Below are 57,671 nucleotides of genomic sequence, written 5' to 3'. Positions count from 1 at the left end.
TAGGAGGTGGAGTGTTTGAAGACTTTATTTATGATATTACAAGTAATATCTAGTTTGATTTTAATAGTTAGTATATTATTACAATCAGGTAAAAGTGCTGGTTTATCTGGTTCTATAGCTGGTGGAGCAGAACAGCTCTTTGGAAAGCAGAAAGCTAGAGGTTATGATGCATTACTAGCAAGAGTTACAAAATTAGGAGCTACATTTTTTATTATTTGTTCTTTAATATTAGTTTATTTACAAGGTTAGTTAAAAAATAGATTAGTGAGGAGGACAGTTAAATGAACTTTTTTGTTTTAGCCCCAATCATAGGAGTAATAGCTTTGCTATTTGCTTTTATGCTAACTTCTAAAATTAATAAAGTAGATGTTGGCACAGATAGGATGAAAGAAATTTCATCTTATATCCAAGAAGGAGCTATGGCATTTTTGACTAGAGAATATAAGTCATTGGCTATATTTGCACTAATAGTATTTTTAGCTGTTGGATTTGGAATTGATTGGTTGACAGCTGTTTGTTTCTTAATAGGTGCATCTTTTTCAGCTTTGGCAGGTTTCTTTGGAATGAGAGTTGCAACTAAAGCAAATGTTAGAACTGCTAATGCTGCTAAGGAATTTGGCATGAATAAAGCTCTTTCAGTTGCATTTTCTGGTGGAGCTGTTATGGGTATGTCTGTTGTTGGTTTAGGACTTCTTGGAGTTGGAGGATTATATTTACTAATTGGTAAGCCTTCAATTATTACAGGTTTTGGTTTAGGTGCTTCTTCAATTGCATTGTTTGGACGTGTTGGTGGAGGTATCTATACTAAAGCGGCAGACGTAGGAGCAGATTTAGTTGGTAAGGTAGAAGCTGGAATACCTGAAGACGATCCAAGAAATCCAGCTGTTATAGCAGATAATGTTGGAGATAATGTTGGTGACGTTGCAGGTATGGGTGCAGACCTTTTCGAATCTTATGTTGGTTCAATCATTTCTGCAATTACTCTTGGTATGATTGCATTTGGAGTTAATGGAGCAGCTTTTCCATTAGCATTAGCATCTCTTGGAATTATAGCATCTATTATTGGTTCAATGTTTGTTAAAGGTGATGAAAATTCTGACCCGCATAAAGCTTTAAAACTTGGTACATATGTAAGTGGTATTATAGTAATTATATCTGCATTTTTCTTAAGCAGAATGATGTTTAATAGTTTAAATGCATTTTGGGCAATAACTTCAGGTTTGATAGTTGGATTGATAATTGGACAACTTACAGAAATGTATACTTCAGGAGATTATGCTTCAGTTAAAAAAATTGCAAGACAATCAGAAACAGGTGCAGCTACAAATATTATAAGTGGTTTAGCAGTAGGTATGCTTTCAACAGCTTATCCAATGTTGTGCATAGCTTTAGGCATACTTATTTCATATAAGTTTATGGGATTATATGGTATTGCACTTGCAGCAGTAGGTATGCTTTCAACAGCTGGTATGACTGTAGCAGTTGATGCATATGGACCTATTGCTGATAATGCTGGTGGTATAGCAGAAATGTGCGAACTTCCTGGCAAGGTTAGAAAAATAACTGATAAACTTGATGCAGTTGGTAATACAACAGCTGCTATAGGTAAGGGATTTGCTATTGGTTCAGCAGCATTAACTGCATTAGCTTTATTTGCTTCATATTCAGAAGTTGCTAAATTAAGCAAAATTGATTTATTAAATCCAGTTGTTGTGGTTGGTTTATTAATAGGCGGTATGCTTCCATTCTTATTCTCAGCTATGACAATGGAATCTGTTGGTAAAGCTGCAAATCAAATGATTGAAGAAGTTAGAAGACAATTTAGAGAAATTCCAGGTATTATGGAAGGTAAAAGTAAGCCAGAATATGCTAAATGTGTTGACATCAGTACTGCAGCAGCATTAAAAGAAATGCTTATTCCTGGTATAATGGCAGTATTAGCACCTATAGTTACAGGATTAGTTCTTGGTAAAGAGGCATTAGGAGGATTGTTAGCTGGTGCATTAGTTACTGGAGTTTTAATGGCTATATTTATGGCTAATGCTGGTGGTGCTTGGGATAATGCTAAGAAGTATATAGAAGAAGGTCATCATGGCGGTAAAGGTAGTGAGCCACATAAAGCAGCGGTTGTTGGAGATACAGTTGGAGACCCATTCAAAGATACTTCAGGACCATCTATAAACATTTTAATAAAACTTATGACAATAGTTTCATTAGTATTTGCACCATTATTTAATAAAATAGGTGGATTTTTAAATTTCTAATTTGATAGAAGCAAAGCCTACTATTCATTTTAAAATGGATAGTAGGCTTTTATATTTTAAGAAAGTTTATCATGCCTTTTTAATATTTATGATATAATACATATAATACAAGTGGTATTTTATTGAAATCTGTGGGTAAAATATTATTAGATATATTTAGAAAAAGTGTGGAGGGATTAAATTGATAACGAAGGAAAAAATAATAGAATTTATGAGAGAAAAAGCTTATAATCCCATGTTAGATATAGAATTAGCAAAAGTATTTGACATACAGCCAATTGAAATGGGAATTTTTTTAAGCCTTTTAGATGATATGGAAAAGGAAGGTTTAATAATTAAAACTAAAAAGAAGAGATATGCAGTACCTGAAAGGATAAATCTTGCTGTTGGAAGGCTTCAATGTACTCAAAAGGGATTTGGATTTGTAATTCCTGATAATATGGATATAGATGATATATTTATACCAGCGAGTGATATAAACGGTGCAATGCATAATGACAGAGTGATATGCAGGCTAATTAGAAGGGGTGGAAATGGAAAAAGACCGGAAGGTGAAATAATTAGAATTTTAGAAAGAGCAAATAAAAAGATTGTTGGTACATTTGAGAGTAGCAGGAATTTTGGTTTTGTAGTACCAGATGATAAAAGGATAAATTTTGATATATATGTGCCTAAAAATGAATTTAATGGAGCAGAGGACAATTATAAAGTAGTAGTTCAAATAACTAGATGGCCTGAACCCAGAAGAAATCCTGAAGGAAAAGTTATAGAAGTTTTAGGACATAAAGATGATGTAGGCACAGATATAGTATCAATTATTAGAAAATATAATCTTCCAGAAGAATTTCCTAAAAAAGTTTTAAAAGAAGCTGAAAGTATTCCAGATACTGTATCGGAAGAAGAAATAGCTAAAAGAAGAGATTTAAGAGGTATGAACATTGTTACAATAGATGGAGCTGATGCTAAAGACCTTGATGATGCAGTATCAATTGAGAAGTTAGATAATGGAAATTATAGATTAGGTGTTCATATTGCAGATGTTACTCATTATGTAAAAGAAGGAAGTCATTTAGATAAAGAAGCTTTAAAGAGAGGTACAAGTGTTTATTTAGTTGATAGGGTAATACCTATGCTTCCTAAAAAACTTTCAAATGGAATATGTAGTTTAAATCCTAAGGTGGATAGATTAACTTTATCTGTATTTATGGAGATAGACAAAAAAGGAAATGTTGTAGACCATGAAATATGTGAAAGTGTTATAAAGACAAAGGAAAGAATGACATATACAGATGTGTCTGATATTCTTGAAAAGAATGATTCTAAACTTATTAAAAAGTATGATTATTTAGTTGAAGATTTTAAACTTATGCAAGAATTGGCAATGATTTTGAAGAAAAAGAAAGAGATGAGAGGGAGTATAGATTTTGATTTTCCAGAAGCTAAGATTATATTAGATGAAAATGGAAAACCAATTGAAATAAAAAAAGCTGAAAGGAGAATAGCAAATAGGATAATAGAAGAATTTATGATAGTTTGTAATGAAACAGTAGCAGAGCATATGTATTGGCTTAAATTACCTTTTGTATATAGAGTTCATGAAGAACCTGATATGGAAAAAATAGAAAATTTCAACAAATTCATACATAACTTTGGGTATCATTTGAAGGGAATATCTACTGAAATACATCCTAAGACTTTACAGGAATTATTTAATAAAGTAAAAGGGACAAAAGAAGAACACATAATAAGTACTATAATGCTTCGTTCTTTAAAACAAGCTAGGTATTCTCCAGAAAATTTAGGACACTTTGGATTGGCTTCTAATTATTACTGTCATTTTACATCGCCAATTAGGAGGTATCCAGACCTTCAAATACATAGAATTATAAAGGAAATGCTTAAAAATAAGCTTAACCAAAATAGAATTGCGAGATTAAAAAATATAGTTGCAAATGCTGCTGACCGTTCATCTGAAAGAGAGAGACTTGCAGTTGAAGCTGAAAGGGAAACAGATGATTTAAAGAAAGCAGAATATATGTCTTATAGAATAGGTGAAGAATATTATGGTATAATATCTGGTGTAGTTTCATTTGGCATTTTTGTAGAATTGGAAAATACAGTAGAAGGATTGGTTAGAATTAGTTCGCTTGTAGATGATTATTATATTTTTGATGAAGAAAATTATTTGTTTAGAGGTGAGAGGACTAATAAGGTATTTAGAATAGGTGATGAAGTTAAAGTAAAAGTAGTAAATGTTAATATTGACCAGAGAGAAATAGACTTTATATTTGTATAGTAGTAACTTAACCTAGATATAGTTTGTTGGCTTATAACTAAAGGAGGACAAAGATGAAATATAAACTAATAGTTACAGATATGGATGGAACTCTACTCAATAGTCAAGGGAATGTTTCTGATGAAAATAAGAAAGCTATGAAAAAGCTATTAGAAAAAGGAGGGCATATTGCCATAGCAACTGGTAGAATATATACTACTGCTAAAGTATATGCTAAGCATTTAGGTATAGTAACGCCTATAATATGTTGCAACGGTGCAGTTGTTAAGGATTTAAGAGATGATAAAAAAATATATGGAAATCCAATTTCAAAAGAAGACAGCTATAAAATTATAGATATATGTAGAGAACATGATTTATATTTTCATTTTTACAGTGAAGATACAATATTTGGAGAGAGAATGGAATATAAAATATTATATTTTTCAGAATGGGCTAAAACGATTAAAGAAGAAGATACAATAAAGATAAAAATTATAAAAGACAGCAGAGAAATTGTTGAAAGAGAAATTATATATAAATTTAGTATTCAAACAGATGATATAAAACTTTTAGACCAAATTGCTGAAATTTTAAATAAAGAAAAGACAATAGAAGTTCGTAAATCTTTGACAAATATGCTTGATATAATGAATAGTGGAGTAAGTAAAGGAAATGCTGTAAAAAAACTTGCCGATTCATTAGGTATTAAAAGAGAAGAAATAATAGCTGTTGGAGATAATGAAAATGATATAAGTATGATAGAATATGCAGGTCTTGGAGTAGCTATGGCAAATGCTGAAGAAAAGGTTAAGAAAATAGCAGATTATATTACAGATACAAATGATAATGATGGAGTTGCAAAGGTGATTTATAAATTTATGTTTTAACAGTTGATGTCAAATAGAAGTTAGGGCTTTTATTTTATATTAAAATTATTCTAGATAATAAAATGCAAAAGATAAATTTAAAGAATTAGAAATTATGCTAGATTATGAATGTAAAGAGTTTAGAGCAGTAAGACAAAGAATAAAGTATACTTGGAAAGTTTTAGATTTAGTAAATGCTAATATAAGAATAATTTAATATAAATAAAGAAGCAAATCTTGAAAGTCTTATGAGGTTTGCTTCTTTATTTTTTAAATTTTTTCAGTAATTTTTTTATTTTAGGGTAATGCTGCTTTATAAGATATAGACTAGAGTAGATATCTGATAAGAATGTTTTAGACTTGACTTTATAAATTTTTGATGTTATAATAAGTCCTGCATCTAAAATAATATATTTAAAAGTTGGTGCTGTATATGTCAAATGGTAGAATTATAGCAAACAATAAAAAGGCTAGACATGATTATTTTATTGAAGAAACCTATGAAGCCGGAATAGTTTTAAAAGGTACTGAAGTTAAGTCAATAAGGCTTGGAAGGGTTAATTTAAAAGATAGTTATGCTGAGATTAATAATGGAGAAGTCATACTTCATAATCTTCATATAAGTCCATATGAAAAAGGTAATATTTTTAATACTGACCCTGTTAGGCCTAGAAAACTTTTACTTCATAAAAGGGAAATAAGAAAGCTCATAGGGTATACTACTCAAAGAGGATATACTTTAGTGCCATTAAAAATATATATAACTAAAAGAGGACTTGTAAAAGTTGAACTTGCAGTTGCAAAAGGTAAAAAGCTGTATGATAAAAGAGAGAGTATAGCGAGAAGAGATGCAGAAAGAAGAATACAAAAAGAACTTAGACAAAGGCAAAAGATGTATTAGATGTTTATTTTTAATATTTAATTATAAAACTGCATAGTAGTTTTTATATCAAGGGGGCGTATTGGTTTCGACGGGGGTACGAAACCACAAGTAGCGAGCCGTTGTTGCCAAGCAACGTAAAAAGTGGCATTAAAAATAAACGCAAACGAAAATTACGCTTTAGCTGCCTAATATCGCAGCTCGTCCAGCCTAAGCGACCCGCAGCTTAGGATTTGGGCGTCGGTTTAGCGGGGAACCGCTTTAAGGGGTGTCTCGACCTTAAAGTGAATTAATTGAGACTGGTCTTCAAGATAGCCTGTCATTGGGCGATTTTGAAGGCGAGACAAAAAAACAATGACTGCGCTCGGAGAAACTTGTGGGGAAGTACTTTCGGACAGGGGTTCGACTCCCCTCGCCTCCACCAATTGATAAAGGTGAAATACAAAAAACTCGATTATAAATTATGTAAATCGAGTTTTTTTATTTTTTGAAAAAACTCTAATAAAAAAGAAGGAAAATATAGATAAAAATAGAAAATATAGATGGAAGGTAAAATTTAAATTTATTACTAAAATTAAGAAAAAATTAAGTTTTAAATATTATCAGCATTTTATATAATAAGAAATGGGTGTAGTGTATAAGAGCAAAATTTTAAATTAAATTTTTAATGTACACAAAATTAATAAAAGATAATATTAAGGAGGCTTTATAATGAAAAAAGGAGTAGGCATTTTTTTAATTATTTGTATGCTACTATCTATAACAGCAGTAGCATTTGCATCTGAAAATGAACAAAAAGTTACAGAGGAAACAGTTAATAAACTTCTTAAGCAGTTGAAAAATGAAAGTAATAAAGTATCTGACGTTATTGATAAAGTTAACAAATCTGTAGTTGCAGTAATAGGAGAAAATAAAAAATATCGAGAGAGAGATTTTATATATTCAAAATATCCTAAAAATTTACAGCACGGTTCTGGAGTAGTTGTAAGTTCTGATGGTAGGATAATTACCAATAATCATGTTGTAGACGGATTGGAAGATATATATGTAGTTACATACAATGGTAGTGCATATAAAGCTGAGCTTTTATATGCAGATAAAGAAATTGACTTGGCATTATTAAAAATTAACAGTTCAGACATTAAACCTATTAAATTTGCAGATGAAAAAGAATTAAAAGTAGGTAATGAAGTTATTGCAATTGGTACTCCTTTGTTTTTTGGTTATAGAAATAGTGCAAGCAAAGGTATTATAAGTGGGCTTAATAGACCTGTTGACAGATATTATACATATTTGCAGACAGATGCTTCTATTAATCCCGGAAATAGTGGTGGACCGTTAGTTAATATGGAGGGTGAATTAGTTGGTATTAATACTAGAGGTTATATGTTTTATCAGGGAATGAATTTTTCTATTCCTATAAACAATATAAATTATTTTTTAGATCAGTATAATAGATTTGGAAGAATTAGAAGATGCTATACAGGTATAGAATTTGAAGAAAACTGGGCTGCAATGTTAGGTATTCCTACAAATCAAGGATTAAAAGTAGTTACACTTCAAAAAGATGCTGTAGTTACTCCACAGCAAGTAAAAGAAGGAGATATACTTGAGGCGATAAATGGTCAAAAAACTACGTCTATTGCACAATATAATGAGATTTTAAAAGGTTTTTTACCGGGAGATAAAGTAGAATTGACTTTTATAAGGGATAATGAAAAATTTAATATTACAGTGACATTATCTGAGAAATCAGAATCTTAAAAAATAATAGTTTCAGAAAGGAAGAATATTATGAAAAGATTACTATCAATTACTATATGTATGATTTTAATATATAGTTTATTTTGCTCTTTTACATTTGCTTTGGAAACTAATGGACAAATAGATTTATATGAAGTCTTTTCAAATAAAAAAGATAAGGCTAAAACTGAAGTGGGAAGTCAAATATATAAGTGGTCTATGTATTTACCAGATGATGCAATGATTTTTAAATCTGAACGTGCAAATTATTTTCGTATGTCTACAAATAGCTATCAAGCATCTGTTACATTAGAGATTAATAAAAATGAATCAGAACTTACATTAGAGGATTTACTATATAAAATACAAAACAATTCAAGAGACGATATAGATTTTTGGGGCTGGGGAGATAAAGAATTTTCAGTAGATATAGTTAAAGAAAATGGTAGGCAGCCATATATTCGAATAGTCAAAACAGATCAAGATTATGATTATATTTTAGTAGATGAAGCAGCTGAAGAATTTAGAGATTATATAGAAAATAGGATTTATATTGCTAACAACTATATATATGATTTAACAGTTAGAATGAGTGGAGAATTTTATAGAGAACATAAAGAAATGTTTGAAAAGTTAGTATCTTCATTTAAGCCTTATTTTGATAAAAATAATCCACGTATAAAAGATTTATCTGATTCAGTTAGTATTAGCAGGGAATATAAAAATACTAGTTATGGTTGGAAGTTGATGATTAGTCCTTATTGGAAAGTTAAAGGCGTTCCAAATGCTAGGTATCAAAAATTTTCTAGAGTATATACTGATGAAGAACTCAATCAAGAAGATAAATCTTTAAAAGAAAAAAAAGATGAAGATATGAAAAATATAGAAAATTTAACTGTTAGTTTAATAAGTTCTGCACAGCAAGGAGAAACTGCAGAAAAATGGGCACAAAAAGAAATAGAATTTTTAAAAGATAATTATAATAGTAGAGTATATGAGATAATAAAAAGCGAAAGCAAAACAGGAAAAAATTTTGATGCCTATGAATTGATAGTGAAATATAATACAATTACAAATAATCCATATATTGTTCATAATTTATATGTAATAGGAAATGGGTACAAGTATCTTGTAAGTGCTAAAATAAATGAAAAAAAATATAATGATGAAAATACAAAGGCTAACTATAAAAAAATGATAGATTCTTTTAAATTAGATAGGTCATGCCTCAGTAAAATGTTAGGTAAAATAGTTGCTGCTGAAACATTAATGGACTTAAATGCTGTTAAAGAATTGAAGATGAAAAAATATGATTTCAAAACTAAAGTAACTAAGAGCTGGAATGTATCAAAAGAAGGATTTGGTGAAGATTATTATTATGATAGGTTTATTGGTTTTAGTGATGATTTTGATTTTTGGGGTAGTGAAGGTGTTAAGAATTATGAAAATATAAGTGCATTTGAACCAAACAGCAATATTAATTTAGATATGTTTGCAGGGTTAAATGCAAATGATATGCATGAAATCATAACTAAAGAGGTTGAAGCATATAAAGATGATGATGAAATAAAAATGGGACTAGCGCAAGTTAAAATTCAATCTACTCAGCATAATGGTGCAGAAATATATTGTATTGAGAAAGAATACGATTTAGAAAAAATTCAACAATTTGTAAGTAAAGACAAAACTAAAAATTATGATTTAAAAAATATATTTAATGAATATAAATATATTATTAAAATCGATAAAGATATTTTTACTGAAAAAATATCAATTCCCGTAGCTAATATGACTGATAAAAATAAAGAAAAGATACAAAAGATATGGAAAAATACTGTTATTAATAAGATGAATTACGGTAATATCAAATATGTATGGAAAACTCATAAGCTAGAAGAATTTGATGATAAATCTCAAAAAAATTAGGTGTTATTATAAAAAACCTTGATTTTACAAATGTAAAATCAAGGTTTTCTTATTTTGAAAAAATTAAGAATAATTTATATATTCATTTTTGCAATTTATAACATAAAACTTGCAATTTTGCAACTTGTTTAATTGATTAGTATCTTTTTATGTAATATAATAAACAGGGAATTTTATTGCGAAAATAAATAGTAAGGAGAGAGGTTATGAAAAATTGTTTAGTAGCTCAATCGGGAGGGCCTACTTCAGTAATTAATGCAAGCGTAGTTGGTGTTATAAAAGGAAATAAAGAAACAAAATTTTATGACAAAGTGTACGGCGGAATAAATGGAATTGAAGGTATTTTACAAAATAAAATACTTGATTTAACTTGTTTATCAGATAAAGAATTGGAAATTTTAAAATATACACCTTCTTCTTCTCTAGGTTCGTGTAGATATAAGATGAAAGATTTTAGAGAAGATGAAAGTGAGTATCAAAAAATATTTGATATAATGGACAAATTAAATGTAAAGACACTGTTTTACATAGGTGGAAATGATTCTATGGATACAGTAAGTAAACTCAGTAAATATGCTAAATTAAAAGGAATAAATAAACAAATAATTGGAATACCTAAGACAATTGATAATGATTTGTGGTGTACGGACCATACTCCCGGTTTTGGCAGTGCTGCGAAGTATGTAGCCACAACAGTTTTAGAAACTTATTTAGATTCTAGCGTATATATTAATAATGGAATTTTTATTGTTGAAACTATGGGAAGAAATGCTGGATGGTTGGCAGCAAGTGCAGCTCTTGCTAAAATAAATGGAAGGCAAGTTGTAGATTTTATTTATTTGCCTGAAATTCCTTTTTCTGATGAAAAATTTTTAAAAGATGTGAGCAAGAGGTTTAAAGAAAAAAATAAAGTATATATAGTAGTTTCAGAAGGAATAAAAGATGAAAATGGCAGATTTATATTTGAAATGAAAAATACTAAAAAGCATGATGGTTTTTCACATACTCAACTAGGTGGAGTAGGTAATTATATTAAAAGACTGATAATTCAATCAGGTATAACATCAAGAGTTAAAGTATTAGAACTTGGAGTTGCTCAGCGTTGTGCTATGCACTCAGTATCGTCTGTAGATATTGAAGAAGCTTATAAAGTAGGAAAAGATGCTGTAAAATATTCAATTGAAGGATGTTCAGGATATATGATAGGAATAAAAAGGATAAGAAATAATCCGTATGAAATAGAAACTGTAAAAGTAGAAGCATCTAAAGTTGCAAACGATATAAAGTATTTTCCTAAAGAATGGATTACTAAAGAGAGGAATTTTATTACAGATGATGCTGTAAGTTATCTGAAGCCTCTTATTGAAGGAAGTCCTAAAATTATTATTGAAGATGGACTGCCTAAATATATTGATTTACAATATTTATTAAAATATGCTGTAAAGTAAATACGTGTGAAATTTTTAATAGAAGTCTTATGATAGCTGTACTGCTGTCATAGGACTTTTTTAATTATTAGTTAAGAGTTATTTTTATAAATACTTTTGTTTTAAATTTGAATAAACTTTTAGTAAAAAAATAAAATAAAAAAACAAAAAAATATTTGAATAATTTAATTTGTATGTTAAAATAATATTAGGTTATGGAAACGTTTCCGGTAACGTTTACGGTAACGTTGCCGAATATGATAGAGGAGAATGAAGATGAAAAATTTAAATATTAAGGATATAGCTAGAATAGCTGGTGTAGGAGCTAGTACTGTATCTCGTGTTTTAAATAATCGTCCAGATGTCAATGAAGAAACTAGAAAGAAGATTTTAAAAATAATAGAAGAATATAATTATATACCAAATAATAGTGCAAGAAATTTGAAAAGAAATGAATCAAAAAATATAGGAGTAATAGTAAAAGGTATTTATAATCCATTCTTTGCTAAGATAATAAAAGCTATAGAAGAAAAAATAGATGAACAAGGTTTTACTATGATACTTCATTATAATGATAAAGATTCAAGTGATATAGAAGCAGCTATAGAACTTATTAAGGAAAAGAGACTTAAAGGTTTGATTTGTCTTGGAGGGGACTTTGAAAATATAGATGAAAGACAAATTAAGTCTTTAAAAACACCTATTGTAATTGCTTCTACAAATGTCAGTAAAAATATAAATAAAGAACTTATTTCAAGTGTAAGTATTGAAGATGAAAAAGCTGCTTATAAAGCAGTGGACTATTTGTGTAAACTTGGTCATAAAAAGATTGCGATTATTTCTACTGGAGAAAGCGACAGAAGTGTTGGTAACTTGAGGATAAAAGGTTATAAAAAGGCTTTAGATGATAATAAAATAAAATGTAGAGAAGAATTTTTAGAGGTAGGTCAATATACTTTTAAATCTGGATATGATGCTATGAATAGACTTCTTGATAAAAATTTAGAACTGACTGCTGTTTTTGTTACATCAGATATAATGGCAATAGGAGCTTCAAAAGCAATTTTATCTAGAGGTATGAAAATACCAGATGACATATCAATAATAGGATTTGATGGATTAGATTATACAGAATATTTTCATCCGTCAATTACTACTATAAAACAGCCTCAAGAAGATATTGGTTATAAGAGTATAGAAATTTTATTAGATATAATAAAACATAAAAAAGGTCATAAACATGTAATATTAGAAACTAAGCTACTTGAAAGGGAATCATGTAAAAAAATAATATAAAAGTAATCTGCAGTTCTTCAAATAATTTTTACAGAAGAACTGTTGAAAAATAAATGAAAGATTTATAAGGGAGGGATTATGCATATAAAAAAAGTAAAATTAAAAGACGTTTGAAAACGTTATCTAAAAAATCATATTTAAATTTTAGTGAGGGGTGTTATTATGTTAAAAGTTAAAAAGAGCTTTGCACTTTGTATTATGATGATATTTCTAGTAACAAACTTGTTGTTTACAGCTTGTTCTGCTAAGCCAACAGAGCAGTCGCAAGAAATACAAAAATCAGAAGAACAAAATCAAGCAAATTCTCAAAATGGTGAAAAAGTAGAGGTAGATGTATTCCAATTTAAAGTTGAGATTGCAAAAGAATTAGAAGAAGCTGCAAGAGCATATGAAGCCGAGCATCCAAATGTTAAAATAAACATTCAGACTGTGGGTGGCGGAGATGACTACGGTGCAGCACTTAGAGCAAAGTTTCAATCAGGTCAAGAACCAGATATATTTAATGTAGGTGGACCTCAAGATGTTAAAGATTGGATGAGCAAGTTAGAAGATTTATCAGATCAGCCTTGGGTTAAATTAGCTCTTCCTGGTATATTGTCAGGTGCTACAGTTGATGGAAAAATTTATGCTTTACCATTTAATATAGAAGGTTATGGATTAGTATATAATAAAGCAATATTTAAAGATGCAGGAATAGATGCTTCTAAAATCACAAGTTTTGAAAGTTTAGAAGAAGCTGTTAAAAAGTTAGATAAGAAAATTAAATCTGGAGAATTAAAAGATAAGTATCCATTACTTGAAGCAGTATTTGAATATCCAGCTAAAGAAACTTGGGTAACAGGTTTGCATACTTCAAATGCAGTTTTATCTCAAGAATTTGACAGTTCAATGGCTGCATTTAATTCTAAAAAAGTTGATTTTAAATATGGAGATGCTTTAAAAGCTTTAATCGATTTACAGGCAGATTATTCATCTAATGCAGATAAGAAGGCAAAATTAAATGCAGTTGACTATGCTACACAAGTAGATGAAGGTATAGCTATAGGAAGAGTTGCAATTATTCAACAAGGTAACTGGATTTACGGTGGAGTTAAAAATATTGATGAAAACGTTGCTAATAATTTAGATATATTACCATTGCCAGTTAAAGGAGCTGTAGAAGATTCAATTCCGGTTGGGGTACCAATGCACTGGGCAATAAATAAAAATAGTCCAGATGCAGATAAAGAAGCAGCTAAAGATTTCTTGAATTGGCTTTATACATCTGAAAAAGGTAAAGATTTTATCGTAAATAAATTTTTCTTTATTCCTCCATTAAAAGGATTTGAAAATTTAGAATTAAAAGATCCACTTGGAAAAGCTGTTAAGAGATATGCTGAAGAAGGAAAAACTATGCCATGGGTATTCATGGGTTATCCAACAGGATGGGGTCAAGAAGTTTTAGGAACAAATATTCAAAAATATTTAGCTGGTGAAATGACTTGGGATAAAGTAATTTCTAATTCTAAATCTAAATGGGAAGAAATGAGACAACAATAAAAAAGGTGATTGGAGGAGTAATTCCTCCTTTCCCCTAAATTATTAGGAGGGCAAAATGAAAAAGTCTAGTTTATGGTTTAATATATTCGTCGGTCCAATTTTGATAGCATTTTTGATGGTAGTTATAGTGCCAATGTTTGTGGGAATTTATTATTCCTTTACCGATTGGAATGGAATTGCTGATAAAGTCAACTGGGTTGGGTTTAAAAATTATATAGAAGTACTTACAAAGGATAAAAGTTTTTTAAATGCGTTTATATTTACGACAAAATTTTCTTTAGTTTCAGTTATTAGTATAAATTTGATTGGTTTTAGTTTGGCGCTACTTGTTACTAAAAAAATGAAGATAAGTAATGCTCTTAGGAGTATATTTTTTATGCCAAACTTAATTGGGGGGCTCATATTAGGATTTGTATGGCAGTTCATATTTGTTAAAGCATTTGATTGGATAGGAGGAGCACTTGGCATTAGTTTTTTAGAAGGTTGGCTGTCAACTACTTCTACGGGATTTTGGGGACTTGTTATATTGATGTCATGGCAGTTATCAGGCTATATGATGGTTATATATATAGCTGCTCTTCAAAGTATTCCAGACAGTTTAGTTGAAGCTGCCAAAATTGACGGTGCGAATGGATTTCAAAGGCTTATACATATAGTAATACCTTTAGTAGCACCGGCATTTACAGTAGGTTTATTTTTAACACTTTCTAATTCCTTTAAATTATTTGACCAAAATTTAGCGCTGACAAATGGAGCACCATATAGTTCAACTCAAATGCTTGCACTGAATATATACAGTACAGCTTTTAGCTTTAATAAGCTTGGTTTAGCTCAAGCAAAAGCAGTGATATTTTTATTGACAGTAGCTGCTATAACATTGACACAGTTATATTATAGTAAGAAAAGGGAGGTAGAAATGTAATGAAAAAAAGTACATTAAAAAATAGTTTAATAGTTATTATAAGCATATTACTTGGAATATTATTTTTATCTCCACTATACATAATTTTTACAAATTCTTTTAAAACACAAAAAGGAATATTCTTAAATGTGCTAAATTTACCTTTTGGAAAATATTTTACTTTTAAAAATTATGCAGAAGCTTTTGTTCAATTAGACTTTTTTCATTCATTTCTAAACTCCCTTTTAATAACAGTATCTAGTACATTTATGATTGTAGTTTTTGCTTCTATGGCAGCATGGATGCTGGTAAGAACAAATACAAAATATAGTACATTTATATTCTTTTTATTTGCAGCAGCAATGCTTGTGCCATTTCAAGCGGTAATGCTTCCATTAATAAATATAATGGGAAAACTTAAATTGTTAAATCCAGTTGGATTAGTGTTTATGTATTTGGGATTTGGGTCAAGTTTATCAATTATATTATATCATGGATTTATAAAAAATATTCCAAAAGAATTAGAAGAAGCTGCAACTATTGACGGTTGTAATACATTTCAAGTATTTTGGTATATAATATTTCCTCTTTTAAAGCCTATAACTGTAACAGTAAGTATACTCAATGTAATGTGGATATGGAATGACTTTTTACTTCCACAGTTAGTTATAAATAAACCTGAGTGGCAGACTATACCACTAAAAATGTTTTACTTTTTCGGACAGTATTCTAAGAAATGGAATCTAGCTTTGGCTGGATTGGTAATTTCAATGATTCCGATAGTAATATTCTATGTTATTGCTCAAAAACATATTATTAAAGGAGTAACAGATGGATCAATAAAATAGCAATTTAAATGAGGGATGAATATGAAAGTATATGAGATAAATGAAAAAGTATTGAAGTATAGATTTGGAAATCCAATTAAGACAGATGCAGTATTAATGGAAGGTTTAGAGATAAAAAAATCTAAAATAGATTATTTTGAAGTAATTGAAGGGAATACTGTTATTTTTAAATATAAAATGAGCTTAGAAGATATAATTCTTGGATTAGGGGAAAATTTAAGGGGGATAAATAAAAGAGGCGGCATATACGAATCATTTTGCACAGATAATCCAAGACATACTCCAGATGTAAAATCATTATATGGAGCACATAATTTTATAATAATCGATGGAAGAGAAAAGTTTGGTATCTTTGTTGATTATCCAAGTAAAGTTGTTTTTGATATTGGATTTACAAATAGGGATTATTTACAAATAGAAGTTTCTGATAACAATTTTGATTTTTATATAATTAAAGGTGATTCTTCTAAAGAAATAGTTAAAACATTTTTAAAGCTTATAGGACAGTCGTATGTACCTCCTAAATGGGCTTTTGGATTTCAGCAGAGTAGGTGGAGTTATAAAACTGCAGATGAAATAGAAGAAATTGCAAAGAAGTTTATAGAAAATGATATACCGTGTGATGCTATTTATCTGGATATAGATTATATGGAAGATTTCAAAGATTTTACAGTAAGTAAAGAGAGATTTCCGAACTTTAAAAAGTTTGTAGAAGATATGAGGACAAAAGGTTTTAGATTAATTCCTATAATAGATGCAGGGGTAAAAATTGAAGAAGGTTATGATATTTATGAAGAAGGAATAGAGAAAGGTCTATTTTGCACAGATGAAAAAGGTAATCCATTTGTTGGAGCAGTATGGCCGGGTAGAGTACATTTTCCTGACTTTTTAAATCCGGTGGCTAGAAAATGGTTTGGCTTAAAGTATAAAAAACTAGTTGATTTTGGAATAGAAGGATTTTGGAATGATATGAACGAACCAGCAATCTTTTATTCAGATAGAGGATTGGATAAAGCTATAAAAAAAGCTGAAGAATCAGAATCTAAAAATCTTGATATATATACTTTTTTTGACCTTAGAGATGAATTTATAAATTTATCAAATAATATAGATGATTATAAAAGTTTTTATCATAAGATAGATGGAAAAATTGTAAATCACTATAAGGTGCATAATCTATATGGCTATAATATGACTAGAGCAGCAGCTGAAGGACTTGAAGAAATTAGTCCAAATAAAAGATTTTTACTGTTTTCAAGGGCATCATACATAGGAATGCACAGATATGCAGGAATATGGACTGGAGATAATTATTCTTGGTGGGAGCATTTACTGCTTAATATAAAAATGATGCCTTCTATAAATATGTGTGGATTTTTATATTCTGGAGCAGATACAGGTGGATTTGGGGGAAATGCCAATGCAGAGCTCATTATAAGATGGAGTCAGTTTAGTGTATTTACTCCTCTTTTTAGAAATCATTCTGCATTAGGTACTAGAAATCAAGAACCATTTGCGTTTGATGAAAATACGACTAAAATACTCAGAAATATTATAAGATTGAGGTATGCACTTATACCGTATATTTATTCAGAGTTTATGAAAGCAGTTAAAGATGGAGGTGTTTATTTTTCTCCATTAGTATTTGAATATGATGATGATATTTCAAGGAGAGTAGAAGACCAATTATTAGTTGGAGAGTCTATAATGGTAGCTCCAATTTATCAAGAAAATTCTAAATGGCGATATGTATGGTTGCCAGAAGATATGCTTTTATGGAAAGTTAGAGATTATACAGACAGAAATTTTGAAATAATTAATAAAGGACATAATTATATAAATGTTGAGTTAGATGAAATTCCAATATTCATAAGAAAAGACAAGATGATTATTATTGGAAAGCATGGGAAAAATGTAGAATCTATTAAAAATACAAAGTTAGATGTATTGGCATTTATTGAAAATAAATGTTTATATGTATATTACGATGATGATGGAAAGACATGTGATTATAAAGATGGAAAATACGATGAGATTCATATTTATATTGAAAAAGTAAAAGATGATTTTAAAATAGAGATTGATAATAGAGGGAATAAAGATGTTAAACTGATAAATTTTTATATAGTAAGTACTAATGGAAAGATTATAAAAAAGAAAGTAGAGATTAATTAAACTATATTAATATATATTTAACAGAGGGAGTAGTGATATGTTTAAAAGAAGTAGTGGAATATTAATGCATATATCATCTTTACCAAGTCCTTATGGAATAGGAACTTTTGGAAAAGATGCCTATGAATTTGTAGATTTTTTAGTAAATTCAGGACAAAGTTACTGGCAAATACTACCACTAGGTATAACTGGTTACGGAGATTCACCTTATCAATCTTTTTCAGCTTTTGCAGGAAATCCATATTTTATAGATTTAGATATATTAGAAAGAGAAGGTCTTATAAAAAAAGAGGATTATGCAGGGTTAGATTTTGGAAATGATGTAGAGAAAGTTGATTACGACAAAATATTTAAAAATAAAATGCCTATTTTAAGATTAGCTTATAAAAATGGTAAAGATAAATATAAAGATGAGATTAGGAAATTTGAAGAGGAAAATAAGGATTGGTTAGAAGATTTTTCATTATATATGGCAATTAAGTCGCAATTTAATTTAAGACCATGGCAAGAATGGGATGAAGATATAAAGCTTAGAAAAAAAGAGGCTCTTAAAAAATATAAAAAAGATTTAAAAGATGAAATAGAATACTGGGTATTTTTACAATTTTTATTTTTCAAGCAGTGGTTTGCATTAAAAAAATATGCCAATGAAAGAGGAATTCAAATAATAGGAGATATTCCAATATATGTAGCTGAAGATAGTGCAGATACATGGGCAAACAGCGAAATTTTTCTATTAGATGAAGACAAAATGCCTTTGAAAGTTGCAGGGTGTCCCCCTGATGCTTTTTCAAAAACTGGACAGTTATGGGGGAATCCGATATATAGATGGGATTTATTAGAAAAAAGAAATTTTGATTGGTGGATAGAAAGAATTAGAATGAACAGTAGATTGTATGATGTAATAAGAATAGATCATTTTAGAGGGTTTGAATCCTATTGGGAAATTCCATATGGTGATGAAACTGCAGTCAATGGTAGATGGGTAAAAGGACCTGGAATAAAATTATTTAAAGCTATAAAAAAAGAACTTGGAAATATAAAAGTTATAGCTGAAGATTTAGGTTTTTTAACTGATGAAGTTATTAAATTCAGAGAAGAAACAGGGTATCCGGGTATGAAAGTTCTGCAATTTGCATTTGATACTAGGGAAGAAAGTGATTATCTACCTCATAATTATGATAAAAATTGTATTGTATATACTGGAACACATGATAATGATACAGTCAATGGTTGGTTTGAAAGTGCAAATAAGAAAGATGTAAATTTTGCTAAAAGATATTTAAAATTAAATAAAAGAGAAGGATATAATTGGGGATTTATCAGAGGTGCATGGGCTTCAGTTGCTTCTTTAGCTATAGCACAGATGCAGGATTTTTTAGGGCTTGGAAGTGAAGCTAGAATGAATATACCATCGACTATAGGTGGAAACTGGCAGTGGAGAGTAAAGAAAGACGATTTAACTGATAAATTGGCTAAGAAAATTTATAAAATTACAAAATTATACGGGAGGTAATGTTTTTAATGTTTAGTAAAGAGAGATTTATAGAAAGTATAAATAGAATAATCAAATCTGATTATGGAAAAACATTAGATGAAGCTACTGAATATGAAAAATATAATGTAATAAGCAAAGCGATAATGGAAATGATAATTGACAATTGGTCTAAAACTGAAGAAGAATATTCAAAAGTTAAAAGGGCATATTATTTATCTGCTGAATATTTGATGGGAAGAGCACTTGGAAATAATTTACTCAATTTAGGTTTTTATGATGAAGTTAAAGAAGTTCTTGGTCAGTTAAATATAGATTTAAATAAAATAGAAGAGGTTGAGGAAGATGCAGGTCTTGGAAATGGCGGATTAGGAAGATTAGCAGCTTGTTTTTTAGATTCTAGTGCAACTATGAATATTCCGCTTACAGGATATGGAATAAGATATAGATATGGAATTTTCAAACAAAAGTTTGAAAATGGATTTCAAGTTGAAGAAGCAGATAATTGGTTGAAGTATGGCGACCCTTGGTCTATAAGAAGAGATGAAGATAGTGTAATAGTTGAATTTGCAGATGGAAAGGTAAAGGCAGTTCCATATGATACTCCTATTTTAGGGTTTAAAACTAAAAATATAAATAAACTTAGATTATGGCAAGCTGAACCTATAAAGGAATTTGATTTTAAGCTTTTTAATGAGCAGGAATATGATGAAGCTGTTAAAGAAAAGAATAGAGCAGAAGATATTTCAAGGGTATTATATCCTAATGATTCAAAAAGAGAAGGTAAAATATTGAGATTAAAACAGCAGTATTTCTTTGTATCTGCATCTTTACAAGATTTAATTTCTAAATTTAAAAGAAAATTTGGAAATAAATTTGATTTGTTTCCAAAATACCATGCAATACAATTAAATGATACACATCCTGTAGTTGCTATTCCTGAACTTATGAGAATATTAGTTGATGAAGAAGGTATAGAATGGGAAAGAGCATGGGAAATTACAGTTAATACTTTTGCATATACAAATCATACAATATTATCGGAGGCATTAGAGAAGTGGGATGTAAGACTTTATAAAGAGATTTTACCGAGAATATTTGAAATCATTGAAGATATAGATATAAGATTTATTATTGAATTAAAAGAAAAGGGTTACAGTATATCTAAGTTAAAGAAGATGAGAATTATATCAGATAATATGATACATATGGCTTGGCTGGCTATTCATGGAACACATACAACTAATGGAGTTGCAGAGCTTCATACTAATATATTAAAGCATCAAGAATTAAAAGATTGGTATGAGCTTTATCCTGAAAGATTTCAAAATAAAACGAATGGAATTACTCCAAGAAGATGGATTGCATTATGTAATAAAGAATTAACGGAGCTAATTTCAGAATTACTTGGAACAAAGGATTGGATAAGAGATTTGTCAAGACTTAAAGAATTAGAAAAGTATAAAGATGATGAAAATATTTTAAATAGATTTATGCAGATAAAAGAAAATAAGAAGAAAGAATTAGCTGAGTATATTAGAAAAGTAGAAGATATACAGATAAATCCTAATTCTATATTTGATATACAAATAAAAAGACTACATGAATATAAAAGACAATTATTAAATGCTTTCCACATATTAGATTTATACTTTAGACTTAAAGAGAATCCAAATATGGATATAGTTCCAAGAACATTTATATTTGGAGCAAAAGCTGCACCGGGATATTATAGAGCTAAAGGTATAATAAAATATATCAATGAAATTGCAAAGCTCATAAATAATGACCCAGAAGTAAACGATAAAATTAAAGTTGTATTTGTACAAAACTATAGAGTTTCATATGCAGAGAAACTTTTCCCAGCAGCCGATGTATCTGAACAAATCTCTACAGCAGGTAAAGAAGCTTCTGGTACAGGAAATATGAAGTTTATGCTCAATGGAACACCAACTCTTGGAACTTATGATGGGGCAAATGTAGAAATAGTTGCTGAAGCAGGTAGTGAAAACAATTTTATATTTGGAGCTAGAGTAGAGGAAATTGAAAGAATAAAAGATACATATGACCCTAAAGAGTATTATGAGAAAGTTCCGGGATTAAAAAGAGTTGTAGATACACTTATAGACGGAACATTTGATGATGGTGGAACTGGTATGTTTGAGGAACTTTACAATTCTTTATTAAAGGGTGCTAGCTGGCATAAACCAGATAATTATTTTCTTTTAAGAGATTTTGACGATTATAGAAAAGCTCAACAAGAAATTGATAAAGCATATAGAGATAGATTGAGCTGGGCTAAAAAGTGTTGGATTAACATGGCAAATAGTGGTAAATTCAGCAGTGATAGAACTATATTAGATTATGCAAGGGAAATATGGGATGTAAAACCTGTAGTTATAAAATAAATTTTACTTCAAAAAGCTATGTCGAAAGATGACATAGCTTTTATTTTTTAAAATAGATTTTGTCATATTGCATAAAAAATAGAAGGATATTTAAAAAAAATATCGAATAATTGTACTACTATGATAATTTTTTTAATTTTGTATAATAGTATTTAAGAGTTTAAAGTTGAGAATTAAATTGTAAAAGGAGTCAGCATATAAATGGAAAAAACGAAATTTGTAGTTGATTTTCTAAAAAGGAATATAATATCAATTTTGATTGTATTGATAATTATCAATATTATTTTTTTATATTTTCTTAATAAAAGAGAAAACGTATTCTTTCAGTCGAAACCTAAATATCATTTTTATGTAATTGCTCAAAATTCCGTTGACCCATTTTGGAGAGAAGTTAGACAAGGTATAGACAAGGCCTCTAAAGATTTCAATGCAGTAGTAGAATTTAATGCACCTAGATTTAACAATCCACAAGAAGAACTGAAATTTCTTGATATAGCGGTAACTTCTAGAGTAGACGGAATAATAACACATGTTTCTAATACTTTAGATTTTACTTCTATTATAAATAAAGCTTACAACAGAGGTATTCCAATAGTTACTATTGAAAATGATGATAAAAAAAGCAATCGAAAGGCATTTGTTGGAACGAATAGTTTTCAATTAGGCAAAGAAGCTGCAAAATTGATGATAGAAGCTACAAATGCCAAAGCAAATATAGCTATAATTGTAAGCAGTGATGTAGAACTTGATGAAGTAAACCAAAATCTTAAAATAAATGGTTTTTTAAGTGGTATAAAAAGTTATCCAAAGATGAAGGTTCAAAAAATATATACTTACAAGATGGGAATTTTAAGTGCTGAAGAAATAGCACAGTCTATAATAAATGATGGTGAAAATATAGATGCAATATACACTACAAATTCAGTAGATACATTAGGTACTGCTAGGCAGATTGTTAATTTTAACAAAGTAGGAGATATAGTGATAGTAGGTTATGGAGATACAGAGAGTATTTTGAGATATATAAAAAAGGGAATAATATATGGAACTGTTATGAGCGATCCGTATAAGATGGGATATGAAAGTTTAAAGGCATTAATCGACATAAAAGAAAATAATAATGTATCAACTTTTATAGATACGGGAGTAAAAGTCATTACAAATAAAACACTTTATGAGATGGAAAAGAAATCTAAGTAGATGAATAGTTGGTGGAATAATGATAAAAAGATTTTTAAAATTTACTGGAATTAGAAAAAAACTTATAATTTATTATTTGATAATAACAATACTTTTTGGATTAGTTAGTGGTTTTTCATATTATAATGCAAAATTAGTTTTGATAAAACTTGAATCAATAATTACTGATTATGTATATTTAAATGATTTAAATAATGATGTAAATTCACTTATGCTGTCAGTTGAAAGGTATCTTACAACAAGGTCGTCTGATGCTCTTTTAAATTATTATACTTGTTATAATAAACTTCAAGAAAAGTCCATGTCAATTTCAAGAGAAGCTGTATATGATATAGATAAAATTATGCTTAAAGATATAGGATTTATGATAGATGAACTTTTAGATAAGACTGACAAAGCAGTTAATGCTAAAAGAGGAAGAATAAGTAATGAATATATTAGTTATTATAGAAGGTCAAATGAAATAAGTGAATATATTAAATTTTATATAAATGAACTTCTCAATAGCAAACTTCAAAAAGGTTCTGAAAAATATGTTTCTACAACTAGAAATATGAACTACATAAGTTATTTCAATTTATTTCTTATAATTTTGTCTACTTTAATAAGTATTTTTTTAGCACTTTTTTTTACTTATAAATTGACAAAACCCATAATAGAATTATCTAATTCTGCAGAGAGAATTTCAAAGGGAGATTATAATATTGAACCAGTTAAAATAAAGACAAATGATGAAATAGATATATTAATAAAAGCATTTAATAAGATGGTTGTAAACATAAAAAGACATATAGAAGAAATTAAAGGACAAGCAGAAATAGAGAAAAAACTTAAAGAACAGGAAATGCAAAATTTAAAAATGAAGAGTTTATTAAAAGATGCAGAATTAAAATCACTTCAATCTCAAATCAATCCTCATTTTTTATTTAATACTTTAAATGCGGCTTCGCAGCTTTCTATGATGGAAGGCGCTGATAGAGCTTCTGAATTTATACAAAGTGTGGCGGAACTTTTTAGATATAATTTGAGAAAACTTGAAAAGCCCGTAAGTTTGAGGGATGAAATTAACTATGTAAAAAATTATATGTATATTTTAAAAACTAGATTTGGAGATAAAATTAGTTTTTATACAAATATAGATGAAACTTTACTGGATATAAAAATTCCATGTATTATTATTCAACCAATCGTTGAAAATTCATATATACATGGGCTTGAAGATTTAGAGAGAAATGGAGAAATACATTTGAATGTAAAAAGAAAAGACAATAAGGTATTAATAGAAATTATAGATAATGGAATTGGAATTAAGAAAGAGGATATTGATAAAATTTTATATGATAAAAGCAGTAAATCTTCAAAGAAACATGTTACTGGAATAGGTATGCACAATGTAATAAATAGATTAAAACTTTTTTTTAATATTTCAGATGTTGAGGAAATTATAGAAATTGAAAGTAAAATAGGGATTGGAACAAAAGTTACATTAAAAATACCATATTGTGAGGATGTGATTTTAGTATGATAAGTTTATTAATAGCTGATGATGAATATATAGTTATCGAGTCAATAAAGTTTATTATAGATAAATATGTAGATGACGTTCAAATAGTTGGATGTGCGAGGTCAGGAAGAGAAGTTATAGAATTGGCTTTAGATTTAAAACCTGATGTCATTTTTATGGACATAAGAATGCCAGGAATAAATGGGATAGATGCTATTCGTAAAATAAAATCTACAAATAATGATACAAAATTTGTAATTATTACAGCATATGAATATTTTGAATATGCTAAGGAAGCAGTTAATTTGGGAGTTTTTGAATATTTATTAAAACCTATAAATAAAGAGAAAGTGATAAAAGTTCTTGACAAGTTAAATAAAAACATATCCTTAAAAAGAGAAGCTATTCAAAGAGAAATAATATTAAATGAAAAAATTAATAAAATACTGCCTGTTTTGGAAGGACAGTTTATATATTCTCATCTTTTTAATAGTGATTCAATAAGAGATTTACAATTTTATGAAGAGATATTTAGTATGAACCTCAAAAGAGGTTATGTAATTATGGCCATTATAGAAGATTTCACTAATTTGACAAAAGAAGAAAATATAAAGAAAAGTCTTCAAAAGCAGAAATTTTTTGACATTTTTAGTTTAGAATTAAAAAGTATAACAAAATGTTTAGTTGGCCCCCCTTTGTTGGATAGAATAGTTGCATATATTCCATGTAAAGAATCTGAAGATTCTTATGGGGCAAGAAATCTTTCAATTGAGATTGCAACGAAAATTGCTGAACGAATTAATAGAAATATAGATATAGATTATAAAGTAGGAGTTGGAAGAATTTATTCTATAGATAATTTTTCAAAATCATATAATGAAGCTTATATGGCTACATCTGTTTCAAATGGTGAAATTATAATTCACTTTGAAGATATAGCTTTAACAATTGATAAAGAAGATATATATCCTTTAAAAGAAGAAAAAAAACTTATTCAAAAAATTATGACTGGAGATGTAAATGGTGCTTTAGAAGTATTTGAAGAAATATTTTTGTGGATTTCTATGAATTATAAGGAAGATATAGATAGTTTGAAATCTAGTCTTTTAGAACTTTTAATAGGTTTACAGAGAGCGGTTCCATATGAAATAGTGAAAAAGAATTTTTCAGATCAGAAATTTTTAATTGATTTCTTGAAAATAAACGATATAGGAAATATAAAAATAAGCTATACAAATCATTTAAAAAAGATTATTGAAAATGTTAAAAAAACAAGGGAAAAAGAGTTAAGTGGCTTAATAGCTAAAGCTATAAAATATATAGAAGATAACTACAATAAAAATATCAGCTTAAATGATGTAGCAAAAGAAATAAATATGAGCTATCATTATTTTAGTAAGTTTTTTAAAGATTCTATTGGTAAAAATTTTGTTGATTATTTAACTGAACTGAGAATAGAAAAATCGAAGGAATTACTTAAAGATTTTGATATAAGTATTAAAGAAATATCTTATGAAATAGGGTATAGTGACCCAAATTATTTTAGTAAAATTTTTAAAAAGGTAACAGGTATGTCCCCTACAGATTATAGGATAAAATTGACATCACAAGAGGTGATATGATGGGGAAGATTAAAGAGGATTATAGGAGAACAATAGTATTTTTGCTTTTCTTTATAGTTGTAGTACTTATAGCTTTAAATGTTAAAAGTTTTGTTGAAAATGTTAAAAATAGTAATGATGATAAAAAAGATATAGCAGACAGTAATATAAAAATAGGTTTTTCACTTGGAACGTTAAAAGAAGAAAGATGGGTAAAAGATAGGGATATTTTAATGGCAAAGGTCAAAGAACTTGGGGCAGATATTTTGGTTCAAAATGCAAATAACAATGATAATGACCAAATTAAACAGGTTAAATATTTATTAAATCAAGGAATTGATGTTTTAATAATTGTTCCAAATGATTTAATAAAGGCATCATATGCAGTAGAGCTTGCAAAGAAAAAAGGAGTAAAAGTTATTTCATATGACAGATTAGTTCTCAATTCAGATATAGATATGTATATATCTTTTGACAATGTTAAAGTAGGAAAGCTAATGGCAGAATATGCGTTAAAAAAAGTTCCAAAAGGCAATTACGTCATAATAAATGGACCAGAAAGTGATAACAATACCAATATGATAAAAGAAGGATATGATAAAATTTTAAGTCCTAAAATAAAAAAAGGATATATTAAAGTTATTTGTGAAGAAAGGGTACCAAATTGGCTGAAAGAATGTGCATTTAAAATAACAGATGAACTTTTACAAAGAGGAAAAAAAATTGATGCAATAATTGCATGTAATGATGAATTGGCTGATGGTATAATAGAAGCTTTATCTGAACACAGACTTGCAGGAAAAATAACTGTTGTAGGGCAAGATGCTGACCTTGCTGCTTGTCAGAGAGTTGTGGAAGGAACACAACTTATGACAGTTTATAAACCCATAGAGAAACTTGCTGAAGCTACAGCTAAGATAGCAATAAGTCTTGCAAAGGGATATGAGTTAAAAATTCAAAATAATATTTATAATGGAAAATATTACATTCCATATTATGTAGTTGATCCAATTGCTGTAGACAAAGATAATATTGATGAAACTGTTATAAAAGATGGATTCCATATGAAAGATGACATATATAAAAATTTGTCATTAGAAAAAAATTAAAATGTAAAAACATTTTAAATTTGCAAAGTAGAACTTATACTAATTATGTTTTATAATAAAATAAAAAAGTGAAAGGAATTAATATATGAACATTTCAATCATAGCAGCTATGGATAAAAATGGTTTGATTGGAAAAAATGGAGTTTTACCGTGGTATTTGCCTAAAGACCTTGAATATTTTAAAAAAGTTACTACTGGTCATATAGTTATAATGGGAAGAAAAACTTATGAATCTTTAGGAAAACCTTTACAAAAGAGAAGAAACATCGTTTTGACAAATAATAAAAGTTTTAAGGCTGATGGTGTGGAAATTGTCTATTCTATTGAAGAAGCGTTGTCTAAAATATATAAAAAAGATGAAGAAGTTTTTATAATAGGTGGAAAAAAAGTGTATGAGCAGTTTATTTCCGTATCAAATAAGTTATATATAACTAAAATAGAGTATGAATTTAAAGGAGATACATATTTTCCATATATAGATTATAACGATTGGGAATTAGTATCTATTAAAAGAGGTATTTTAGATGAATTAAATCCTTATAAATATTACCATTATATTTATAAAAGAAGAAAGTGGAGTGATAATAATGGATAAAGTTTTGAATATAATTAAAGATAGGACATTAACATATGAACAAAAAGTTCTCAGTCTTGCTAGAGAAGCAGAGAATAGTCTAAATGTATTAAATATTAGCAAAGAAGTACAGCAGTATAGAAGTGAAGGGATAATTTGTGATTTATTTGAAGGTAATGCTCCTTATAGACCTAGATATATAATTCCAGATTATGATAAGTTCATGAGAGAAGGCAGCAGTTTTTTAGGATTAAAACCTCCTAAAAACATCTATGAAGCTGTAAATAATCTTTTAATATTATATAAGCATGTTCCATCTATAACTTCTTTTCCAGTATACATAGGAAATATAGATTATTTACTTGAGTCATTTATAAATGATGAAGAAGAAGCTTATCAAGCTATAAAATTATTTTTAATTCATATAGATAGAACAATAACTGATTCTTTTTGTCATGCAAATATTGGTCCAAATGAAACAAAGGCAGGAAGATTGATTTTAAAAGCAGAAAGGGAAATAGAGGCTTCAATTCCAAATATAACACTTAAATACAGCAGTAATACACCTGATGATTTTGCTTTAGACGCTATAAATACAGCTTTAGTAACTGCAAAGCCAAGTTTTGCTAATCATGAAATGTTTAAAAAAGAGTTTGGAGAAAATTATGGAATAGCTAGCTGTTATAATGGGCTTCCAATTGGTGGTGGAAGCTATACTCTTGTAAGACTTAATCTTGCTGGATTAGCCAAGAAAGCAAAAAATGAAGATGATTTTTTAAATAATTTACTGCCTGATGCAGTAAAGAAAATGGCAGAGTATATGGATGAGAGAATTAAATTTTTAGTAGAGGAAAGCGGATTTTTTGAAAGCAGTTTTTTAGTTAGAGAAGGTCTAATTCATAAAGAGAAATTTACTGCTATGTTTGGAATGTTTGGTTTAGCTGAATGTGTTAATCATTTTATAAATTCTGAAAATCAAAAAGATAGATTTGGTCATGGTAAAAAAGCAAATGATTTAGGATATACTATTATTTCAAAACTTGAAGAAGAAGTAAATAAACATCATAATCCACATTGTAAGTTTTCTAATGGTAAATATTTACTACATGCTCAAGTTGGGATAGATACAGATTACGGAATCAGTCCCGGTTGTAGAATACCTATTGGAGAAGAACCTGAAATTCATGAACACATAATTCAAGCTGCAAGATTTCATAAATTCTTCCCGTCTGGAATTGGCGATATTTTTACATTTGATAAAACTGTTAAAAATAATCCTGAGTATATTTTAGATATAATAAAAGGTGCATTTAAACATAATATGAGATATTTTTCATTTTATTCTTCAGATAGCGATGTTATAAGAATTACAGGATATTTAGTGAAAAAATCAGAAATGGAGAAATTAGATGCTGGAAAACAAGTACTTAGGGATACAGTTGCACTTGGACTTGGGTCTGTTAAAAATTCAAGGATATTAGAGAGAAAGGTAAGAAGAAATGGTTAAGGGAATCGTCAATAAAATAATACCATTTAGCAGTGTTGATGGACCGGGGAATAGAACAGCTATTTTTCTACAAGGTTGTAACTTTAACTGTCTTTATTGTCATAATCCTGAAACTATAAATATTTGCAGTAATTGTGGAATATGCGTTCAAGCATGTCCATATGGAGCTTTAGAAAAAGCAGATGGTAAAGTTATATGGGATTATAAATCTTGTCAAAATTGTGATATTTGTATAAGAGCATGTCCTAACGATAGCTCTCCTAAAATTAGAGAAATGAGTGTTGAAGATGTACTAAAAGAAATAAACAAAGTAAAAGAATTTATTTCGGGAATAACTGTTTCTGGTGGAGAATGTACATTGCAATATGATTTTGTAACAGCTCTATTCAATCAAGCAAGAAAACTTGGATTAAGTACATTCTTAGATACAAATGGGTTTATATCTTTAAAAGATAAATATGAGCTTATTAATTCAATGGATATGGCAATGGTAGATATTAAATCTTATAATGCTAAAGAACATATTATGTTGACTGGTAAAGATAATAAGACAGTTTTAGACAATGTAAAATATTTAGGAGAAATTGGAAAATTATACGAAGTGAGAACAGTTATAGTACCTGAAATTTTAGATAATTATTTTAATGTAGATAATATTAGTAAATTTATAGCTTCAATTAATCCGTATATAAGATATAAAATAATAAAGTACAGACCTGTTGGTGTGAGAATGGATTTGATTAAAAGTTATGTTCCATCAGATGATATTATGAATGAATTATCGGATATTGCTTATAAAAATGGATGTAAGAATGTAATAGTTGTATAAATTAAACTAAAAACATATTTACAAAAATGTAAAATTAAAATAAAATACTCACTAAAATATGTTATAATTATTACAAAAATTTAAAACATATAACATATTGAGGTGGGGGAGTATGAAGACAATAGGAATATTAGGAGGGATGGGACCCTTAGCAACTGCTGATTTATTAAAAAAAATAATCACTTTGACAGATGCAAATGGAGATAACGAACATATTCCAGTAATTGTCGATAATAATACGCAGATACCAGATAGAACGGAATATATTATAAATAGTGGGAAAGACCCTACTGATTATTTAATTAGGTCAGCTCTTCGTTTAGAGATGATGGGAGCAGATGTAATAGTTATGCCATGTAATACAGCACATTACTTTTATGATGAGATTGTTAAATATATAAAAATACCGTTTATAAATATGATAGAAGAAACTGCAAAGGAAACAAAAAAATTATATCCTAAAGTTAAGAAAGTTGCATTATTGGCAACAGAGGGGACAAATAAGTCTAAAATATATGATAAAGTTTTTTCTAGATATGATTTAGAAATAATCAAGCCTGATGATTGCGAACAAAAATATGTTACAGAATTGATTTATAGTATAAAAGCGGGAAAATATAATATAGAACTTAAAAACTTTAAAAATGTTTTATACAAATTTAAAAATAATAATATCGATGTATTTATACTTGGATGCACAGAACTTCCTGTTGCTTTTGAAATGTTTAGAATAGATGAAATATGTATAGATCCAACAAAAATATTGGCATGTAGTGCAATAAAATATGTGGGGAAAAAAGTAAAAGAAAAAATTTAAGTTTATAAATAAAATATGTGGACTAAGTCCACATATTTTTATGCAGGATGAGTTTTAAGTTCTAAATTTACTAAAGTACCTTCTATTTTATATTTTTTGGCTTGACGTTGTTCAAAGAATTTTAAAGCTACTTGTGGAAACAATGCATAAGTTAGTACATCTTCTTCTTGTTCTATATATTCTTTTATTTCATTCCTAATATTTTTAAGCTGTGGTTTTATTAAATCTGCAGGCCTACAAGTGATAACTTCTTCATTGCCAATTATCTTTTTAATAATTTCTTCTTTTATAGGTACGGTTGGTCTTCCATACATACCCTTAACATAAGCTTTTATTTCTTTAGGTACCATTTTATATCTTTCACCAGTAATTACATTAAATACTGCTTGAGTTCCTACCATTTGACTTGTAGGTGTAACTAATGGTGGATATCCTAAATCTTCTCTTACTCTAGGTATTTCTTTTAATACTTCTTCAAATTTATCAAGAGCATTTTGCATAGTAAGCTGACTTACTAAATTAGATAACATTCCGCCCGGAACTTGATATATTAATGTATTTATATCTACGCCCAATACTTTAGGATTTAGTATACCTTCTTTCATATATTTTTCTCTTATAGGTCTGAAATACTCTGCTATTTCATTTAATTTATCCATATCAAGTCCTGTATCATACTTAGTTTCTTTTAATGTAGCTACCATAGGTTCTGTAGGTGGTTGAGATGTTCCTAGAGCAAATGGGGAGATAGCAGTATCTATTATATCTACACCAGCTTCTATCGCTTTAAGATAAGTCATACTTGCAAGACCACTAGTGGCATGAGAATGTAATTCAATAGGTATATCTACTTCTTTTTTAATTGCACTTATAAGGTCATATGCAGTATAAGGAGTTAAAAGCCCTGACATATCTTTTATACATATACTGTCTGCTCCCATATTTTCCATATCTTTAGCCAATTTTACATACGTATTTATTGTATGAACTGGACTTATTGTATATGAAATTGCTGCTTGAGCATGACCACCTTCTTTTTTAGTAGTTTCAATAGCGACTTTTAAATTTCTTACATCATTGAGAGCATCAAAAATTCTAATTATATCTATACCATTAGCTATAGATTTTTTTACAAATTCTATCACTACATCATCAGCATAATGTTTGTAGCCTAGTATATTTTGTCCTCTTAATAGCATTTGAAGTTTAGTTTTTTTAACATGTTTTCTTATTACTCTAAGTCTTTCCCAAGGGTCTTCATTTAAAAATCTCAGACAAGAATCAAATGTAGCTCCACCCCAGCATTCTAATGCATTATATCCTACTTCATCAAGTTTTTCTAAAATAGGTACTATTTCATCAATTTTAAGTCTTGTAGCAATTAAAGATTGGTGTGCATCTCTTAAAATAGTTTCAGTAATTCCTATTTGAGACATAAATGACCTCCTAATAAATTTATAAAAAAATGTCAATATAAAAATATATCTTTATCAATATTCTAACAATTAGTATCTATTATGTACAGTTGACAAATAAAGTGATATACTTAAATTGATTTATTAATTAAATTTATTTTTTGAAAATCTTTATTTTCTTAATGGAGGGAATTTAATGGATTCTACGGATTTAAAAATTCTTGAAATATTACAAGAAGATGGTAGAATTTCAATGAAAGATTTAGGAAAGATGGTTGGATTGACGTCACCAGCTGTGTCAGAGAGAGTTAAAAGGTTAGAAGAAAGTGGAGTAATCATAGGGTATAAAGCCATAGTTAATCCCAAAAAACTTAATAAAAATATAAGTGCATTTATAGATGTAGCAATAAGAGCAGAAAAGTATAAGAAATTTTTAGAATTTGTACCTACAGTAGATTCTATAGTAGAATGCCATCATATAACTGGTGGAGATTGTATGACATTAAAAGTAATTATAGAAAATATGGATGAATTAGAAAAATTAATTGATGATATAAAGAGATTTGGAGATACAAAGACATCTATCATTCTTTCTAGTCCTATTGAATGTAAAAAAATATTGTAATAAATTAGAAAGGGTAGAAAATGACACATATGAATACACGAGTATTTGATTATAAGGAACATAGACTTAAAAACGGTATAAATTTGGTGTCTATAAAAAGAGATACAAGACTATTTTGTATAAATATTGGTATAAATATAGGGGCTATTAATGAAAAAATTAGCGAAAAGGGAATTTGTCATTTTATAGAACATATGTTGTTTAAAGGTACAAAAAAAAGAGATAATAATCAGATTAATTATGATTTAGAAAAATGTGGCGGTAACTATGATGCTTATACAAATTATACAAGTACTGTTTTTTCTGTGACGGCTCTAGCTGAAGAATTAGAATCATCAGTAGAAGTTTTATCTGATATTTTAATAAATTCAACTTTTCCGAAGAATGAATTGGAAAAAGAAAGAGGAGTTATATTATCTGAAATCAAATCGTGTATTGATGATATAGAAGATTACAGTTTTAGTAAGGTTCATAGTTTAGCCTTTGAAAAAAGTCCTTTAAAATACGATGTTATTGGAAGTGAAAAAAATATAAAAATGTTTACTAGAAAGCAATTATTAAAGTTTTATAAAGAAAATTATATTCCAAGTAGGTGTATAATTGCTGTTGTATCTCCTTATGAACATGATAAAATTAAAGAAATTATAGAAAGATATTTTGGAGATTGGAATAATAAAACAGTAGGAAAAAAGAAAGAAGTTATCATTACAGAAAGAAACAAGTCTATAGAAAAAATTTCATACAAAAACAATATAGAGCAAAATACACTTATTTACTTATATACTTTTTATGGACTTACAAGGGAAGAAGAAATTGCACTTGATATTTTAAATCATAAATTAGGTGTAAGTGCAAATTCAATTTTATTTAGGGCTCTTAGAGAGGAGAGGGGATTAGCTTATGATATATACTCAGAAATGGATGCTACAGAATTTATTAAAACCTTATATATATACACTGCTGTAGAAGAAAGTAATGTTTGGGAAGCAAAAAAAATTATAGAAGAATCGATTGAAAAGATAAAAAACAGAAAAATCATTCTTGAAGAAAAAGATATAAATCTTATGAAAAAGATTATAAAAACTTCTATTGCTGCGATATTAGAAGATTCATCAGGACTTTGCAATTATGCATTAAATCAAAAATTAATGAATAAAAGGATTGATGGATTTATAGAAGACTTGAAAAAGCTAGATTATATTAGTGTAGAAGATATTTATAAAGTAGCTCAAAAAGTACTTATTGAACCTACAGTTCATATTTTAATGAATAAAAAAGCTGATTAAAAATGTTGTTTTGATTGATTAAAATTTAAATTGTTTTTTAGTTTATATTCAGCAATTAATAGGTCAACCATTTTACCGTAGCTATAAACACCTTCTTTTTGATGATTTAATTTAAGGTAAGTATCGTTTATTTTATTTGATATTTTTTCAATAGGTCCTTCATGGGAAATCCAAAAATTTCTTATTGCACATAAATCCCGCTTCATACCATCACAATATAATTTTTCTAATTCAAAATATTTTTTTTTATCATGCATATAAAGAGCATTCATAGAATGAATAATTGCTAAAAGAATACCAGAATATTGGAAATCAATATCTGGATGTTTAATGCATACTAAATATGCAATGTAATTTGCTTCATCTTCTCTTGCAAATCCTCGTTGATGTGCCATTTCATGACAGACTGTACTAGGCAGCATGGAATGTGGCTGAAGAATATTTATATTAGTTTCTGAAGTAAATGGAAAATATATTCCAGATATACCAGCATAAGATAAAAAATTTGAAAACAATATCTTTTTCGGTTTTCCATATTTTCCGTTAAATATTTTTATAGTTTGACCTATGTTTTGATATCCTAAGTCAGCTCTTTTAAAAACACTTTTATAGCCACCAGAAATAGTCATTATTCCAACAGAGTCTTCTTTAATATAATTTCTAAGTTGATTTCCATGTTGAATTAAATTTTTACATAGATTTTCAAGTTCATCAATAGAAGCAGGAGATGTATTTAAATTAACTATTTGAGAAAATGGCAATCTGTAATAATTTAGTCCCCATAAGAAAATAAAAAAGAAGTAAATTATTACGGTAAATGCAAGAAAGTTTTTTAAAATAAGTAATATGGCAGTTTGAAATTTTATTGATTTTTTTATAATTTTAGTTATTGTGTTAATTAGATAAATTAAAGTATATAAAAAAATAGATATTACTAAAAATTCAGCTAATGAAAAAGGTATAAAGCTAGTAATTATGCTTAGTACTTGTCCAATAAATTTGTAAATAAAATTAGAATATAAAATTTCTACTAAACTTGGAAATATTGAAGAAATATAAGTTGTAAATAATGTGATAGAAAAAATAAAAATTAGTTTTAAATAGCTTAATCTATTTAGAAAAAGTATCATAGAAACACTCCATTTTTGTTTTATATAATTATTTTATACTGACAATATTAAATTTATTTTAATAATTTTATTGGGGAAATAGGCAGTAAGTTATATTTTAATTATGGCTATTTCCCCAATATTTGATTAGTCCATACAAATAGCAGCTTTAGCTTGGTCTCTAAAAATTGTTACAAATTTAATAGAATATATATCGCACATAAGTTCATTTCCCGTTCCAGCTTCACGTAAAACTACATAGCTAATACCAACTTCTTCTAAAATACCTTCTTTATCAACATACATGTTACTTCCAATTAAAAAATCGATTTTTACATATTTACCAATTTTAGTTTTCAAATATCCTTGTGTATAGTTTATATCTTTTTGTATAGGAGGAGCTGGTTCAAATTCAAAATCAGCTGAACCTGTACTGCGAGGTAAAGTCATTGGAGTAGGCATTGGTGCTGGGGTTGGAGGAACAGGTATCATTTTTCTTGGAAAAAACATAGGTGTTTTAGGACACATTGGCATTTCATCATAATCGTTTGGAGTTTTTCTAATCATAAAAAAGACCTCCTTTTAATTTAGTAAAGACAATGCAGTTTTAAATATTTATTAATTTTTATATTTGAACGTATAAATTAAGTTTTGGCATAGAGTGCAGTAGGATTATAGAAACAGTGATTACCGACTTTAACTTGGAATCTGCCTGTTCCATTATAAGGAAATGTATATGGACAAGATGGTTTGTATGGATTAAAATACCATAGTGCATTACCAGTTGAATAAAGTTTATTACCTGCTAATGCCCAATCGGCAATTTGATAATGTATTTCTTCAGGAGGACTTGCCCATATTGTTTGAGGATTAGGTCTGCCGCCTAGCACTGAAGTAGCACAATCAAATTGTCCTTTTTGGAATATAACTTTTCTTAAATCTCCTTGACAAACTCTATGGTATTCTCCATTTGGAACATGTACTCTATTCATAACTACTGAAGCTACTGCTTTCATGCCATTTTCACCTTCACCGCCTGCTTCGCATTTAATTAATCTTGCAAGTAGTTCTCTGTAACTATATGCCATTATAATCCATCTCCTTAATCAAACTTACATTATCATTTTATTCAGAAAATTTTTAAAGGTGCTTAATATTTGAGTTTTTAGCAAAAAAAAGTGAACTGCTATAAAATAATCATTTTATAGCAGTTCACTTTTTTAATAAACACGTCTTGCAGTTACAAATTTTTTCTTATAAAAACCTTCATTTAAATCAGAAATTACAACTTTTTTTGCTCTTTTTCCTGAAGAAGCATGTATGAATTTACCACTGCCTATATATATGCCCACATGTGTAATTATGCCATTATTTCTACCAGAAGTATCGAAAAATACAAGGTCTCCGGGTTGAAGATTAGCTTTAGAAACTTTTACTCCTATTTTGGCTTGTTCTTTTGAAGTTCTAGGTATTTTAATATTAAAGTGTTTAAATATGTATGAAGTAAATCCTGAGCAATCGAAACTTGAAGGTCCGCTAGAACCATATATGTAAGGTTTGCCGAGATTTGATTTTGCAAATGCAATTATTTTGCTAGTTATTCTATTACTAGACCTAGAAATTGCAGTATTATTACTGTTATTATTTAATAAAACTTTGATGTAATTTTTATAAATCCAACCTTCTTTATTGCCAGATATTGTTACTTTATACCAGTTTTGTTTATATCCAGTAATTTTTAATGTAGTACCTTTATTTAATTTTGTAATAATAGAACCGCTAGTTGAAGGAATTGTTCTTAAGTTTACATTATTTCCAACAACTTGTCCTAAAGAATAGTTTGGTATAATTTTAATATATTTAGAATTTGCCCAGCCATTAGTAGTTTTATTGATGACGATTTTATACCAATTATTTTTAATATCTACAATAGTTACTTCAGTATCTTTTTTTAATTTGGAAAGAATTTTTGAATTGATATTAGGTTCTTTTCTAATATTTAAAATGTTTGCTGTTATTATACCTTTTTTTATTGGGTCTAAATTTTGATGTAAGGACAGGACTAAATCGTTATATACCCAGCCTGATTTGCCAGTTTCAGTTTTTATATGATACCATTCGTCTTTGCTGTCAACAATTTGAATATTTTCTCCAATTGATAAGCTGTCGACAACGTTTGCATTTGTAGTACAATTTTCTCTCAAGTTGACATTGTCAGCTATAACTATTCCTGATGTAAGTTCTTCACCATATGCAGAAAGGGATAGGATAATACATGAGAAAAAAATTGAAAAAATTAGTATTCTAAATTTATCAAATATGTTCATTTTAACACCGTCCTATGTATATTCATTTCAATATCAATTTTATCATAAAATAATAGTAATGTTTATTATTTTAAGTAAAAAATTTTAATTTTTATTACATTTTTATGAAAGCTATTATTAACTTGTTAGTTTTATAATTTACAAAAAAAGAAAAAATATGATATTTTAATATTAATCGTTTAAACATTCTACTGATGTTATGTCATCTAATTCGGAAAGATTTTCTAAAATTTTAGAAGCAATAGTACCTCTAGGGACTTTAACTGTTACAATGATTGCTATTTTAGTGTCATCAATATTTTTCATGTTGATATTTGTTATGGAGATATTCATTTTACCAAGTTTTGTACCTATTTTTCCAATTTGACCGGGTTTATTTAAAGTAATAATTTTTAACGATAATTCATTATGTTTTCTACTAATATATTTTTCAAATTTCGAGAAAAATAAAAGAATTATAAAAACTAGAAAAGTAGATAAAATTGCTGTAAGGTAAAAACCACTTCCAATAGCTAATCCTATACAAGCAACTGCCCAAAGACTAGCCGCTGTAGTCAATCCTTTTATACTTAAGCCTTCTTTGAGAATAGTTCCAGCACCTAAAAAACCTATTCCGCTTATGACTTGAGCTCCAAGTCTTGCAGGGTCAAGATTAGTATAATGATGATAATTGTTTAATAAAAAAATACCATTAAGCATTACTATAGTAGAACCAAGGCAGACTAAAATGTGTGTTCTAAAGCCAGCTGGTCTATTAATACTCTCCCTTTCCATTCCGACTAATCCTCCGAGTATACATGCAAGAATTATTCTTATTATGATATCAGTATTTTTTATCATGAATTAAATTAACCTCTCTTTCAATATAGTGATTAATTATTTTTTTATTTTATAATATTATAATTTTATTCAGTTGGAAATTGAATTTGCTGTATTTGAAAAATTTATAATTAATTGTTTAAAAATTTTTTTATGGGTATATATATAAATGTTATAAGACAAAATATAAATCTGTATTGTCGATTTATAAATAATATTATAACAAAAAATATAAATATATTTACTAATAATATAGGGAGGTATTTTAATGGTATCTGAAAAATTAATAAATCAATTGAATGAACAAATGAATTTTGAATTTTTATCTGCAAATTATTATTTAGCAATGGCGGCTTATTGTGCATCTATTGACTTAAATGGATTTGAAAATTTCTTTTTAGTTCAAGCTGAAGAAGAAAGGTTTCATGCAATGAAATTTTACAATTATATCAATGAAGTAGATGGAAGAGTAGTTATATCTGCTTATGATGAACCTAAAAATGAATTTAAATCTTTGGAAGACCTTTTGGAAAGTGCTTTAGAACATGAAAAAGTAGTGACTGATAGAGTGTATAAGCTGATGGATATAGCTCAAGAGGAAAAAGAATATGGAACTATAAATTTCTTAAAATGGTTTGTTGATGAGCAAATTGAAGAAATGAATATGTTTAAAAAATTAATTAAACAGGTAAAAATGATAGGAACAAATGGAAATGGATTATTGATGTTGGATAGGGAGTTGGCACAAAGGACTTTTACGCCTCCAACAGATTCAAATTAGTAAAATAAATATCCGGCTGGAAAAGCCGGATATTTATTTTAGTTAAGAATTAAGAATTAAAAATTGAGAGTTAAAAATTAGGGGTTAGAAAGGTTTTAAAGAAATGATATTAAGCTGAGAGCTGACAGCCGAAAGCCGATAACTGAGAACTAAAGAGGATTGCCCCTAAAACTTGCAACTTAAATCAATTAATGTTTAATAGAAAAAGTATAAATAATACATTATATGTCAATAATAATAGATAAAATAATGGAAACATTTATGTTATTTTTTGAGGTGATTTTATGAGAATACCAAATCATATAGGAATTATTCCTGATGGAAATAGAAGATGGGCAAAAAAAGCAGGCATGTCTAAAGAAAAAGGTTATGATTATGGATTAAAACCGGGACTTGAACTTTTTAAACTCTGCAGAGAATTTGGAATAAAAGAGATTACATATTATGGTTTTACTACAGATAATACTAAAAGACCTGCAGTTCAAATCGAAGCATTTAAAAAAGCATGTGTAGATGCAGTAAAGATGTTATCAAGAGAAGATGCAGAGTTATTAGTAATTGGCAATCATGAATCGCCAATTTTTCCAGAGGAATTAAAACCATATACTATAAGAAGGCGAAAATTTGGAAATGGAGGAATAAAAGTAAACTTTTTAGTAAATTATGGGTGGCATTGGGATTTAAACAATTTGTTAAAAAGCGAGAATAATGATAGAGTCAGTAAAAAAAATTTGATGAATTTATTGTGTTCTTGTGATATTAGTAGAATTGACCTCATTATTCGATGGGGGGGAAGGAGAAGGCTTAGTGGATTTTTACCTGTTCAATCTGTATATTCAGACTTTTATGTAGTAGATGATTTATGGCCTGATTTCAAACCAAATCATTTTTATGATGCATTAAAATGGTATAGCAAACAAGATATAACGTTAGGTGGATAAAAGACCGTAGGATTTTATTTACATCTACGGTCTTTAAATATATTTTATTCTATTATAGTCATAACTTCTTCAATTGGCTTTCTAGGAGGACTTTTTAGCTCTGATTCTTCTGGAACACCGATCGGAGTTATTGCTGCTAAAAAATAACCTTCCTTTTTAAAGCCTATGTAGTCTTGAATTTCTTTACTAGCAAAATTTGGACTTGTCATCCAGCATCCGCCGTATCCCATATTTGCAGCTGCTAGTAATAAATTTTCTATTGCAGCACCTATATTTTGTATGCCGGGTGATGGTCTTAATAAATTATGTATTTCTTCACTAGAAGCTCCTTTAGCTTTTAATATTTCCAAGCCAGTAGAAGGGTATGGACCAGCAAAAATTAAAATAACTACTGGAGCATTTCTAAATAAAGTTTGATATTTTCTATATTTTGTAAAAGATTTTTTCATTTCTTCATCAGTAGCATAACTTGCTAATTCATCACTTTTTCTTTCAACAATTTTAGCCATTTCTTCAATTTTTTCTTTGTTTTTTACAACTACAAAGTGCCAGTTTTGAAGATTTTTACCTGATGGAGCATATGTAGCAGCTTTTATCATTTCTTTAATATCTTCTATGGGTACATCTTGATTTTTAAACTTTCGGATACTATGTCTTTTATAGATAAAATCTAAATTACTCAAATTTGTCCCTCCTATCTGTGAGAAAAATTTACAGTTATATTATACATTATACCCTAAAGGTTGATTATATAAAACAAAAATTATAGACGCTTTAGAGACGATAGAATATTATAATAAACTTAGAAATTTCAGACAATATTATAAAATTCAAACAAAATTTTAAAAAATATTATAAAAAGGGGTGTTTACATGATAAATAATATTGATATTAGTAATGCTATGACGATAAAGCTTGATAATGAATTGCCGCCTTATCCTAAATTTGTGGAAGGAGTTAGAAGAGCACCTAAAAGGGAATTTAATCTTACTCCTAGAGAAACGGAAATAGCTTTAAAAAATGCATTGCGTTATGTTCCAGAAGAACTTCATGAAACTCTTGCTCCAGAATTTTTAGATGAACTTCTTACTAGAGGAAGAATTTATGGGTATCGTTTTAGACCGGAAGGAGCAATTAAGGGAAAACCTATACACGAATATAAAGGAAAATGTTTAGAAGCAAAAGCTATACAAGTAATGATAGATAACAATTTAGATTTTGATGTAGCTTTATATCCATATGAATTAGTTACTTATGGAGAAACTGGTCAAGTTTGTCAAAACTGGATGCAGTATAGACTTATAAAAAAATATCTTGAGGAAATGACAAATGAACAGACATTAGTAGTTATGTCTGGACATCCTCTAGGTCTTTTTAAATCTTCTCCAGAAGCTCCAAGAGTTATTATTACTAATTCACTTATGGTAGGCTTATATGATAATCCAGATGCATGGCATAAAGCAGCTGCTATGGGCGTGGCTAATTATGGACAGATGACTGCTGGCGGCTGGATGTATATAGGACCACAAGGTATAGTGCACGGTACTTTTAATACTATTTTAAATGCAGGTAGATTAAAATTAGGCATAAAAGACGATGAAGATTTAAGAGGATATTTATATGTAACATCAGGTTTGGGCGGAATGAGTGGTGCACAAGGCAAAGCTGTTAAAATAGCTAATGGTGTAGGTATCATAGCAGAAGTAGATTATTCTAGAATTAAGACTAGAATAGACCAAGGGTGGATAGATACAGTAGTAAATACTCCAAAAGAAGCTTATGAACTTGCTAAAAAGTATCAAGAGAAAAAAGAAGCAATATCAATAGCTTTTTACGGAAATGTAGTAGACCTTTTAGAATATGCAGTTGAAAATAATATTAAAATAGACTTATTATCAGATCAAACTTCATGCCATGTACCTTATGATGGAGGATATTGTCCACAGGGATTGACATTTGAAGAAAGAACTGAACTTTTAAAATCTGATAAGAAAAAATTTATTGAGCTTGTAAATGAGTCACTAAGAAAACATTTTAGACTTATAAAAACTTTAGTTGATAGAGGTTCATATTTCTTTGATTATGGAAATGCATTTATGAAGGCTGTTTATGATGCAGGAGTTAATGAAATATGTAAAAATGGTCATGATGAAAGCGAGGGCTTTATATTCCCATCATATGTTGAAGATATAATGGGTCCAATGTTATTTGACTATGGATACGGTCCTTTTAGATGGGTTTGTTTAAGCGGTGACCCAGAAGATTTAAGAAAAACTGACAGAGCTGCAATGGAATGTATAGATCCAAATAGGAGAGGTCAAGATAGAGATAATTATGTGTGGATTAGAGATGCAGAAAAGAATAATTTAGTAGTTGGAACTCAAGCTAGAATTCTTTATCAAGATGCTATGGGCAGATTAAAAATAGCTCTTAAATTTAATGAAATGGTAAGGAATGGAGAAATAGGTCCTGTTATGCTTGGTAGAGATCATCATGATACAGGTGGAACAGATTCACCATTTAGAGAAACTTCAAATATAAAAGATGGAAGTAATATCATGGCTGACATGGCAACACAATGTTTTGCAGGTAATGCTGCTAGAGGTATGACTATGGTAGCACTTCATAATGGTGGAGGAGTTGGAATTGGTAAAGCTATAAATGGTGGATTTGGTATGGTACTTGATGGAAGTGAAAGAGTAGACAATATATTGAAAAAAGCAATGCCTTGGGATGTTATGGTAGGAGTTTCAAGACGTGCGTGGGCTAGAAATGAAAATTCAATTGAAACTTGTATTGAGTATAATAAGATGAATAGTGAAACAGACCATATTACTATTCCGTATATTCCAAAAGAAGATTTAGTTAAAGGTTTAGTTGAAGAAGCATTTAAAAAGATGAAATAAAGTTTTTATAGATAGACATTGGGGAGATATAAGATATCTCCCTTGAAATATGATACAAGGAAGGGGATTAAAATGCAAAAAATAGTACAATGTGTTCCAAATTTTAGTGAAGGTAGAGATTTAGAAAAAATAGAAAAAATAGTTAATCCATTTAGAGGCAAAGAAGGTGTTAAACTTTTAGATTATAAGAGAGATGAAGACCACAATAGACTTGTTGTAACTGTTATAGGAGAACCAGAAGCAGTTAAAAATGCTGTACTTGAATCTATGGGAGTAGCAGTAGAGGTTATAGATATGACTAAACATGAGGGACAGCATCCAAGAATGGGAGCAGTAGACGTTGTACCTTTTATTCCCATTAAAAATGTGAGCATGACAGAAGCAGTAGAGTTAGCAAAAGAATTAGCGAAAGAAGCATCAGAAAAGTATAATTTGCCAATTTTCCTCTATGAGAAAGCTGCAACAACTCCAGCAAGAGAAAATCTAGCTAAAATAAGAAAAGGTGAATTTGAAGGAATGGCAGAAAAGATAAAACAGCCTGAGTGGAAGCCAGATTTTGGACCAAATGAAATACATCCTACAGCTGGAGTTACAGCAGTTGGAGCAAGAATGCCTTTAGTTGCATTTAATGTAAATTTAGATACAAACAATTTGGATATAGCAAATAAAATTGCTAGAGCTGTTAGACATATAAGCGGAGGATTGAGATATTGTAAAGCTATAGGAATAGAGCTTGAAGACAGAGGGATAGTTCAAGTTTCAATGAATATGACAGATTATACTAAAACTCCATTGTATAGAGTATTTGAACTGATAAAAATTGAAGCCAAAAGATATGGAGTAAATGTAGTAGGTAGTGAAGTTATTGGATTAGTTCCAATGGAAGCTCTAATAAAAACAGCTGAATATTATTTGGGTATAGAAGAATTTTCAATGGATCAAATTCTTGAAAAGAGAATGATGGAGTAGTGATACTATGAATGAAGGAAATATTATTATAAAAAATGCATCTGAATTAGTAACTTGCAGTGGCTTTAAGGCTAAAAAGGGCAGTGAGATGAATAATTTACATATTATAGAAGATGGAGCGGTAGTTATAGAAGATGGTATTATAAAAGCAGTAGGCAAAACTGCACAAATATTAGATGAAATAGATGAAAACAAATATGAAGTTATAGATGCTTCGAATAAGTCAGTTCTTCCGGGTTTTGTAGATTCTCACACTCATTTTATATTTGGAGGATATAGAGCAGAAGAATTTAATTGGAGATTAAGTGGAATGCAGTATATGGAAATCATGAAAAAAGGTGGGGGAATAATAAATTCTGTAAGGGGAACAAAAGAAGCGACAAGAGAAGAGCTAATTGAAGAAGGATTAAAGAGATTGAATTCCATGATGACTTTTGGTGTTACTACTGTTGAAGGAAAAAGTGGCTATGGATTAGATTATGAAACAGAGATAAAACAACTTGAAGTAATGAAAGAGCTAAATAAAATTCATCCACTTGATATTGTGAAAACTTTTTTAGGGGCTCATGCTGTTCCGGAGGAATATAAAGGACGTGAAGATGAATTTATTGATTTTATAATAGACAGAGTACTTCCAGAAATAAAAGAAAGAAATTTAGCAGAATTTTGCGATATATTTTGTGAAAAAAATGTATTTTCTGTTGAGCAGTCGAGAAGACTTCTTTCTAAAGCTAAAGAAATGGGTATGAAGCTTAAAATTCATGCCGATGAAATAGTTCAGCTAGGTGGGGCAGAACTTGCGGCTGAATTAGGAGCAGTTTCTGCTGACCATTTACTACAGGCATCTGATGAAGGAATAAAAAAATTGGTAGAAAAAGATGTTGTAGCAACTTTACTTCCGGGTACAGCTTTCAGTCTTAAAGAAGATTATGCTAGAGCAAGATATATGATTGATAGTGGATGTGCAGTTGCTCTTGCAACAGATTTTAATCCGGGAAGTTGTTTTACTGAATCTATACCATTGATAATTGCTTTGGCAACTCTTTATATGAATATGACAACTGAAGAAGCAATTACAGCTTTAACTATTAATGGAGCTGCAGCTGTTAGCAGAGCTGATGAAATAGGAAGTATAGATGTAGGTAAAAAAGGTGATATAGTAATACATGAATTTCCTTCGTATAAATATATACCTTATCATATAGGAGTAAGTACTGTTGAAAAAGTCATTAAAAATGGTATACTTGTTTATGACAAATGCAAAGTTTTTGAAAAATAAAAAGGGGGAAAACTATGTTAGAAGAAAAAAGTATTAAAGAGTTTTTAGAAGAAACGGCTTCCAGTTCTCCTGTACCGGGTGGAGGAAGTATTGCAGCTTTAAGTGCGGCAACTGCTCTAGCTCTTGTAGAAATGGTAGCTAATCTTACAATAGGAAAAAAAGGTTATGAAGAAGTACAGGAAGAAATGAAGAAAATAGCTTCTAGAGCTGAAGAGGGAAGAAAAGAATTTATAAATGACATAGATAGAGATGCAGATGCTTTTGATAAAGTAATGGCAGCGTTCAAATTACCAAAAAATACCGATGAAGAAAAATCTTCAAGAAAACAAGCTATACAGGAGAGTTTTAAAAATGCTGCATTAGTACCTCTTGAAGTAGCTAAAAAAGCTTTAAATTTTATGGAAATGATTTCAACTATAGTTGAAAAAGGTAATCAAAATGCAGTTACAGATGGTGCTGTAGCAGCTATGATGGCAAGAACAGCAGTTCTTTCAGCTCTGTATAATGTAAAAATTAATTTAGGTTCTATTAAAGATGAAGAATTTGTAAATAAGTTATCAAAAGAAGTAGATGAAATAGAAAGTAAAGTAAAAGAGCTGGAAAAAAGTATATTGTCAAAAGTAAATTTATAAGTCAATACTCCTCCACAAAATATGGAGGAGTATAACTATATATGATATAATAAATATAATACAGAGAAGTTTTATGTTTTTGAAAGGGGAAAATGATGAAAATAAAAGTAATTGGCGATAGTTGTTTAGATTTAAATGAAGAATTAAAAAAGAAAAAACTTTTTAATATAGTTCCTTTATCAATAAGAATTGATGATAAAGAGTTTAAAGATGATGAAAATTTAGATACAAATGAATTATTAAAAATGATGAAAAATTCAAGTGATGTTCCAAAAACTTCTTCACCTGCTCCAGATAGTTTTTTAAAAGCTTATGAAGGTGATGAAGACAGTATATTTGTAGTAACATTATCATCCCAGTTAAGTGGTACTTACAATAGTGCTGTACTTGCTAAAAATATGTATAAAGAAAAGAATGAACACAAATTTATTCATGTTTTTGATTCTTTAAGTGCGTCTATTGGCGAGACATTAGTTGGCTTAAAGATTTTAGAATTGGCAAAAGAAAATCATACTAATTTAGAAATAGTCGAAAAAGTAAATGAATATATAAAAGAGATGAAAACTTTTTTTTATTTGGAGTCTTTAGATAATATGATAAAGGCAGGAAGAATTAATAAATTAGTAGCTAAAGTTGCTACTGCATTTTCAATAAAGCCCATAATGGGTTCAACTGAAAAGGGTACAATAAGATTGGTAGAAAAGGTAAGAGGTTCTAAAAAAGCATTTAAAAGATTAGTTGAAATAATAGGAGAACAAGGGCATAAATTAGAAGAGAAAATTTTAGGCATAGCACATTGTAATTCATTAGCTAAAGCTGAAAAGTTAAAAGAACAAATAAAAGAAAAATATAATTTTAAAGATATAATTATCGTTGAAGCGGCAGGTATAAGTACTGTTTATGCAAATGAAGGTGGGATTATTATAGCTTTTTAATATATTTTTGCATTATGATGACGACTGCTGATGGATAAATAAACAAAGTGTTTTAAGCACTTTGATTTTAAAGGGTGGTAGTGTGAGCCAAATATTAGTAAATGTATTTAATACTCCCTATGCAGTTATAGATAGTAAAAAGGTTAATTTTCCTTTTATGAAAGCTGAAGCTTTGTTTTATTACTTAATAGTAAAAAAACAAGCTACAAGAGATGAATTAGTTTTTTTGTTTTGGAGCGATTCAGATGAAAAGACTGCTAAGAAAAATTTGAGAAATGCCATGTACAAAATTAGAAAAGCTTTTGAAAAAGATATTATTATATCACCCAAAAAGTCAATTGTAATGTTAAATCCAGAAATAAATATAAAGAGCGACTATGAAGAATTTTTAAGAGGAAATGTTAACTTTTATAGTGGAGAGTTTTTACAGGGATTTTATGTTAAAAATGCACCAAATTTTGATGAGTGGCTTTTTGAAATGAGGGAATACCTTAAAAATATATTTATAAGTAAACTCAATCAAAATTTGGAAGTGGCGTTGTCTAAAAAAGATTTTGTAAAAGCTGAAAAATATGCGAAGTTTTTAATAAAAGAAGACGAATATGATGAACGTACATACAGAATTTTAATGGATATTTATATTAAACAGGGGTTGTATAATAAAGCAATAGATTTATATCAAAGGCTCAGGAAAACGTTAAAAATAGATTTGGATATTGAACCTGATATAAAGACTAAAAAATTGTATAATTCTGTTTTATTATTAAAAAATGCTAAGGATACTGAAAATAATTTGGAGGAAAAAGACTTTTTTTACGGTCGTAAAAGAGAATTAAAAGAACTAAAAAGTAATTTTTTTAATTTTATTAATGGAAGAGATTACAATTCTATACTAATTAGAGGTGAAGCAGGAATTGGCAAAACAAAATTAAAAGATAAATTTATCGAATATATAGGGACAAGTTGTGATAATATTTACATACTTCATGCCAATTGTTATCAAGTAGAAAAAAATTATTTTTTAAAACCGTGGAATGAAATTTTTTTAAAATTGTCTAACATAATTGAAAGAGATAATATAAACATTCCAAATTCATGGAAAAAAATTATTTCATACATTTTTCCTGAATTTAATAAAAAAGTTTCAGATGATGAAAATCCAATAGAACAATTAGACACATTAAAATTTAATGTTATAGAAGAAGCCATTCAAGGTCTTATCAGAAAAATATCTGAATTAAAAAAAATTATTTTAGTATTTGAAGATTTGCAATGGATGGACAATTTGAGTTTAACGCTACTTTCTGCGATAATTTTAAGAAATTCTAATATAATGTTGATAGGTACTTGTAGAGAAGGCTGTGATAAAGATGTAGAAAAATGTATTACAGTACTTAATAATTATAATAAGATAAAAGTATTAAAAATCAAAAGATTTAATGAAGCAGAAGTTGAAGATTTTATAAATAAATATATTCCAGAGATTGAACTTACTAAAGAGATTAAAGAAAAAATTTACAGAGAAACAGAGGGGAATACATTTTTTTTAGTAGAATTTCTAAATATGATTAAACAAAACGGAACACTTAGTACTACTTTATCTTCAAAGATGAAGGATATTATGAGAAGTAAATTTCTTGATATATCAGATGAGGGAAAGAAAATACTCTATATTGCTTGTATATTTTTTGATAAAGTAGATTTAGATATTATAAAAAGTTTATTAAATAAAGATGAAATTGAGATAATTGATATAATTGAAGAATTACAAAATAAATATATTTTAAAAGAAGTAAATGATGAAAAAATTAGTTATAAATTTACTCATCAAAAAATTAGAGAATTTATATATAATAATTTATCAAAAGCTAAGAAAAGAATGCTTCATAAAAAAGTGGCAAGATTGTTGGAAAGTTCATTAAAGCAAGATAAAAGAGATGTAATTATATACCCTAATATAATCTATCATTATTTAAATTCACAAGATTATCTTAGTGCACTTAAGTATACTATAAAATATTTAGATGTATATTTTGATTTTGAACATGAACTCTTTCCTATATTGGAGGATAAAAAAGTAATTTATGATGACAGTTTATCAATAAATAAAGAGCAGATATTAAAATATTTTAAATCAACCGAAGAATTATTAAAAAAGGTGAAAAAAAATAATATTATTGACAGACAAATTGAAATGCTTGAAATTAGTTATCTGCATATAAAGGGAAGATATTTAATTAGAGAAGGAGAGTATGATAGAGGTATAAGATATATAGATAATATGATAGATATGGCTTTGAAAATTAAATCTTATGCATATTCTTTAAAGGGATATAGACAAAAAATATATTACTGTATTCAAGTACATGAAACAAATATGATGAAAGAATATATAGATAAAGCTTTAGAAATAGCATACAAAGAAAAATTTAAGGAAGATATTGCTATTTTATTGAGATTAAAGGGTCTAAATAAAATAATGCTAGAAAGATATAGTGAAGCTGAAGAAATACTAATAAAATCTATTAATATCTTTAAAAGTATTAATGATTCAAAAGGCAAATATTCTTTAAATATAGCTGCATGTTATAATTATATTGGAGAAATTAGAAGGCATAATATGAAGTTTTCAGAAGCTTTAACTTTTTACAATAAAGCCATGCAGCTTTGTGAAGAAAATAATATAGTTAGAGGTTTATATATATTTAATACTAATGCAGGTCAAGCTGCATTTGAAATGGGGGATTATATATTAGCAAAAGACTATCTTGAAAGAGCATTAGATTTCTATAAAGAGTTAGGTTCGATTTGGGGGAGAGCCATAGCAGAAGGATATATGGCACTGCTTCAGTCTAAAGCTGGTAATTATAAGAGTTCTTTAAGACATTTAAAAAATGCCGATTATTATGCTCAAAAACTTAAAAGTCCGTATGAAATTGGAATAATATATAGAGTTAAAGCAGAAATTAAGAAAAATATGCAAACTAATAAAGAATTAAATGATGAATTTAAAGATTATTTGACATTAACAATAGAACAGTATTGTAAAAAAGGTATAAATTTTTTAAAAGAAGTAAAGGAAAGCTATGAAATAGAAATACTTAAGGCTTTGAAAAAATAAAGGCCTTAAGGTTTTTTTATATTAATATAAATTATATTAGATAAGAGTTGTTTAAACAGTTAAGAGCTAAAAGTTTAAAAAGATATATAAAAGATTGACATTAAAACTTGGAATTTGCAATATGGAACTTGAAATAAATAAAGAGGTGAGATTATGAGTAAAGTAAAGTTTGCCATTTGTCAAATGCAAGTTATAAACAGTAAAGAAGCAAATCTTAAAAAAGCTGAAGATATGATTAGAAAAGCTAGTTATGAAGGAGCAGATATAGCAGTTCTTCCAGAGATGTTTAATTGTCCGTATGACAATAATTTTTTTTCTGATTATGCAGAAGAATATCTGGGAAAAACTACTAAATTATTATCAAATCTTGCAAAAGAGTTAGAAATATACATAGTAGGAGGTTCTATACCTGAAAGAGAAAAAAGCAGAATATTTAATACATCATATATTTTCAATAAAAATGGTGAGCTTATAGGCAGACATAGGAAAATTCATCTTTTTGATGTAGATGTAGATGGTGGAATAACTTTTAAAGAATCAGATACTTTTAGCTTTGGACAAGATATAACTGTAATTGAAACTGAATTTTGCAAAATTGGAGTAGCAATTTGTTATGATATGAGATTTCCGGAGTTAATGAGACTTATGACATTAAAAGGTGCAAAAGTGATAATAGTACCTGCTGCATTTAATATGACTACAGGTCCTGCTCACTGGCATGCTCTTGCAAAGATTAGAGCAGTAGATAATCAGGTTTATTTTATAGCTGCATCACCATCTAGAAATTATAATTTATCATATATAGCTTATGGACATTCATTAATTGTAGACCCGTGGGGTGAAGTTGTTGCAAAGGCGGATGAAAGAGAAACGGTTATTATAAAAGAAGTGGACCTTCATAGAGTAAATAAAATCAGAGAAGAACTTCCATTATTAAAACATAGGAGAATTGATTTGTATGATATAAATGAAAATAATTCATATTAGATTAAAGCTAGTGTGATTTTAAGTATATTTATATAATTTAATACATAAAAATACAAAAAAATATTGAGATAAAATTTTTTAGATGTTATTATAGAAGTAATTATATTTTAAATTTTTGTAATAATAACAATATTTGACGGGGGTGGGGAATTTATGCATAAGAAATTATTTATTCCTGGTCCTGTAGATGTTGCTGAAGATGTGCTTCAAAAGATGGCAACTCCAATGATAGGACATAGAACTAAAGAAGCTTCAAAACTTCAAAGAGATATAAGTGAAAAATTAATGAAGCTTTTTTATACGAAAAATCAAATTATATTATCTACGACTTCTGGAAGTGGGTTAATGGAAGCAGCAATTCGCTGTTGTACTAGAAGAAGAGCAGCAGTTTTTGCTGTTGGAGCATTTGGTAAAAGATAGTATGAAATGGCTGTTGCTAACAATGTACCAGTGGATTTATATGAGGTTAATTGGGGAGAAGCAACTATTCCTGAGCAGGTTGATGAAGTTTTATCAACTGGTAAATATGATTTGATAACAGTTACTCATAATGAAACTTCAACAGGTGTCATGAATCCAATTTCAGAAATTGGAAAAGTAGTTAAAAGGTATCCTGAAGTAGTTTTTTGTGTAGATGCAGTTAGTTCAGCAGCAGGAGTAAAAATAGAAGTAGATGATTGGGGTATAGATATTTGTATTACTTCTACTCAAAAAGCATTGGCATTACCTCCGGGACTTGCTATTTGTACTTTTTCGCAAAAAGCATATGAAGCAGCTAGAGAAGTTAAATATAGAGGATTTTATCTTGATTTAGTTAGATTATATGAGTATATACAAAAGAAAGACTATCAATATCCATCAACTCCATCGCTATCACATATGTTTGCATTAAATTATCAGTTGGATAAGATTTTTGAAGAAGGTTTAGAAAATAGATTTGCACGTCATGAAGAAATGGCTAAATATGTTAGAGCGTGGGCTAAAAAATATTTTGAATTATTTCCTAAAGAAGAATATGCTTCAAATACACTGACAAATATAAAAAATACTACAGGTATTAGTGTAGCAGATTTAAATAAGAGACTTGCTATGAGAGGTTATATGATTTCAAATGGATATGGGAAACTAAAGGAACAGGCATTTAGAATAGCTCATATGGGGGAAATGACTTTACCGCAAATTAAAGAACTTCTGGTCAATATAGAAGATATTCTTGGATTATAATGGGGTGTGGGGAATATGGTTAGAATTTTGATTACTGATGGTATGGATAAGAATGCAACTACAAAGTTAATAGAGAGTGGTTTTGAAGTAGTTGAAAAACATTATGAAGTAGAAGAATTAAAAGAAAAAGTAAAAGAGTTTGATGTAATAGTAGTTCGTTCTGCTACTAAAATTCGTAAACCTATTATAGATAAAGCACTTGAAACTAAGAGGTTAAAACTCATAATAAGAGGAGGCGTTGGAGTAGATAATATAGATGTTAATTATGCTATGGAACATGGCATACAAGTAATGAATACTCCAAATGCAAGTAGTATTTCTGTTGCAGAGCTTACTATAGGACATATGTTTGCATTGGCAAGATATATATATATATTGCCAATGTTACTATGAGAAATGGTCAGTGGAATAAAAAGCAGTATAAGGGTATAGAAATTACTGGGAAAACTTTAGGGTTGATAGGTTTTGGAAGAATAGCTAAGGAAACTGCTAAAAGAGCTTATGCATTAGGTATGAACGTCATTTATACAGATAAAAAAGGCAAAGCTGAAGGTTATGATAAATATACATATATGTCTTTAGATGAATTATTGGCAAAATCAGATTTTATTTCTATTCATGTGCCATTTAATAGAGAAAATGGAGTTATTTTAGGAGAAGAAGAATTTAATAAAATGAAGAATGGAGTATATTTAATAAATACGGCAAGAGGTGGAGTAGTTTGTGAAAAAGCATTAGTAAAAGCTTTAGATTCAGGAAAGGTTGCTGCCGCTGCTGTAGATGTATTTGAAGAAGAACCAACCAGAAATGAGAAATTATATACTCATCCAAGAGTTTCATTAACACCTCATATAGGAGCTTCTACAAAAGAGGCGCAAGCTAGAATTGGTCAAGAAATAGTTGACATAATAACAAAATTTTTCAAATAGGGGGCAAAAAATATGGCGGTAGTAAGACCGTTTAAAGGAATTAGACCACGAGGTGATATTGTAGATAAAGTAGCATCATTACCATATGATGTCATGAATAGAGAAGAAGCAAAGGAAATGGCAAAACGAAATAAATTTTCATTTTTACATGTTGTACGTTCTGAGATAGACCTAGATGATTCAGTTAATCAATATGATGAATTAGTATATAAAACAGCTAGAAAAAATCTAGATAATATGATAAAAGAAGGTATACTTATTCAAGATGAAAAACCGGTGTTTTATATTTATCGACAAATAATGGATGGAAGGGTACAAACGGGTATAGTTGGCTGTACTTCTATAGATGATTATATGAATGATATAATTAAAAAGCATGAATTTACAAGACCTGAAAAAGAAATAGATAGAATAAAAAATTTTGACTACTGTGATGCAAATACTGCACCTATATTTTTGACATATAGAAAAAATGATGATATAAATAAAATTGTAAATGAATGGATTAAATTTCATAAGCCCGTTTATAATTTTACAAGTGAAGATGATATTACTCATATAGTTTGGATTATTGATGATGAAAATACAATTACAAAAATTAACAAAAAATTTGCAGAAATAGATTATTTATATATAGCTGATGGTCATCATAGGTCTGCTTCTTCTGTAAAAGTTGGATTAGAGAGAAGAAAACAAAATCAAAATTATACGGGAAATGAAGAATTTAACTATTTTTTATCTGTTATATTTCCAGATGAAGATTTATTTATAATGGATTACAATAGAGTTGTTAAAGATTTAAACGGATTAAGTGTAGAAGAATTTATTAAAAAAGTAAGAGAAAAATTTGAAGTAGAAGAATATACAGATAAAGGACAATATAAGCCTATTCAAAAACATACTTTTGGTATGTTTTTAGAAGGCAAATGGTATAAATTAACTGCAAAAGAAGGTACTTATGATGAAAACGACCCGGTAGATAGATTAGATGTATCAATTTTGCAAAGAAATCTACTTAATCCAATTCTTGGTATTGAAAATCCAAGAACAGATAATAGAATAGATTTTGTTGGAGGTATTAGAGGATTAGTAGAATTGGAAAGAAGAGTTGCTAAAGATATGAAAATTGCTTTTTCAATGTATCCTACTACTATAGATGATTTATTGTCTATAGCAGATGCAGGAAAGGTAATGCCTCCAAAATCAACTTGGTTTGAACCAAAACTTAGAAGTGGATTATTTGTGCACAGATTATCTGATTAAAAACATTAATTTGAAAACCTTATAGATAGGCAAATAAGAAAGTCTATTCTATAAGGTTTTTATTTTTTTAATGGTATTGAATATGTTATTAAAGAAAGGTATTATTAATATGAAGAAATATTTTAAATAGGGTGATAAATATGAATTATAAAATATTGTTAGAAAATGCTAGGAAAAATATAAAATCTTGTAGAGTTTGTCAAGTATGTGATGGCAAAGCATGTAAAGGAGAAATACCCGGTATAGGAGGAAAGGGTACAGGATTAGGATTTATAAGAAATTATGAAAAATTAAGAGAAATAAAAATCAACATGGATACAATATACAGCTTGCAAGAAGTAGATACGTCTATAAAACTTTTTGGAAAGAGATTTAAATATCCTATTTTTGCAGCTCCAATAGGTGATGTAAAATTAAATTACAGTGATTTTTTTACTGAATATGAGTATCAAAAAGCTATTGTGGTAGGATGTAAAAATGCTGGAACAATTGCTTTTACAGGAGATGGAGTAAAAGATTACGTTTTTAAAAAGCCTCTTGAAGTTATAGGGGAAAATGATGGGTGGGGTATACCAACTATTAAACCTTGGAAAAAAGATGAAATATTGAGGAAAATAAGATTGGCAGAAGAAAAAAAAGTTTTGGCAGTTGCAATGGATATAGATGCTGCAGGTTTAGCTTTATTAGGTATGCAGGGAAAACCCGTTTCTCCAAAGTCTGTTGATGATTTGAAAGAAATAATTGCTTCTACTAAATTGCCTTTTATTTTAAAAGGAATAATGACTGTAAAAGGAGCTTTAAAGGCGGTAGAGGCAGGAGCATATGGAATAGTTGTTTCTAACCACGGTGGAAGAGTATTAGATGAAACTTTATCAACTATAGAAGTTCTTCCAATGATAAGTAGAGAAGTTAAAGGAAAATTAAAGATATTTGTAGATGGTGGTTTTAGGTCTGGTTTAGACGTTTTTAAGGCTATAGCATTAGGAGCAGATGCTGTATTGATTGGAAGACCATATTCAATAGCAGCTTATGGAGGAGGTATTGAAGGAGTAGAGTTTTATACTAATAAAATTGGTGGGGAACTTCATAATACAATGATAATGACAGGAGCAAAAGATTTAAATAGTATAGATGAAAGTATGGTTACAATTGTAAAATGATTAATTTAAATTAAATTTTTATATTTTTATTTAGTTGTGAAATTAGAGATAAGAGGTGGAATACATGAGAGGACTTTTTTTGCAAGGGGGAGGAGCAAAGGGAGCTTTTCAAGCAGGTGTTGTATTTGGATTATTTGAAAAAGGATTAGATTTTCAAATTCTTTCGGGAACTTCTATAGGTGCTATAAATTCTTATTTTATATATACTAATAATATAGATAAAATGAGAGAAATGTGGGTAAATATTGATAATATAGATTTTGAAAATGATTGGAAAGATGATAAAATAATTGATAATAGTTCATTAATAAAAATATTAGAAGACCTTGAAGGAAGAAATGATAAGATAGAGGCTTATTTTGTCAATTATGTAAAAATAACTGGAAATAATTTAAAAGAGAAAATAGTAGATATAACAAAATTTGATAAAAAGGAAGGTTTAAAATTTATTAAATATAGTTCTCTACTTCCCGGTAAGCTTGATAAAAATAAAACTTTAGATAAAATAATTGAAGAATTTAATTCTGAAAAGTTATTTGATGAATTTAAGAAAGATTTAGAAAAAGGAGTTTATGATGGGTATAATTTAGATGGCGGAATTGTTAATAATAATTTTTTATCACCTTTTACTGAAAATAAAGTTGATAAATTATATATAGTAACTTTTAGTGTTGATTACCAAATACCAGACTATATATTAAATAAATATAGTAGAGAAGATATTATAGTAATTAAACCTGAAGTTGAATTTATGCGTGGTGATACTATCAGATTTAAAAAAGAATTTTGTGAAAAAATATTTTACGAGGGTTATGAAATAGGTAAAAAAATTTAAAATACAATTAAATAAATTATAAGGGGGAATTATGATTATGGATTATAAAAAATTTGGAAATACATATGTAATGAGAATTGATAGAGGAGAAGAAATAATTGAAACGTTAAAGAAATTTTGTATTGAAAATGAAATTAATTTAGCTTCTGTAAAGGGAATAGGATTGGTAAATAAGGCAAAAATAGGTATATTTGATACTAGCAAAAAAAAGTATAATTTTATTGAATTGACAGGAGATTATGAAATAACGAGCTTATTGGGCAATATATCTACTATGAATGATGAAATATGTATTCATTTGCATATAAATCTTGCAGACCATGAATGTAAAACTTATGGTGGACATTTGGATTTGGGGATTATTGGAGTTACTGGAGAGTTAATAATAGAAGCTATAGATGGAAAAGTAGATAGAGCTTTTAATGAAGAAATAGGTTCTAATTTATTAAAATTTGATTAATTGAAGCCCACGATTTTATCGTGGGCTTCAATTATGATAATTAAGCAGTTTTTTGCAATTTTTGTTTTGCACTATTTAATTTTACTTTCTTTTCATATCTATTGAACATAAGTATTGCAACTAATGTAAAGAATAAAGGACCTATAATACTCCAAATTGTAGATTTAATATCTCCTTCAGTAGCAGGTTGTATTATTGTAAAGAAGTTAGCAAAACCTACAGTTAATGTAACTACTACAGAAGCAATTATACTACTAGTACGAGTTTTAAATACTTCGAATGGTTTTTTAATTTCTGTTTTGTTTTTAAATCCAATAAAAGCTCCTGATATAAACATGTAAGGTAGAGTCATAGCGACATTTGTCATTAATACTAACTTTTCAAAGAATTCTTTAGCAGTATCGCCTCCAAAAGAAACTAATAATATCATTACTATAACTATTATACATTGAATCCACATAGCATTTTTAGGAATACCATC

At 28.5% G+C, this 57,671-nt stretch carries 48 protein-coding genes, 1 other RNA gene and 1 pseudogene (1 of these 50 only partly in view); 42 read left to right on the top strand and 8 right to left on the bottom strand.

From position 1 onward, the window contains the following. Window positions 1–15: 15 nt before the first annotated feature. The 24 genes from secG to cuyB all read left to right on the top strand — a co-directional run bounded on the left by secG (window position 16) and on the right by cuyB (window position 31,187). Window positions 16–249, top strand: a complete 234-nt coding sequence (gene secG, locus BUA90_RS02925; RefSeq protein ID WP_072965899.1) for a preprotein translocase subunit SecG — start codon at window positions 16–18, stop codon at window positions 247–249. 32 nt (window positions 250–281) lie between these two features. Then, a complete protein-coding gene (locus BUA90_RS02920; RefSeq protein WP_072965898.1) occupies window positions 282–2,264 on the top strand; it encodes a sodium-translocating pyrophosphatase in 1,983 nt (660 codons plus the stop codon). A 181-nt stretch (window positions 2,265–2,445) separates the two neighbouring features. Then, window positions 2,446–4,560, top strand: a complete 2,115-nt coding sequence (gene rnr, locus BUA90_RS02915) for a ribonuclease R (protein ID WP_072965897.1) — start codon at window positions 2,446–2,448, stop codon at window positions 4,558–4,560. 53 nt (window positions 4,561–4,613) lie between these two features. Then, window positions 4,614–5,429, top strand: coding sequence for a Cof-type HAD-IIB family hydrolase (locus BUA90_RS02910; protein WP_072965896.1), 816 nt, complete (start codon window positions 4,614–4,616; stop codon window positions 5,427–5,429). Window positions 5,430–5,841: 412 nt separating this feature from the next. After that, on the top strand, window positions 5,842–6,309 hold the full coding sequence (gene smpB, locus BUA90_RS02905; protein WP_072965895.1) for an SsrA-binding protein SmpB: 468 nt from the start codon (window positions 5,842–5,844) through the stop codon (window positions 6,307–6,309). A gap of 52 nt (window positions 6,310–6,361) precedes the next feature. Next, window positions 6,362–6,712: a transfer-messenger RNA gene (ssrA, locus tag BUA90_RS02900) on the top strand. A gap of 287 nt (window positions 6,713–6,999) precedes the next feature. Continuing rightward, window positions 7,000–8,052 carry a S1C family serine protease gene (locus BUA90_RS02895; RefSeq protein WP_072965894.1) on the top strand — a complete coding sequence of 351 codons (1,053 nt, stop codon included), beginning with the start codon at window positions 7,000–7,002 and terminating at the stop codon, window positions 8,050–8,052. 30 nt (window positions 8,053–8,082) lie between these two features. Beyond that, window positions 8,083–9,957: a BAR domain-containing protein gene (locus BUA90_RS02890; RefSeq protein ID WP_072965893.1), complete on the top strand. Its 1,875-nt coding sequence runs from the start codon at window positions 8,083–8,085 to the stop codon at window positions 9,955–9,957. A 206-nt stretch (window positions 9,958–10,163) separates the two neighbouring features. Beyond that, on the top strand, window positions 10,164–11,405 hold the full coding sequence (locus tag BUA90_RS02885; RefSeq protein WP_072965892.1) for a 6-phosphofructokinase: 1,242 nt from the start codon (window positions 10,164–10,166) through the stop codon (window positions 11,403–11,405). Between the two features lie 255 nt (window positions 11,406–11,660). Further along, window positions 11,661–12,680, top strand: coding sequence for a LacI family DNA-binding transcriptional regulator (locus BUA90_RS02880; protein WP_072965891.1), 1,020 nt, complete (start codon window positions 11,661–11,663; stop codon window positions 12,678–12,680). Between the two features lie 162 nt (window positions 12,681–12,842). Further along, window positions 12,843–14,219 carry an ABC transporter substrate-binding protein gene (locus tag BUA90_RS02875; protein WP_072965890.1) on the top strand — a complete coding sequence of 459 codons (1,377 nt, stop codon included), beginning with the start codon at window positions 12,843–12,845 and terminating at the stop codon, window positions 14,217–14,219. 55 nt (window positions 14,220–14,274) lie between these two features. Further along, window positions 14,275–15,141 carry a carbohydrate ABC transporter permease gene (locus tag BUA90_RS02870; RefSeq protein ID WP_072965889.1) on the top strand — a complete coding sequence of 289 codons (867 nt, stop codon included), beginning with the start codon at window positions 14,275–14,277 and terminating at the stop codon, window positions 15,139–15,141. Next, window positions 15,141–15,968, top strand: coding sequence for a carbohydrate ABC transporter permease (locus BUA90_RS02865; protein WP_072965888.1), 828 nt, complete (start codon window positions 15,141–15,143; stop codon window positions 15,966–15,968). Before BUA90_RS02870 ends, BUA90_RS02865 begins: the two co-directional genes overlap by 1 nt. A gap of 21 nt (window positions 15,969–15,989) precedes the next feature. Further along, the gene (locus tag BUA90_RS02860) at window positions 15,990–18,143 is read left to right on the top strand and encodes a TIM-barrel domain-containing protein (protein ID WP_072965887.1); all 2,154 of its coding nucleotides are present in this window, start codon (window positions 15,990–15,992) and stop codon (window positions 18,141–18,143) included. Between the two features lie 37 nt (window positions 18,144–18,180). Continuing rightward, entirely contained in the window at window positions 18,181–19,659 is a 1,479-nt protein-coding gene (malQ, locus tag BUA90_RS02855) for a 4-alpha-glucanotransferase (RefSeq protein ID WP_072965886.1), read from the top strand. Window positions 19,660–19,667: 8 nt separating this feature from the next. Then, a complete protein-coding gene (locus tag BUA90_RS02850) occupies window positions 19,668–22,046 on the top strand; it encodes a glycogen/starch/alpha-glucan phosphorylase (RefSeq protein WP_072965885.1) in 2,379 nt (792 codons plus the stop codon). Window positions 22,047–22,247: 201 nt separating this feature from the next. Then, window positions 22,248–23,246, top strand: a complete 999-nt coding sequence (locus BUA90_RS02845) for a substrate-binding domain-containing protein (protein ID WP_072965884.1) — start codon at window positions 22,248–22,250, stop codon at window positions 23,244–23,246. A gap of 19 nt (window positions 23,247–23,265) precedes the next feature. Further along, window positions 23,266–24,771: a sensor histidine kinase gene (locus BUA90_RS02840; protein WP_072965883.1), complete on the top strand. Its 1,506-nt coding sequence runs from the start codon at window positions 23,266–23,268 to the stop codon at window positions 24,769–24,771. Then, a complete protein-coding gene (locus BUA90_RS02835) occupies window positions 24,768–26,372 on the top strand; it encodes a response regulator transcription factor (RefSeq protein ID WP_072965882.1) in 1,605 nt (534 codons plus the stop codon). The genes BUA90_RS02840 and BUA90_RS02835 overlap by 4 nt, the downstream gene beginning before the upstream one ends. Continuing rightward, a complete protein-coding gene (locus BUA90_RS02830; protein ID WP_094756695.1) occupies window positions 26,372–27,460 on the top strand; it encodes a sugar ABC transporter substrate-binding protein in 1,089 nt (362 codons plus the stop codon). Before BUA90_RS02835 ends, BUA90_RS02830 begins: the two co-directional genes overlap by 1 nt. Before the next feature lie 85 nt (window positions 27,461–27,545). Beyond that, on the top strand, window positions 27,546–28,055 hold the full coding sequence (locus BUA90_RS02825; protein ID WP_072965880.1) for a dihydrofolate reductase: 510 nt from the start codon (window positions 27,546–27,548) through the stop codon (window positions 28,053–28,055). Continuing rightward, complete coding sequence (locus tag BUA90_RS02820) at window positions 28,048–29,541, top strand: YjjI family glycine radical enzyme (protein ID WP_072965879.1); 1,494 nt, start codon at window positions 28,048–28,050, stop codon at window positions 29,539–29,541. The genes BUA90_RS02825 and BUA90_RS02820 overlap by 8 nt, the downstream gene beginning before the upstream one ends. Continuing rightward, window positions 29,534–30,370 carry a YjjW family glycine radical enzyme activase gene (locus BUA90_RS02815; RefSeq protein WP_072965878.1) on the top strand — a complete coding sequence of 279 codons (837 nt, stop codon included), beginning with the start codon at window positions 29,534–29,536 and terminating at the stop codon, window positions 30,368–30,370. Before BUA90_RS02820 ends, BUA90_RS02815 begins: the two co-directional genes overlap by 8 nt. A gap of 112 nt (window positions 30,371–30,482) precedes the next feature. Continuing rightward, a complete protein-coding gene (gene cuyB / locus BUA90_RS02810; protein ID WP_072965877.1) occupies window positions 30,483–31,187 on the top strand; it encodes a cysteate racemase in 705 nt (234 codons plus the stop codon). 38 nt (window positions 31,188–31,225) lie between these two features. Here cuyB and BUA90_RS02805 read toward each other — a convergent pair whose 3' ends face one another. Next, window positions 31,226–32,623, bottom strand: a complete 1,398-nt coding sequence (locus BUA90_RS02805) for an oxaloacetate decarboxylase subunit alpha (protein ID WP_072965876.1) — start codon at window positions 32,621–32,623, stop codon at window positions 31,226–31,228. A 175-nt stretch (window positions 32,624–32,798) separates the two neighbouring features. Between BUA90_RS02805 and BUA90_RS02800 the strand changes: the two genes are divergently transcribed. Beyond that, window positions 32,799–33,227 carry an Lrp/AsnC family transcriptional regulator gene (locus tag BUA90_RS02800; protein WP_072965875.1) on the top strand — a complete coding sequence of 143 codons (429 nt, stop codon included), beginning with the start codon at window positions 32,799–32,801 and terminating at the stop codon, window positions 33,225–33,227. Window positions 33,228–33,256: 29 nt separating this feature from the next. Further along, the gene (locus BUA90_RS02795; protein ID WP_072965914.1) at window positions 33,257–34,513 is read left to right on the top strand and encodes a M16 family metallopeptidase; all 1,257 of its coding nucleotides are present in this window, start codon (window positions 33,257–33,259) and stop codon (window positions 34,511–34,513) included. Here BUA90_RS02795 and BUA90_RS02790 read toward each other — a convergent pair. The 5 genes from BUA90_RS02790 to BUA90_RS02770 form a co-directional block, all read right to left on the bottom strand. Next, the gene (locus BUA90_RS02790) at window positions 34,510–35,643 is read right to left on the bottom strand and encodes a DUF3810 domain-containing protein (protein WP_072965874.1); all 1,134 of its coding nucleotides are present in this window, start codon (window positions 35,641–35,643) and stop codon (window positions 34,510–34,512) included. The genes BUA90_RS02795 and BUA90_RS02790 overlap by 4 nt on opposite strands. Before the next feature lie 126 nt (window positions 35,644–35,769). Then, window positions 35,770–36,189, bottom strand: a complete 420-nt coding sequence (locus tag BUA90_RS02785; protein ID WP_072965873.1) for a hypothetical protein — start codon at window positions 36,187–36,189, stop codon at window positions 35,770–35,772. Between the two features lie 77 nt (window positions 36,190–36,266). Beyond that, window positions 36,267–36,710, bottom strand: coding sequence for a cell wall hydrolase (locus BUA90_RS02780; RefSeq protein ID WP_072965872.1), 444 nt, complete (start codon window positions 36,708–36,710; stop codon window positions 36,267–36,269). 132 nt (window positions 36,711–36,842) lie between these two features. Further along, window positions 36,843–37,949, bottom strand: coding sequence for a C40 family peptidase (locus tag BUA90_RS02775; protein ID WP_072965871.1), 1,107 nt, complete (start codon window positions 37,947–37,949; stop codon window positions 36,843–36,845). A 171-nt stretch (window positions 37,950–38,120) separates the two neighbouring features. Then, complete coding sequence (locus BUA90_RS02770) at window positions 38,121–38,723, bottom strand: MgtC/SapB family protein (RefSeq protein ID WP_242945023.1); 603 nt, start codon at window positions 38,721–38,723, stop codon at window positions 38,121–38,123. A gap of 313 nt (window positions 38,724–39,036) precedes the next feature. Here BUA90_RS02770 and BUA90_RS02765 point away from each other — a divergent pair, with 313 nt between their 5' ends. Both BUA90_RS02765 and uppS read left to right on the top strand, forming a co-directional pair. Beyond that, window positions 39,037–39,549 carry a ferritin gene (locus BUA90_RS02765; protein ID WP_072965869.1) on the top strand — a complete coding sequence of 171 codons (513 nt, stop codon included), beginning with the start codon at window positions 39,037–39,039 and terminating at the stop codon, window positions 39,547–39,549. Window positions 39,550–39,833: 284 nt separating this feature from the next. Beyond that, window positions 39,834–40,490, top strand: coding sequence for a polyprenyl diphosphate synthase (uppS, locus tag BUA90_RS02760; protein WP_072965868.1), 657 nt, complete (start codon window positions 39,834–39,836; stop codon window positions 40,488–40,490). Window positions 40,491–40,534: 44 nt separating this feature from the next. On the opposite strand, the gene BUA90_RS02755 is transcribed toward uppS, so the two are convergent. After that, entirely contained in the window at window positions 40,535–41,173 is a 639-nt protein-coding gene (locus BUA90_RS02755; RefSeq protein WP_072965867.1) for a nitroreductase family protein, read from the bottom strand. Between the two features lie 189 nt (window positions 41,174–41,362). Here BUA90_RS02755 and BUA90_RS02750 point away from each other — a divergent pair, with 189 nt between their 5' ends. The 14 genes and pseudogenes from BUA90_RS02750 to BUA90_RS02690 all read left to right on the top strand — a co-directional run bounded on the left by BUA90_RS02750 (window position 41,363) and on the right by BUA90_RS02690 (window position 57,190). Beyond that, on the top strand, window positions 41,363–43,396 hold the full coding sequence (locus BUA90_RS02750) for a urocanate hydratase (RefSeq protein ID WP_072965866.1): 2,034 nt from the start codon (window positions 41,363–41,365) through the stop codon (window positions 43,394–43,396). Window positions 43,397–43,468: 72 nt separating this feature from the next. Then, on the top strand, window positions 43,469–44,365 hold the full coding sequence (gene ftcD / locus BUA90_RS02745; protein ID WP_072965865.1) for a glutamate formimidoyltransferase: 897 nt from the start codon (window positions 43,469–43,471) through the stop codon (window positions 44,363–44,365). A 7-nt stretch (window positions 44,366–44,372) separates the two neighbouring features. Further along, window positions 44,373–45,644 (top strand): imidazolonepropionase, encoded by a 1,272-nt coding sequence (gene hutI, locus BUA90_RS02740; RefSeq protein WP_072965864.1) that lies wholly within the window; start codon window positions 44,373–44,375, stop codon window positions 45,642–45,644. A gap of 14 nt (window positions 45,645–45,658) precedes the next feature. Further along, the gene (locus BUA90_RS02735) at window positions 45,659–46,276 is read left to right on the top strand and encodes a cyclodeaminase/cyclohydrolase family protein (protein ID WP_072965863.1); all 618 of its coding nucleotides are present in this window, start codon (window positions 45,659–45,661) and stop codon (window positions 46,274–46,276) included. A 95-nt stretch (window positions 46,277–46,371) separates the two neighbouring features. Further along, window positions 46,372–47,211, top strand: a complete 840-nt coding sequence (locus BUA90_RS02730) for a DegV family protein (RefSeq protein WP_072965862.1) — start codon at window positions 46,372–46,374, stop codon at window positions 47,209–47,211. An 82-nt stretch (window positions 47,212–47,293) separates the two neighbouring features. Next, window positions 47,294–50,332 (top strand): ATP-binding protein, encoded by a 3,039-nt coding sequence (locus BUA90_RS02725; protein ID WP_072965861.1) that lies wholly within the window; start codon window positions 47,294–47,296, stop codon window positions 50,330–50,332. 153 nt (window positions 50,333–50,485) lie between these two features. Continuing rightward, a complete protein-coding gene (locus tag BUA90_RS02720; protein ID WP_072965860.1) occupies window positions 50,486–51,319 on the top strand; it encodes a carbon-nitrogen hydrolase family protein in 834 nt (277 codons plus the stop codon). 153 nt (window positions 51,320–51,472) lie between these two features. Beyond that, window positions 51,473–52,543 (top strand): annotated as a pseudogene (locus tag BUA90_RS02715) (pyridoxal-phosphate-dependent aminotransferase family protein). 15 nt (window positions 52,544–52,558) lie between these two features. After that, complete coding sequence (locus BUA90_RS12720) at window positions 52,559–52,936, top strand: Rossmann-fold NAD(P)-binding domain-containing protein (RefSeq protein ID WP_330390632.1); 378 nt, start codon at window positions 52,559–52,561, stop codon at window positions 52,934–52,936. Then, a complete protein-coding gene (locus tag BUA90_RS12715) occupies window positions 52,933–53,472 on the top strand; it encodes an NAD(P)-dependent oxidoreductase (protein ID WP_330390631.1) in 540 nt (179 codons plus the stop codon). Before BUA90_RS12720 ends, BUA90_RS12715 begins: the two co-directional genes overlap by 4 nt. Window positions 53,473–53,484: 12 nt before the next feature. After that, complete coding sequence (locus BUA90_RS02705; protein ID WP_072965859.1) at window positions 53,485–54,735, top strand: DUF1015 domain-containing protein; 1,251 nt, start codon at window positions 53,485–53,487, stop codon at window positions 54,733–54,735. A 140-nt stretch (window positions 54,736–54,875) separates the two neighbouring features. Further along, window positions 54,876–55,895, top strand: coding sequence for an alpha-hydroxy-acid oxidizing protein (locus BUA90_RS02700; RefSeq protein ID WP_072965858.1), 1,020 nt, complete (start codon window positions 54,876–54,878; stop codon window positions 55,893–55,895). A 64-nt stretch (window positions 55,896–55,959) separates the two neighbouring features. Further along, window positions 55,960–56,730 carry a patatin-like phospholipase family protein gene (locus BUA90_RS02695; RefSeq protein ID WP_072965857.1) on the top strand — a complete coding sequence of 257 codons (771 nt, stop codon included), beginning with the start codon at window positions 55,960–55,962 and terminating at the stop codon, window positions 56,728–56,730. A gap of 37 nt (window positions 56,731–56,767) precedes the next feature. Next, complete coding sequence (locus BUA90_RS02690) at window positions 56,768–57,190, top strand: PPC domain-containing DNA-binding protein (protein ID WP_072965856.1); 423 nt, start codon at window positions 56,768–56,770, stop codon at window positions 57,188–57,190. A 40-nt stretch (window positions 57,191–57,230) separates the two neighbouring features. Here BUA90_RS02690 and yjeM read toward each other — a convergent pair whose 3' ends face one another. Beyond that, window positions 57,231–57,671: the 3' end of a glutamate/gamma-aminobutyrate family transporter YjeM gene (gene yjeM / locus BUA90_RS02685; protein ID WP_072965855.1), read on the bottom strand. Its footprint extends 1,089 nt past the window's final position; only the last 441 of its 1,530 coding nucleotides appear in the window; its start codon lies beyond the right edge, outside the window — the gene reads right to left on this strand; the stop codon is at window positions 57,231–57,233.

Origin of the sequence: Caminicella sporogenes DSM 14501 (assembly GCF_900142285.1) — a bacterium.
GTDB lineage: Bacteria > Bacillota > Clostridia > Peptostreptococcales > Caminicellaceae > Caminicella > Caminicella sporogenes.
Note: the sequence above shows the minus strand (reverse complement) of the source record. Positions and strands in the feature narration are given on the sequence as shown.

Excerpts from the sequence above, each read along its gene's own strand:
- uppS (WP_072965868.1), top strand. The coding sequence starts at position 39,834 with ATGAGAATACCAAATCATATAGGAATTATTCCTGATGGAAATAGAAGA.
- BUA90_RS02815 (WP_072965878.1), top strand. The coding sequence starts at position 29,534 with ATGGTTAAGGGAATCGTCAATAAAATAATACCATTTAGCAGTGTTGAT.
- BUA90_RS02830 (WP_094756695.1), top strand. The coding sequence starts at position 26,372 with ATGGGGAAGATTAAAGAGGATTATAGGAGAACAATAGTATTTTTGCTT.
- BUA90_RS02780 (WP_072965872.1), bottom strand. The coding sequence starts at position 36,710 with ATGGCATATAGTTACAGAGAACTACTTGCAAGATTAATTAAATGCGAA.
- BUA90_RS02700 (WP_072965858.1), top strand. The coding sequence starts at position 54,876 with ATGAATTATAAAATATTGTTAGAAAATGCTAGGAAAAATATAAAATCT.
- ftcD (WP_072965865.1), top strand. The coding sequence starts at position 43,469 with ATGCAAAAAATAGTACAATGTGTTCCAAATTTTAGTGAAGGTAGAGAT.
- BUA90_RS02695 (WP_072965857.1), top strand. The coding sequence starts at position 55,960 with ATGAGAGGACTTTTTTTGCAAGGGGGAGGAGCAAAGGGAGCTTTTCAA.
- BUA90_RS02775 (WP_072965871.1), bottom strand. The coding sequence starts at position 37,949 with ATGAACATATTTGATAAATTTAGAATACTAATTTTTTCAATTTTTTTC.
- BUA90_RS02875 (WP_072965890.1), top strand. The coding sequence starts at position 12,843 with ATGTTAAAAGTTAAAAAGAGCTTTGCACTTTGTATTATGATGATATTT.
- BUA90_RS02690 (WP_072965856.1), top strand. The coding sequence starts at position 56,768 with ATGGATTATAAAAAATTTGGAAATACATATGTAATGAGAATTGATAGA.
- hutI (WP_072965864.1), top strand. The coding sequence starts at position 44,373 with ATGAATGAAGGAAATATTATTATAAAAAATGCATCTGAATTAGTAACT.
- BUA90_RS02805 (WP_072965876.1), bottom strand. The coding sequence starts at position 32,623 with ATGTCTCAAATAGGAATTACTGAAACTATTTTAAGAGATGCACACCAA.
- BUA90_RS12720 (WP_330390632.1), top strand. The coding sequence starts at position 52,559 with ATGGTTAGAATTTTGATTACTGATGGTATGGATAAGAATGCAACTACA.
- BUA90_RS02795 (WP_072965914.1), top strand. The coding sequence starts at position 33,257 with ATGAATACACGAGTATTTGATTATAAGGAACATAGACTTAAAAACGGT.
- BUA90_RS02705 (WP_072965859.1), top strand. The coding sequence starts at position 53,485 with ATGGCGGTAGTAAGACCGTTTAAAGGAATTAGACCACGAGGTGATATT.
- smpB (WP_072965895.1), top strand. The coding sequence starts at position 5,842 with ATGTCAAATGGTAGAATTATAGCAAACAATAAAAAGGCTAGACATGAT.
- BUA90_RS02920 (WP_072965898.1), top strand. The coding sequence starts at position 282 with ATGAACTTTTTTGTTTTAGCCCCAATCATAGGAGTAATAGCTTTGCTA.
- BUA90_RS02880 (WP_072965891.1), top strand. The coding sequence starts at position 11,661 with ATGAAAAATTTAAATATTAAGGATATAGCTAGAATAGCTGGTGTAGGA.
- BUA90_RS02850 (WP_072965885.1), top strand. The coding sequence starts at position 19,668 with ATGTTTAGTAAAGAGAGATTTATAGAAAGTATAAATAGAATAATCAAA.
- BUA90_RS02835 (WP_072965882.1), top strand. The coding sequence starts at position 24,768 with ATGATAAGTTTATTAATAGCTGATGATGAATATATAGTTATCGAGTCA.
- BUA90_RS02800 (WP_072965875.1), top strand. The coding sequence starts at position 32,799 with ATGGATTCTACGGATTTAAAAATTCTTGAAATATTACAAGAAGATGGT.
- BUA90_RS02720 (WP_072965860.1), top strand. The coding sequence starts at position 50,486 with ATGAGTAAAGTAAAGTTTGCCATTTGTCAAATGCAAGTTATAAACAGT.
- BUA90_RS12715 (WP_330390631.1), top strand. The coding sequence starts at position 52,933 with ATGAGAAATGGTCAGTGGAATAAAAAGCAGTATAAGGGTATAGAAATT.
- BUA90_RS02845 (WP_072965884.1), top strand. The coding sequence starts at position 22,248 with ATGGAAAAAACGAAATTTGTAGTTGATTTTCTAAAAAGGAATATAATA.
- BUA90_RS02895 (WP_072965894.1), top strand. The coding sequence starts at position 7,000 with ATGAAAAAAGGAGTAGGCATTTTTTTAATTATTTGTATGCTACTATCT.
- BUA90_RS02765 (WP_072965869.1), top strand. The coding sequence starts at position 39,037 with ATGGTATCTGAAAAATTAATAAATCAATTGAATGAACAAATGAATTTT.
- cuyB (WP_072965877.1), top strand. The coding sequence starts at position 30,483 with ATGAAGACAATAGGAATATTAGGAGGGATGGGACCCTTAGCAACTGCT.
- BUA90_RS02890 (WP_072965893.1), top strand. The coding sequence starts at position 8,083 with ATGAAAAGATTACTATCAATTACTATATGTATGATTTTAATATATAGT.
- BUA90_RS02735 (WP_072965863.1), top strand. The coding sequence starts at position 45,659 with ATGTTAGAAGAAAAAAGTATTAAAGAGTTTTTAGAAGAAACGGCTTCC.
- BUA90_RS02750 (WP_072965866.1), top strand. The coding sequence starts at position 41,363 with ATGATAAATAATATTGATATTAGTAATGCTATGACGATAAAGCTTGAT.
- BUA90_RS02820 (WP_072965879.1), top strand. The coding sequence starts at position 28,048 with ATGGATAAAGTTTTGAATATAATTAAAGATAGGACATTAACATATGAA.
- BUA90_RS02785 (WP_072965873.1), bottom strand. The coding sequence starts at position 36,189 with ATGATTAGAAAAACTCCAAACGATTATGATGAAATGCCAATGTGTCCT.
- BUA90_RS02825 (WP_072965880.1), top strand. The coding sequence starts at position 27,546 with ATGAACATTTCAATCATAGCAGCTATGGATAAAAATGGTTTGATTGGA.
- BUA90_RS02770 (WP_242945023.1), bottom strand. The coding sequence starts at position 38,723 with ATGGAAAGGGAGAGTATTAATAGACCAGCTGGCTTTAGAACACACATT.
- BUA90_RS02860 (WP_072965887.1), top strand. The coding sequence starts at position 15,990 with ATGAAAGTATATGAGATAAATGAAAAAGTATTGAAGTATAGATTTGGA.
- BUA90_RS02865 (WP_072965888.1), top strand. The coding sequence starts at position 15,141 with ATGAAAAAAAGTACATTAAAAAATAGTTTAATAGTTATTATAAGCATA.
- BUA90_RS02730 (WP_072965862.1), top strand. The coding sequence starts at position 46,372 with ATGAAAATAAAAGTAATTGGCGATAGTTGTTTAGATTTAAATGAAGAA.
- malQ (WP_072965886.1), top strand. The coding sequence starts at position 18,181 with ATGTTTAAAAGAAGTAGTGGAATATTAATGCATATATCATCTTTACCA.
- BUA90_RS02870 (WP_072965889.1), top strand. The coding sequence starts at position 14,275 with ATGAAAAAGTCTAGTTTATGGTTTAATATATTCGTCGGTCCAATTTTG.
- BUA90_RS02910 (WP_072965896.1), top strand. The coding sequence starts at position 4,614 with ATGAAATATAAACTAATAGTTACAGATATGGATGGAACTCTACTCAAT.
- BUA90_RS02885 (WP_072965892.1), top strand. The coding sequence starts at position 10,164 with ATGAAAAATTGTTTAGTAGCTCAATCGGGAGGGCCTACTTCAGTAATT.
- BUA90_RS02790 (WP_072965874.1), bottom strand. The coding sequence starts at position 35,643 with ATGATACTTTTTCTAAATAGATTAAGCTATTTAAAACTAATTTTTATT.
- BUA90_RS02840 (WP_072965883.1), top strand. The coding sequence starts at position 23,266 with ATGATAAAAAGATTTTTAAAATTTACTGGAATTAGAAAAAAACTTATA.